Source organism: Pseudomonadota bacterium, assembly GCA_030859565.1.
In the GTDB taxonomy this organism is placed as follows: Bacteria; Pseudomonadota; Gammaproteobacteria; order JACCXJ01; family JACCXJ01; genus USCg-Taylor.
In genome coordinates, this window is sequence record JALZJW010000003.1 from 1 (window position 1) to 57,671 (window position 57,671).

The 57,671-nt window shown below is 59.4% G+C and carries 53 protein-coding genes, 1 tRNA gene, 1 other RNA gene and 2 pseudogenes; 15 read left to right on the plus strand and 42 right to left on the minus strand.

The genetic code is table 11. From position 1 onward, the window contains the following. The 13 genes from M3436_00915 to rsmI all read right to left on the minus strand — a co-directional run. On the minus strand, positions 1-431 hold a 431-nt coding region (locus tag M3436_00915), incomplete at its 3' end, for a Mur ligase domain-containing protein (GenBank protein MDQ3562742.1). Then, the gene (murG, locus tag M3436_00920) at positions 424-1,491 is read right to left on the minus strand and encodes an undecaprenyldiphospho-muramoylpentapeptide beta-N-acetylglucosaminyltransferase (GenBank protein ID MDQ3562743.1); all 1,068 of its coding nucleotides are present in this window, start codon (positions 1,489-1,491) and stop codon (positions 424-426) included. The genes M3436_00915 and murG, both read right to left, overlap by 8 nt. Then, complete coding sequence (gene ftsW / locus M3436_00925; protein MDQ3562744.1) at positions 1,481-2,650, minus strand: putative lipid II flippase FtsW; 1,170 nt, start codon at positions 2,648-2,650, stop codon at positions 1,481-1,483. The genes murG and ftsW overlap by 11 nt, the downstream gene beginning before the upstream one ends. Beyond that, positions 2,647-4,002 carry a UDP-N-acetylmuramoyl-L-alanine--D-glutamate ligase gene (gene murD / locus M3436_00930; GenBank protein ID MDQ3562745.1) on the minus strand — a complete coding sequence of 452 codons (1,356 nt, stop codon included), beginning with the start codon at positions 4,000-4,002 and terminating at the stop codon, positions 2,647-2,649. Before murD ends, ftsW begins: the two co-directional genes overlap by 4 nt. Positions 4,003-4,016: 14 nt before the next feature. Next, the gene (gene mraY, locus M3436_00935; GenBank protein ID MDQ3562746.1) at positions 4,017-5,099 is read right to left on the minus strand and encodes a phospho-N-acetylmuramoyl-pentapeptide-transferase; all 1,083 of its coding nucleotides are present in this window, start codon (positions 5,097-5,099) and stop codon (positions 4,017-4,019) included. Between the two features lie 2 nt (positions 5,100-5,101). Further along, positions 5,102-6,448 (minus strand): UDP-N-acetylmuramoyl-tripeptide--D-alanyl-D-alanine ligase, encoded by a 1,347-nt coding sequence (locus M3436_00940; GenBank protein ID MDQ3562747.1) that lies wholly within the window; start codon positions 6,446-6,448, stop codon positions 5,102-5,104. 5 nt (positions 6,449-6,453) lie between these two features. Continuing rightward, positions 6,454-7,971: a UDP-N-acetylmuramoyl-L-alanyl-D-glutamate--2,6-diaminopimelate ligase gene (locus tag M3436_00945; GenBank protein ID MDQ3562748.1), complete on the minus strand. Its 1,518-nt coding sequence runs from the start codon at positions 7,969-7,971 to the stop codon at positions 6,454-6,456. Beyond that, on the minus strand, positions 7,968-9,710 hold the full coding sequence (locus tag M3436_00950) for a penicillin-binding protein 2 (protein MDQ3562749.1): 1,743 nt from the start codon (positions 9,708-9,710) through the stop codon (positions 7,968-7,970). Before M3436_00950 ends, M3436_00945 begins: the two co-directional genes overlap by 4 nt. Continuing rightward, complete coding sequence (gene ftsL, locus M3436_00955; protein MDQ3562750.1) at positions 9,710-9,973, minus strand: cell division protein FtsL; 264 nt, start codon at positions 9,971-9,973, stop codon at positions 9,710-9,712. The genes M3436_00950 and ftsL overlap by 1 nt, the downstream gene beginning before the upstream one ends. Then, positions 9,970-10,872, minus strand: a complete 903-nt coding sequence (gene rsmH / locus M3436_00960) for a 16S rRNA (cytosine(1402)-N(4))-methyltransferase RsmH (GenBank protein ID MDQ3562751.1) — start codon at positions 10,870-10,872, stop codon at positions 9,970-9,972. Before rsmH ends, ftsL begins: the two co-directional genes overlap by 4 nt. A gap of 40 nt (positions 10,873-10,912) precedes the next feature. Further along, on the minus strand, positions 10,913-11,383 hold the full coding sequence (gene mraZ / locus M3436_00965; GenBank protein MDQ3562752.1) for a division/cell wall cluster transcriptional repressor MraZ: 471 nt from the start codon (positions 11,381-11,383) through the stop codon (positions 10,913-10,915). A gap of 271 nt (positions 11,384-11,654) precedes the next feature. Next, positions 11,655-12,071, minus strand: an RNA gene (rnpB, locus tag M3436_00970) — RNase P RNA component class A. Between the two features lie 8 nt (positions 12,072-12,079). Then, positions 12,080-12,988, minus strand: coding sequence for a 16S rRNA (cytidine(1402)-2'-O)-methyltransferase (gene rsmI, locus M3436_00975; GenBank protein ID MDQ3562753.1), 909 nt, complete (start codon positions 12,986-12,988; stop codon positions 12,080-12,082). A gap of 31 nt (positions 12,989-13,019) precedes the next feature. Between rsmI and M3436_00980 the strand changes: the two genes are divergently transcribed. From M3436_00980 to M3436_00995, 4 genes are read left to right on the plus strand one after another with little or no spacing between them, the layout of a single operon-like run. Further along, positions 13,020-14,849: a penicillin-binding protein activator gene (locus tag M3436_00980; protein MDQ3562754.1), complete on the plus strand. Its 1,830-nt coding sequence runs from the start codon at positions 13,020-13,022 to the stop codon at positions 14,847-14,849. An 11-nt stretch (positions 14,850-14,860) separates the two neighbouring features. Beyond that, complete coding sequence (locus tag M3436_00985; GenBank protein ID MDQ3562755.1) at positions 14,861-15,217, plus strand: YraN family protein; 357 nt, start codon at positions 14,861-14,863, stop codon at positions 15,215-15,217. A gap of 55 nt (positions 15,218-15,272) precedes the next feature. Beyond that, positions 15,273-15,878, plus strand: a complete 606-nt coding sequence (locus M3436_00990) for a phosphoheptose isomerase (protein ID MDQ3562756.1) — start codon at positions 15,273-15,275, stop codon at positions 15,876-15,878. Then, positions 15,868-16,464, plus strand: a complete 597-nt coding sequence (locus M3436_00995; GenBank protein MDQ3562757.1) for a BON domain-containing protein — start codon at positions 15,868-15,870, stop codon at positions 16,462-16,464. The genes M3436_00990 and M3436_00995 overlap by 11 nt, the downstream gene beginning before the upstream one ends. A 51-nt stretch (positions 16,465-16,515) precedes the next feature. On the opposite strand, the gene M3436_01000 is transcribed toward M3436_00995, so the two are convergent. The 17 genes from M3436_01000 to M3436_01080 all read right to left on the minus strand — a co-directional run bounded on the left by M3436_01000 (position 16,516) and on the right by M3436_01080 (position 31,798). Continuing rightward, entirely contained in the window at positions 16,516-16,965 is a 450-nt protein-coding gene (locus M3436_01000; protein ID MDQ3562758.1) for a ClpXP protease specificity-enhancing factor, read from the minus strand. Between the two features lie 982 nt (positions 16,966-17,947). Continuing rightward, positions 17,948-18,676: a lysyl oxidase family protein gene (locus M3436_01005; GenBank protein ID MDQ3562759.1), complete on the minus strand. Its 729-nt coding sequence runs from the start codon at positions 18,674-18,676 to the stop codon at positions 17,948-17,950. A gap of 156 nt (positions 18,677-18,832) precedes the next feature. After that, complete coding sequence (locus tag M3436_01010; GenBank protein MDQ3562760.1) at positions 18,833-19,249, minus strand: hypothetical protein; 417 nt, start codon at positions 19,247-19,249, stop codon at positions 18,833-18,835. A 594-nt stretch (positions 19,250-19,843) separates the two neighbouring features. Continuing rightward, on the minus strand, positions 19,844-20,140 hold the full coding sequence (locus M3436_01015; protein MDQ3562761.1) for a DsbA family protein: 297 nt from the start codon (positions 20,138-20,140) through the stop codon (positions 19,844-19,846). 260 nt (positions 20,141-20,400) lie between these two features. Continuing rightward, on the minus strand, positions 20,401-21,414 hold the full coding sequence (locus M3436_01020) for a DNA-binding response regulator (GenBank protein MDQ3562762.1): 1,014 nt from the start codon (positions 21,412-21,414) through the stop codon (positions 20,401-20,403). 254 nt (positions 21,415-21,668) lie between these two features. Next, positions 21,669-22,301: a glutathione S-transferase N-terminal domain-containing protein gene (locus tag M3436_01025; GenBank protein MDQ3562763.1), complete on the minus strand. Its 633-nt coding sequence runs from the start codon at positions 22,299-22,301 to the stop codon at positions 21,669-21,671. Positions 22,302-22,365: 64 nt separating this feature from the next. Further along, positions 22,366-23,016 carry a cytochrome c1 gene (locus M3436_01030; GenBank protein MDQ3562764.1) on the minus strand — a complete coding sequence of 217 codons (651 nt, stop codon included), beginning with the start codon at positions 23,014-23,016 and terminating at the stop codon, positions 22,366-22,368. A gap of 85 nt (positions 23,017-23,101) precedes the next feature. After that, positions 23,102-24,331: a cytochrome b N-terminal domain-containing protein gene (locus M3436_01035; protein ID MDQ3562765.1), complete on the minus strand. Its 1,230-nt coding sequence runs from the start codon at positions 24,329-24,331 to the stop codon at positions 23,102-23,104. Then, positions 24,328-24,936, minus strand: coding sequence for a ubiquinol-cytochrome c reductase iron-sulfur subunit (gene petA, locus M3436_01040; protein ID MDQ3562766.1), 609 nt, complete (start codon positions 24,934-24,936; stop codon positions 24,328-24,330). The genes M3436_01035 and petA overlap by 4 nt, the downstream gene beginning before the upstream one ends. A 45-nt stretch (positions 24,937-24,981) precedes the next feature. Then, positions 24,982-26,106 carry a histidinol-phosphate transaminase gene (gene hisC / locus M3436_01045; protein MDQ3562767.1) on the minus strand — a complete coding sequence of 375 codons (1,125 nt, stop codon included), beginning with the start codon at positions 26,104-26,106 and terminating at the stop codon, positions 24,982-24,984. A gap of 32 nt (positions 26,107-26,138) precedes the next feature. After that, positions 26,139-27,443 (minus strand): histidinol dehydrogenase, encoded by a 1,305-nt coding sequence (gene hisD, locus M3436_01050; protein ID MDQ3562768.1) that lies wholly within the window; start codon positions 27,441-27,443, stop codon positions 26,139-26,141. A gap of 23 nt (positions 27,444-27,466) precedes the next feature. Continuing rightward, on the minus strand, positions 27,467-28,162 hold the full coding sequence (gene hisG / locus M3436_01055; protein MDQ3562769.1) for an ATP phosphoribosyltransferase: 696 nt from the start codon (positions 28,160-28,162) through the stop codon (positions 27,467-27,469). Between the two features lie 27 nt (positions 28,163-28,189). Beyond that, positions 28,190-29,449, minus strand: a complete 1,260-nt coding sequence (murA, locus tag M3436_01060; GenBank protein MDQ3562770.1) for a UDP-N-acetylglucosamine 1-carboxyvinyltransferase — start codon at positions 29,447-29,449, stop codon at positions 28,190-28,192. 88 nt (positions 29,450-29,537) lie between these two features. Next, entirely contained in the window at positions 29,538-29,780 is a 243-nt protein-coding gene (locus tag M3436_01065; GenBank protein ID MDQ3562771.1) for a BolA family transcriptional regulator, read from the minus strand. Positions 29,781-29,822: 42 nt separating this feature from the next. Next, positions 29,823-30,182 (minus strand): STAS domain-containing protein, encoded by a 360-nt coding sequence (locus M3436_01070; GenBank protein MDQ3562772.1) that lies wholly within the window; start codon positions 30,180-30,182, stop codon positions 29,823-29,825. Further along, complete coding sequence (locus M3436_01075; protein MDQ3562773.1) at positions 30,157-30,762, minus strand: ABC transporter substrate-binding protein; 606 nt, start codon at positions 30,760-30,762, stop codon at positions 30,157-30,159. The genes M3436_01070 and M3436_01075 overlap by 26 nt, the downstream gene beginning before the upstream one ends. A gap of 499 nt (positions 30,763-31,261) precedes the next feature. After that, positions 31,262-31,798 (minus strand): hypothetical protein, encoded by a 537-nt coding sequence (locus M3436_01080; protein ID MDQ3562774.1) that lies wholly within the window; start codon positions 31,796-31,798, stop codon positions 31,262-31,264. Positions 31,799-32,004: 206 nt separating this feature from the next. Here M3436_01080 and M3436_01085 point away from each other — a divergent pair, with 206 nt between their 5' ends. Then, positions 32,005-32,754, plus strand: a complete 750-nt coding sequence (locus M3436_01085; GenBank protein MDQ3562775.1) for a uracil-DNA glycosylase — start codon at positions 32,005-32,007, stop codon at positions 32,752-32,754. A gap of 335 nt (positions 32,755-33,089) precedes the next feature. Here the strand turns inward: M3436_01085 and coq7 are convergent, their stop codons facing one another. The 3 genes from coq7 to M3436_01100 all read right to left on the minus strand — a co-directional run bounded on the left by coq7 (position 33,090) and on the right by M3436_01100 (position 36,356). Continuing rightward, positions 33,090-33,734 (minus strand): 2-polyprenyl-3-methyl-6-methoxy-1,4-benzoquinone monooxygenase, encoded by a 645-nt coding sequence (gene coq7, locus M3436_01090; GenBank protein MDQ3562776.1) that lies wholly within the window; start codon positions 33,732-33,734, stop codon positions 33,090-33,092. Between the two features lie 537 nt (positions 33,735-34,271). Beyond that, entirely contained in the window at positions 34,272-34,904 is a 633-nt protein-coding gene (locus M3436_01095) for a response regulator transcription factor (GenBank protein ID MDQ3562777.1), read from the minus strand. Between the two features lie 96 nt (positions 34,905-35,000). After that, positions 35,001-36,356: a PAS domain S-box protein gene (locus M3436_01100; protein ID MDQ3562778.1), complete on the minus strand. Its 1,356-nt coding sequence runs from the start codon at positions 36,354-36,356 to the stop codon at positions 35,001-35,003. Between the two features lie 121 nt (positions 36,357-36,477). Here M3436_01100 and rplM point away from each other — a divergent pair, with 121 nt between their 5' ends. The 10 genes from rplM (at position 36,478) to M3436_01150 (ending at position 45,777) form a co-directional block, all read left to right on the plus strand. After that, positions 36,478-36,906, plus strand: coding sequence for a 50S ribosomal protein L13 (gene rplM / locus M3436_01105; protein ID MDQ3562779.1), 429 nt, complete (start codon positions 36,478-36,480; stop codon positions 36,904-36,906). Positions 36,907-36,908: 2 nt separating this feature from the next. Continuing rightward, the gene (gene rpsI / locus M3436_01110) at positions 36,909-37,301 is read left to right on the plus strand and encodes a 30S ribosomal protein S9 (GenBank protein ID MDQ3562780.1); all 393 of its coding nucleotides are present in this window, start codon (positions 36,909-36,911) and stop codon (positions 37,299-37,301) included. A 16-nt stretch (positions 37,302-37,317) separates the two neighbouring features. Further along, positions 37,318-37,391: transfer RNA gene (locus tag M3436_01115), tRNA-Gln, on the plus strand. A gap of 264 nt (positions 37,392-37,655) precedes the next feature. Next, on the plus strand, positions 37,656-38,336 hold the full coding sequence (rpe, locus tag M3436_01120; protein MDQ3562781.1) for a ribulose-phosphate 3-epimerase: 681 nt from the start codon (positions 37,656-37,658) through the stop codon (positions 38,334-38,336). A 5-nt stretch (positions 38,337-38,341) separates the two neighbouring features. After that, a complete protein-coding gene (locus M3436_01125) occupies positions 38,342-39,010 on the plus strand; it encodes a phosphoglycolate phosphatase (protein MDQ3562782.1) in 669 nt (222 codons plus the stop codon). A gap of 19 nt (positions 39,011-39,029) precedes the next feature. Next, on the plus strand, positions 39,030-40,526 hold the full coding sequence (gene trpE / locus M3436_01130) for an anthranilate synthase component I (GenBank protein ID MDQ3562783.1): 1,497 nt from the start codon (positions 39,030-39,032) through the stop codon (positions 40,524-40,526). Between the two features lie 269 nt (positions 40,527-40,795). Then, complete coding sequence (locus tag M3436_01135) at positions 40,796-41,473, plus strand: response regulator transcription factor (protein ID MDQ3562784.1); 678 nt, start codon at positions 40,796-40,798, stop codon at positions 41,471-41,473. Continuing rightward, on the plus strand, positions 41,460-42,842 hold the full coding sequence (locus M3436_01140; GenBank protein MDQ3562785.1) for a HAMP domain-containing histidine kinase: 1,383 nt from the start codon (positions 41,460-41,462) through the stop codon (positions 42,840-42,842). The genes M3436_01135 and M3436_01140 overlap by 14 nt, the downstream gene beginning before the upstream one ends. A gap of 31 nt (positions 42,843-42,873) precedes the next feature. Continuing rightward, positions 42,874-44,322 carry an MFS transporter gene (locus tag M3436_01145; GenBank protein ID MDQ3562786.1) on the plus strand — a complete coding sequence of 483 codons (1,449 nt, stop codon included), beginning with the start codon at positions 42,874-42,876 and terminating at the stop codon, positions 44,320-44,322. A gap of 147 nt (positions 44,323-44,469) precedes the next feature. After that, complete coding sequence (locus M3436_01150; protein MDQ3562787.1) at positions 44,470-45,777, plus strand: protein kinase; 1,308 nt, start codon at positions 44,470-44,472, stop codon at positions 45,775-45,777. Positions 45,778-45,811: 34 nt separating this feature from the next. Here M3436_01150 and M3436_01155 read toward each other — a convergent pair whose 3' ends face one another. The 9 genes and pseudogenes from M3436_01155 to M3436_01195 form a co-directional block, all read right to left on the minus strand. Further along, a complete protein-coding gene (locus tag M3436_01155) occupies positions 45,812-50,650 on the minus strand; it encodes an Hpt domain-containing protein (protein MDQ3562788.1) in 4,839 nt (1,612 codons plus the stop codon). 24 nt (positions 50,651-50,674) lie between these two features. Continuing rightward, positions 50,675-52,768 carry a methyl-accepting chemotaxis protein gene (locus M3436_01160; GenBank protein ID MDQ3562789.1) on the minus strand — a complete coding sequence of 698 codons (2,094 nt, stop codon included), beginning with the start codon at positions 52,766-52,768 and terminating at the stop codon, positions 50,675-50,677. 73 nt (positions 52,769-52,841) lie between these two features. Further along, on the minus strand, positions 52,842-53,372 hold the full coding sequence (locus M3436_01165) for a chemotaxis protein CheW (protein ID MDQ3562790.1): 531 nt from the start codon (positions 53,370-53,372) through the stop codon (positions 52,842-52,844). A 4-nt stretch (positions 53,373-53,376) separates the two neighbouring features. Continuing rightward, complete coding sequence (locus M3436_01170; GenBank protein MDQ3562791.1) at positions 53,377-53,736, minus strand: response regulator; 360 nt, start codon at positions 53,734-53,736, stop codon at positions 53,377-53,379. A 24-nt stretch (positions 53,737-53,760) separates the two neighbouring features. Next, positions 53,761-54,159 (minus strand): response regulator, encoded by a 399-nt coding sequence (locus tag M3436_01175; protein MDQ3562792.1) that lies wholly within the window; start codon positions 54,157-54,159, stop codon positions 53,761-53,763. A gap of 136 nt (positions 54,160-54,295) precedes the next feature. Continuing rightward, positions 54,296-54,784 (minus strand): hypothetical protein, encoded by a 489-nt coding sequence (locus M3436_01180; GenBank protein ID MDQ3562793.1) that lies wholly within the window; start codon positions 54,782-54,784, stop codon positions 54,296-54,298. Between the two features lie 20 nt (positions 54,785-54,804). Next, positions 54,805-56,457 (minus strand): M23 family metallopeptidase, encoded by a 1,653-nt coding sequence (locus M3436_01185; GenBank protein ID MDQ3562794.1) that lies wholly within the window; start codon positions 56,455-56,457, stop codon positions 54,805-54,807. A gap of 167 nt (positions 56,458-56,624) precedes the next feature. Then, a pseudogene (locus tag M3436_01190) lies at positions 56,625-57,098 on the minus strand (TIR domain-containing protein). Positions 57,099-57,115: 17 nt separating this feature from the next. Further along, positions 57,116-57,381: pseudogene (locus tag M3436_01195) on the minus strand (IS1634 family transposase). Between the last annotated feature and the right edge of the window lie 290 nt (positions 57,382-57,671).

Sequence of the window (57,671 nt, forward strand, 5' to 3'; positions counted from 1 at the left end):
ACGAAGGTGGGATCGAGACCGGCCCTCGCCAAGAGACTCGCGATGAGGCTCGTGGTGGTCGTTTTTCCGTGGGTGCCCGCGACCGCGATCCCGTAACGAAAGCGCATGAGTTCAGCCAGCATCTCCGCGCGCGGCACGACCGGTATTCTCCTTTCCCGCGCCGCGAGGACCTCGACGTTATCGGCGCCGACGGCGCTCGATACGACCAGGACGTCCGCCTCCGCCATACTTTCCGCACGGTGCCCCAATACGATACGGATACCCAGCCGTTTCAGGCGTTCCGTGCTGGCGTTATCGTGGAGGTCGGAACCGGAAACGCGGTAGCCGAGGTTGTGGAGAACCTCGGCGATCCCGCTCATGCCGGCCCCGCCGATCCCGACAAAGTGAATCGTCTTTACCCGGCGCATACTCGAGGTTTCGTTTTCAACCACGCGCCACCTCCACACACAGGTCAACGACCCGTGCGGTGGCATTTAACGCGGCGATCTCGTGCACCCGGGCCGCCATGATTCGCAAGCGTTCAGGGTCTTCTCCCAGTGTCCTCAACACTTCCGCCAAGCACCCTTCGTTGAATTGCGGCTGCGGTATGAGTATCGCAGCGCCGCGGTCGGCCAAGAATCGCGCATTCGCGGTTTGGTGATCGTCCACGGCCGAGGGATAAGGAACCAAAATCGCCGGGACGGACGCGGCGGCAAGCTCGAACAGCGTGGAAGCGCCGGCACGGCAAATCGCGATGTCCGCCCAAGCGTAGGCCGCAGCCATGTCGTCAATGAATACATCGACTTTGGCCCGCACCCCAAAGGCCGTGTAGCGCTGCCCGGTGGCGCCCTGATCGGAAGCCCCGACCTGATGCCATATCCGGACCGCCGGGGATCCCAGGCGCGCGACGGCCTCGGGTACGACGCGGTTGAGAACCAAGGCGCCCTGACTCCCGCCGAGGATCAAAATCCGCAATTCCGTCTGAGCGTGCTCTACGCGGCTGACGCTCAATACCTCGCGGCGCACCGGATTACCCGTGTGAACCGCGGTTCTGACGCGCGCGAAGGTGCCGGGGAAAGACTCCAGGACACGCGTAGCCAAGGGCGACAATAAACGGTTCGTGAGTCCCGCCACCGCGTTCTGCTCGTGGATGATCAGCGGGATCCGCAAAAGCCAGGCGGCGATGCCTCCGGGCCCGCTTGTGAATCCACCCATACCGACGACAGCCGCGGGCCGCCGGCGTACCAAGAGCACGAGACACTGGAGCAGCGCGAACACGATCTGCAGCGGCGCGATGACCTGCTTGATCAGCGCCTTGCCCCGGAACCCGGATACGGCGATGGTAATGAGATCGAAACCCGCCTTAGGCACAATGGTCGCTTCCAGCCCGCCTCGGGTCCCAAGCCAGATCAGGGGCACGCCCAAGTCGCGTAGCCGTTCGGCGACCGCGAGGGCGGGGAAAATATGTCCGCCCGTACCGCCGGCCATCATCAGCACCGGTCTACCCGCCATCACGCCGAACCCTCGCTTCACGCTCCACGCGGAATAAGATCCCGAACGCGGCGCAGGTCACCATCATGCTGTTACCCCCATAGCTCACCAAGGGCAGCGTCAGCCCCTTGGTCGGCAGCACCCCCATGTTCACTCCCATGTTGATAAACGCTTGGAGTCCGATGAGTAAACCGATCCCGTAGGCGAATTGCTCGGCGAAAGGCTGACCCGCGCATTGCGCCTGGCCGCCGATCACGACGGCGCGCCAGACCACCAGGGTGTAGGCGCCGATCACGACCAGCGATCCGATCAGCCCCAATTCCTCCGCCAACACGGCAAATATGAAATCCGTATGTGCCTCGGGAAGATAAAATAACTTCTGAATGCTACCCCCGAGTCCGACGCCCCACCATTCACCGCGCCCAATCGCGATGAGCGCTTGGGTTAACTGGAATCCGCGGTCATACGGGTCGGCCCACGGATCCATGAACGTCATCAAGCGTTCGAGACGATAAGGCGCGAGCATCGCAAGCGCAACTAATGCGGTGACAGCCACCGCTCCCCACCCCAGGAAATGCGTTAGCGGGACTCCGCCGAGAAATAGCATGCCTAAGGCCGTCGCGAATAATACCGCGGTGACGCCGTAATCGGGCTCTAAGAGCAGCAAACCGCCAATGAGCGTCAACACCAAGAACGGCTTCATCGTTCCCGCGAAGGTCGACCGGACCTTGTGTTCGTGGCGAACGAGATAGCTCGCCAGATAGATGATGACGAAAAGCTTCGCCGGTTCGGAGGCCTGAAACGATACCGGCCCCAGACGGATCCAGCGCATGCTGCCGTTAACGACTCGTCCTACGCCTGGCACCAGTACCGCTGTCAACAGCAGCAAGGCCATAAAAAGCGATAACGCGCCTAAGCGCTCCAATGTGGCTAACGGCGTGCGCACGGCCAGGAAGCAGCAGCTAAGGCCGATCATCGCCGCCGCCATCTGCCGCCATAAAAAGTAGAAGGGATCGTGATGATCGCGATCGGCAATGGTCACCGAGGCGGAGGCGACCATGACCAGTCCTAGTGCTAATAACAGCACCAAACACCCGGCCAGCCAGGGATCGTAGTTCGCCCGCGGCCGGGAGCTCCTGGGTAAGGTCCGAGGCAATGCTTGCGGCGCGGCTTGGTTCACTGTGCTACCAGCCCGTTGACGGCGCGCATAAACATGTCCCCGCGCTCGGCATAGTTACGAAACATGTCGAGGCTTGCGCACGCGGGCGACAGCAGGACGGCATCGCCTGGAATCGCGAGTTGCGCCGCCTGGGACACCGCCTCCTGCATATCCTTGGCTTCCAGCAATGGCACCGCCTCGGCAAGTGCGGACTTGATGCGCGGGGCGTCGCGCCCCATGACCACTATCGCCCGCACGTGTCCGGATACCGCATCCGAGAGCGGCCGAAAGTCCGCGCCTTTGCCATCGCCCCCCGCGATCAACACCAAGGGCCGCGTGGCGCCCAACCCGCGAATCGCGGCACAGGTGGCGCCCACGTTGGTGCCCTTGGAGTCGTTATACCAATCGATATCGCGAAGCCGCGCGACCCATTCACACCGGTGCGGTAAACCGCGAAACTCCCGCAACGCGTTGAGCATGCCCTGCCTCGGCAAGCTTATCGCGGTCCCTAGCGCCAAAGCCGCCAGCGCGTTCGCGATATTATGCCGCCCGCGGATCCGCAGCGCGGACGCCGGCAACAATTCATCGCCACCTTGCGCCAGCCAAGGCTCGTCCTGGCGCTCCCGAACCCCGAACCCGTCCCCGCGCGGGATCCCGAGGCTGAAACCGATCACGCGCCGGCCCGCCGCCATCATCGCGGCGACGCGTTCATCATCCTCATTGATGACCATCACACCCGTGCCGCGGTAGATACGTTGTTTGGCACCGGCGTAGTCATCCAACGAGGCATAACGATCCATGTGGTCGGGTGTCAGGTTAAGCACCACGGCGGCCTCGGGGGTGAGCGACTCGCTTGTCTCCAGTTGAAAGCTCGAAAGCTCGAGCACATAGACATCCGGCTCCGTATCGTCGATCAAAGCCAATACCGGCGTGCCGAGGTTGCCTCCGGAGCGCGCCTCCAATCCGCTCCCCTCCGCCATCGCGGCGACCAGGGAGGTTACCGTGCTCTTACCGTTGGTGCCGGTGATCGCGACGATTGGGGCGCGCCTTTGGCGCGCAAACAGCTCGATATCGCCGGCAACCTCGATACCGCGCTTGCGGGCTGTTTGGAGGATCGCCTCGCGAGGCGCCACCCCTGGACTCACGAACAACCGCTGCGCTTGTGTGCACAGGCTCTCATCAAACCCGCCAAGAGCGAGTGGTACGTGCGGAAATTCGCTTTTAAACGCGCTCAACTCGGGCGGGTTTTCCCGGTTGTCAGTGACGGCGAACGGCACACCGCGGTTGGCGAGAAAACGCGCTATGGACAAACCCGTCAGCCCCAGACCCACGATGACGGTGTCGGCGGCCTGCGTTACTTCGTGAGTCACCATTGAGACTCCTATGACTAGCGGATCTTGAGGCTGGAGAGCCCCACCAGCACCAGGATCACGGTGATGATCCAGAAGCGGACGATCACCCTTGGTTCGGGCCACCCTTTAAGCTCGAAGTGATGGTGCAAGGGGGCCATGTTGAAAATTCGTTTCCCGGTAAGCTTAAAAGACGACACCTGCAGGATCACCGAGACGGTCTCCATCACAAACACCCCGCCCATGATCAGCAACACCAGTTCTTGCCTCACCAGCACGGCGACGATACCCAAGGCGGCGCCTAGGGCCAGCGCCCCGATATCACCCATGAACACCTGAGCCGGATAGGTGTTAAACCAGAGAAACCCAAGGCCGGCGCCCGTGATCGCGCCGCAGAAAACGCTAAGCTCGCCCACCCCGGGCACGTAGGGCACGCCCAGGTAAGTGGAAATTTTCACGTTCCCGGCAACGTATGCGAATATCGCCAAGGCACTGGCTACCACCACCGTGGGGAGGATCGCTAAACCATCCAGGCCATCGGTAAGATTCACGGCATTGCTGGTTCCCACGATGACGAAATAACTGAACAGCACGAAAAACCAGCCGAGATCGATCACCACGGCCTTGACGAACGGTACGATTAACTGCGTTTCCGTGGGGGAGCCCGCGGTAAGATAGAGAAATAGCGCGGCACCGAGACCCGCGCACGATTGCCAGAGAAATTTTTCTCGCACCGAGAGACCCTTCGATTGGCGTTTTACCACCTTGCGGTAGTCATCCACCCAGCCGATGGTTCCGAACAACATGGTCACGATGAGAGCAACCCACGTAAACCGATTATCCAAATTCGACCATAATAAAGTGCTGGCCACGATGGAGGTCAAAATGAGTACCCCGCCCATCGTAGGTGTGCCCGATTTCGCCATATGGCTTTGCGGGCCATCGTCACGCACGCTTTGGCCGATCTGGTGGTGCGTCAAACGCCTGATCATGAACGGTCCGACCACCAGCGAGATTACAAGCGCGGTCAGAACACCGAGGATGGTGCGCAAGGTCAGGTATTGGAAAACGCGGAACCCGCTATCGAGTTCCGCCAGAAATTCGCTGAGATAGAGGAGCACGCCTATTCCCCTTCCTGCTGCAGGAAGCCCACCACACGTTCCATGCGCATCGACCGCGACCCTTTCACTAGTACTGTGACCCGTGGATGGAGATCGCCGCCCAAGGATTCAACGAGCGTATCGACAGTCGCGAAATACCGCGCGCCCGGCCCGAATCCGTCCACGCTCGCGCGCGCCAGATCGCCGGTCGCGTATAAGCGCTGTATCCCGAGGTGGCGTGCCAATACGCCCGCCTGGTGATGGTAACCCGCGGCCTCGGGGCCGAGCTCTCCCATATCACCGAGCACCAGCCACGGCTCCCCGGGGCAACTCGCCAAGAATTCGAGGGCCGCTTTGAGCGAGCCCGGATTGGCGTTGTAACTATCGTCGAAAATCCGCGTTCCACGGCGGCCGGCGCGCGGCTGCAATCGACCTTGCACGGCGCGCACCGACTGCAAGCCCGCGGCGATGTCCCCGAGCTCGATTCCAAGAGCCAACGCGCTCGCGGCCGCCGCCAAGGCGTTGCTGATATTATGGCGCCCCAATAGTTGGATATGGACGTCGATAGACCCGGCCGGGGTATGCAGGCGGAGCTTGCTCCCGTCCAGCACGCTGGCGGGATCAACCACGGTGGCCGTGACATCCGGCAAGGCTTCGAAACCGAAGCTCAGTTGTCGGCAGCCACCCGCGAGCGTGCGCCATAGGCCGGCATAGGGATCATCGGCGTTAATGACAGCCGTATCGCCGGGTCCCAGTTGGGTAAAGATTTCTCCCTTCGCGCGCGCCACGCCTTCTAGCGACCCGAACCCTTTCAGATGGGCCGGGCTACACTGGGTAACCACCGCCACCGAGGGCTGCGCGAGCTCGCATAACGCGGCAATCTCACCAGGGTGGTTGGCGCCCATTTCGATCACGGCGTAAGCGTATCGCTCATCGAGTTTGAACAGCGTCAAGGGCACGCCGATATCGTTATTCAGATTGTCCTGCGTCCCGAGCACCTGAGCGCAACGCGAGAGGATCGCCACCAACATCTCTTTCACCGTGGTCTTGCCGTTGCTACCGGTTACGGCAACGAGCGGGAGCCGGAAACACCGGCGCCAATGCGCCGCGATTTGCCCGAGCGCCCGGCGCGTGTCGGGGACCACTAAACTGGGCCGCTCCCCGCCGATCGGATGCTCGAGCACGGCTGCGGCCGCTCCCCGCTCAAAAACCGCGTCCACGAAGTCATGGCCATCGAAGTGAGGCCCGCGCAACGCAACGAATAAGGCCCCGGGAGATAGGTTCCGAGAGTCCGTCGTACAACCGCTGAACTCGATATCCCTCCCGTGGCGCTCCGCGCCCAAAACACCCGTCAAATCGGAGAGGCGCATACGAATCACGGTTTGGGCCCGCGCAGAAGTTGCTTTACCACCTGGCGGTCGCTATACGGACTGCGCACCCCGCCCTGGTCTTGATAGTCTTCATGGCCTTTACCGGCAATCAATACCGTATCGTTTTCAGTGGCATGCTCAATGGTAGACGCGATCGCGCGCGCCCGGTCCGGCTCGCTGCGCGCCCGCGCCGGATCAATCATGCCGCCCAGGATATCCTTAACAATTGCCGCCGGATCCTCGCGCCGCGCGTTGTCGGTCGTCAGGATCACGCGATCGGCCAGGGCTTCGGCGATTCTCCCCATGAGCGGCCGTTTTCCGGCATCCCGTTCCCCGCCACAGCCGAAGATACAAAAAAGCTTTCCGGATCGAAACTGGCGCAAAGCGATCAGCGCTTGCTCCAAACCATCCGGTGTATGGGCGTAGTCGACAATAACGAGCGGCGATCCACCTCCGGCGGGAAAGCGCTCCATCCGCCCGGGAACCGGCCCCACCGATGCGATCCCCTCGGCCGCCTGCTCCAGCGCTACACCGGCCGCCAGCAACGCGCCGAGGGAGGCGAGTAGGTTGTAGGCGTTGAGCCGGCCTAAAAGCGGGCTCTCGATGTCGGCGGTTTGTCCTCCCACCTCGATGCGAAGCGACAAGCCTCGATCGTGCAGCTTGAGAGCGCTACCCACGATACACTCGTTCACCGGCGAACGGGAATCGTTCAAGGTATAGCCGAATACACGAACGTCGGCCGCTAGATCCGCGGAAATCGCCTGGCAATAGGAATCATCGAGATTCAACACCGCCGCCCGCAACCGCGGCCATTGAAAGAGCAACTTCTTCGCCTCGCCGTAAGCAGCCATGTCGCCGTGGTAATCGAGGTGATCGCGACTGAGGTTGGTGAAAACCGCAATGGCAAACTCGACGCCCGCGACCCGCCCTTGATCTAAGCCGTGCGAGGACACTTCCAAGACCACCGAACGCGCTCGCCGAGCGCGCAGATCGGCGAGCTGACGCTGGATCGTCACCGCATCCGGTGTGGTGTGGGTCGCGGGGGTGAGATCGTCCACCCGGCCCCAGCCCAGGGTACCGACGACACCGCACGGGCCGGCATTCCCAGCGCTATCGAGCACGCGGGCGATCGTGTGTGTCACGGAGGATTTTCCGTTCGTGCCCGTCACCCCGATCGCCAAGAGATGCCGGGAGGGATGAGCGTAGAAACGCGCGGCAATCTCCCCGACGCATGTCGGTAGCCGTGGCACTCGGACGATTGGAATCGGCCCGGCGGACAATGTAGGGCGACCGTAGTCGGCATCCAAGGCGATGGCGACTGCCCCCGCGCGTATCGCCTCCCGCATATGATCACCGCCATGCCGATTAATGCCTGGATAGGCTAAAAACAAGTCGCCCCCGCGTGCTAAGCGGCTATCCGTACACAGTCCAAGGATAAGCCGGTCGTGCGGCGGCGCCACCTGGCCAAATCCATCCAAGAGGCAACTGAGCACTTGACCGGGTTGTTGCGCGACGGCGTTCATGGACGGATCACGGGCGGTAAATCCGCCGTATGAACGCGGGTGAGAAACTGATCATTCTGGGGAAGCAAGGAGGCAATGTCATCGGGCGGTATGTCGAGCAAGCGGGTCGCATCACGCATCACCCTGGCAAATACCGGCGCGGCGACTTGTCCGCCGAAATGCTCGCCTCGGGCCGGTTCATCGATCATTATGACCGCGACCAGCCGCGGCTGGCTGGCCGGGATCATTCCCGCGAACAGGGATACATATCGGTCCTCGGCGTAACCTCCCCCAGGGGCCGGTTTGTGCACGGTCCCGGTCTTGCCCGCGACGCGGTAGCCGGTGATGCGCGCCAACCTACCGGTGCCTTGGCGCACGGCCGCCTCCAGCAGGCCGCGCACCGTTTGCGCGCTTGAACGACTCATCACACGCTGTCCGTGCGGCCGCTCCGGCAACCGCAGCAGGCTTACCGGTAGTACCATCCCGTCATTCGCAAAGGCCAAGTAGGCGTTTGCGAGGTGCAATGCGGTGACCGAGAGGCCGTACCCGAATCCTACCGTCGCGTGATCGATCGTGCGCCATGCATCATAATGTTGTAGGCGCCCGGCTGCCTCCCCCGGGAAACCGGAGCCCGTCGCGGCGCCGAATCCCAGCCGCGCGAGCATCCCCCAAAGCTGCGCGGGTTCTAACAATATTGCGATTTTGGTGATGCCCACATTACTTGATTTGCTAATGATGCCGGTCACATCGAGCAGCCCGTAATCGTGCAAATCGCGTACGGTATTTCGCCCAACCCGCAGGTATCCCGGACGCGTATCGATCATGGTCTTGACGCCGATCGCCCCCGACTCTAAAGCGGTAGCAATGGTGAAGGGCTTGATCGTCGAGCCGGGTTCGAAGGTGTCCGTGAGCGCCCGGTTGCGAAAATAACCGGCCCGTAACTGCTTGCGGTTATTCGGGTTGTACGAGGGTTGATTTACCGCGGCGAGCACTTCCCCGGTTTGGGCGTCGAGCACCACCATCGAACCCGCCCGGGCGTGGTGCTCGCGCACGGCGGCCTTGAGCTCGCGGTAGGCCACGTATTGAACGCGCTTATCGATGCTCAGCGCCAGATCATGGCCCGGTTGCGGTGCGCGCACGCTTTCCACGTTTTCAACGACATGCCCGATCAAGTCCTGGATCACGCGTTTCGAACCGGAGACACCCCGCAAGTGTTCGTCGTAGGCGAGCTCGATACCTTCCTGCCCCTTATCATCGATATCGGTAAACCCGACACAGTGTGCCGTCACCTCCCCTGCCGGATAATACCGATGTACTTCTTGGCGGAGCTCCACCCCGTCGATATCAAGCCGCATCACCTCCTCGGCAAGCTCGGGGGGAACGTGCCTTCTAAGTAAAACGAAGCGGCGCTCCAGCCGCGATTGCACGAACGCCGACAACTCTTGACCTGAAATCCCGAGCACCCGCGCGAGTGCGGGCCAGCGGCCGCGCACTTGCGTGAGTTTGGAAGGAATAACGCCCACCGAGCTTACCGGGGTACTGACTGCCAGGGGCTCGTTATGCCGATCAGTGATCGTTCCCCGATGCGCCGGTAATTCAACGGTTCTAAGATAGCGATCCGCCCCGTGTCCCTGAAGCACATCGGTTTCGGTGAGTTGAAGATAGACTGCCCGCCAAACGAGTAGCGCCGCGCCCACCACGAATGCGCTGACGACAAATCGCCGTCGACCGTCGAAAAACAACTGCTTGCGCCGGACCATCAGTCGGTCACGATGATCACGTCCGCGCCGGACGGCATCGTCATGTTCAGCGCGCTGCGCGCGCGCTCTTCGATGCGCCCGTGCGTCCCCAAGGTGGCCTGCTCCAATTGCAACCGCCCCCATTCATCATTCATGGCGTCGTGCCCCTGCTCGAGCGCTTGCAATTCGACAAACAACTTTCGGCTTTGATGCCGGGTCATGGTGATTGCAAGGGAGGTGATAACTACCAAACCCACCAGCAAAGGGCACAAGATCCGTGTCATAGGAGCTTCTCCGCTACCCGCAAGGTCGCGCTTCGCGCCCGCGGATTGCGGGCGATCTCGCCGACTGTGGGTTTCATCGGACCACACACTTGTTTTAAGGTCAGGCCTTCCGCAGCGACACGCGGCGGTAAGCTGCGCGGGGCGGACCGTCCCTGCGATTCGTCACGTATAAATCGCTTTACGATACGGTCTTCCAACGAATGGAAACTTATTACTACGAGACGTCCGCCGCTACGCAATACCTTTACCGCCTGCCGAAGGCCGAGCTTAAGCTCATCGAGCTCGTCATTAATAATAATCCGTAGCGCTTGAAAGCAGCGCGTGGCCGGATGCAGATTTTTTTCCCATACCGGTTTCGCGCGGGCGACGATTTCCGCTAGACGCTTGGTAGTCGTGATTGGTGCAAGGGCTTGTTCTCTCACGATGGCACGCGCGATTCTAGTAGCAAACCGTTCTTCGCCATATGCACGAATAACCTCCGTCAGCTCCCGAGTGGACACCGTCGCGATCCATTGCGCGGCCGTAAAACCGGATTCATTGTCCATGCGCATGTCGAGCGGACCATCGTGGCCGCAGCTAAAACCGCGCCGGGAATCATCTAATTGCGCTGAAGAGACACCGAGATCGAACAGAATTCCATCGACCTGCCCGGCGATCGCCGCAGCGTGTGCGAGTTGTTCCAGTAGTGCGAACGAGCTTCGGGCCACCTCGACTCGAGGATCCTCGCCCGCGAGCTGTTCCGCCGCCGATACGGCCGCCGGATCACGATCGATCACGACCAGGCGTCCTCGCCGCCCCAGGCGCTGCAAAATTGCGCGTGCATGTCCACCTCGCCCGAACGTACAGTCAATATACAAGCCCGCGTCGTGGAGAACGAGAAGCTTCACAACCTCGCTCACCAGTACCGGGGTATGGGAGCCTCCGGTACCCTGCACGTGCCTACAACGCTAAATCGCGCAACGCCTCCGACGCCGTTCCGACACCGCGCCCAATGTCGGATCGCCATTCGTCCCGCTGTCCTACCCAAACGTCGGCATCCCATAGCTCGAAGCGATTGCCTTGACCTAAAAAGGTAATATATTTCACGAGGTTTGCGAACTCCCGCAGCGACTCGGGAATGCGGATCCTGCCCTGTGCATCGAGTACACATGGGCTTGCATAACCCCGCATCATTTGCTTCGTGCGTCTGCTTTGCTTATCGAAATCCGAAAGTTGCTGCAATTTTACGTCGATGGCTTCCCATTCCGTCACGGGATATAACCACAGGCAGGGGTCATACGGGCTAAGGGTAAGTACAAGCGCGTTGCCACACACGGCCGCTATTTGTTCCCGGTAGCCGCTTGGAATCGCCAGACGCCCCTTGGCATCGAGACTCAGCGCATTGATCCCCTGAAACGACATCTTGCCCATGAATAGTAAGGATCCACATTTCCCCACGTTTCCCCACAGACAAACTATAAGAACCCAGCCGCGAGATGTCAAGAAAATATTCACGACCGGCGTCTGAAAGTCGCTTCTTGAACAGGGACTTATATTTTCGCGGCACGACGCCGGAACGGCCAGTTTCACGGCGCCTAAAGATGGTTACGAATGGTGCGATTAGCTTAGATAATTAATGTCGGTGGTTAAGATTATCGTTTGTACTGGCCCGTGGCGCCCTCGATACAAGGGACTGAGAGAAAGCAGGAGTCAACCTGTAAGCCGGGTTCTGTCCGCCGCGGCACAAAACGGCCTCAGCGGGGCAGTCATTTATCTTGGATGCATGTCACCATGCACCTCTAGCGACCTACCCGGGAGCCCACGCGGGCCACGTGTCGCCACCCCTCATGGGGAGGCTCGCTCCCCTATTTGGCCTTGCTCCAGGTGGGGTTTACCCTGCCACCGGCGTTAGCCGGCGCGGTGCGCTCTTACCGCACCTTTTCACCCTTGCCGTCCCGACCGGCCGGACCGTTACCGGCTTGCCCGCCGGGGGTTGGCGGTCTTTTCTCTGTGGCACTTTCCGTGAGTTCGCACTCCCCAGGCGTTACCTGGCACCCTGCCCTTGGAGCCCGGACTTTCCTCTGCATCGCATCGACACAGCGACTACCCGGTTGACTCCTTGCGATCTTAGTTTGTTGAGATCTCGCCCGAGTTGCAAGATCCCGCGCTTTCTTCCGGCTTCCCGTGCTCGGCAACGCTGTGAGATGCGATCTCTAGCATAAGCCGGTAGATCTGATTCTTATTCGCGCCGGAAATCTCGGTCGCGGCCGCTACCGCTTGCCTCGCCGGCAGGTATTTCAATAGGGTCGCGACCGAATGCCGTAACCGCTCATGGTCATGGGCATCCCCCGCCGCACCCGCGACTACGATCACGATCTCGCCCTGGACACGCTCCTTCTCTTGCAACCATTCGGACAGGCCGCACAAGGTTCCGGCAAAAGTTTCCTCGTAAATTTTCGTCAACTCCCGCGCCAGCGTCACGCGACGATCCGCTCCGAAAAGCTCATTCATATCGGCAACACAATCCCGCACGCGGTGTGGAACTTCGTAAACCACGAGGGTCCTCTGTTCATGGCGTAGTACCGACAAGCGATCCCGGCGCGCGGGCCGCCGTGGGGGCAGGAATCCCTCAAAGACAAACCGATCCGTGGGTAGGCCGGCCACTGCAAGACTCGCGACGATCGCGCAAGGCCCCGGAATCGAGCATAGTTTGTAACCGGCGGCGCGTACCGCTTGCACCAAATGATAGCCCGGATCGCTTATCAAGGGCGTGCCGGCATCGCAAATCAGAGCAACGCTCTGTCTGGCTGCCAAACGCCGCACCACGCCAGGGCACACACGTCTTTCATTATGTTGATGAAATGCTAACAGCGGTGTCGCGATCCCAAAATGGTTTAATAGACGCGCGCTCACACGGGTATCTTCCGCGAACACCACATCAACGCCGCCGAGCACTTGCCGCGCGCGCGGACTGAGATCCTGAAGATTTCCGATAGGCGTCGCTACGACGTAAAGAACACCCTGCTCGATTGACACGGCCGCAAGCCCTTCCGATACTGTTCTGACAATGCCCCCATTATTAAACAACACCCTGCGCCGGTTTGCTTTCTTGCTGTTAGTGGCGGCAGGATGTGCGCACGTTGCATCGCGCGGGCCGCAGGTCAAGCCTTACTCCGACCAACAGGCTATGCGTCTGTTGCAGTCCGGAAAGCTAGAGGCGGCGGCCGCCGAGTTTCAACGTTTGCAGGCGATTTCCTCGGCACCCGAATCCTACCTGTTCGGGCTGCGCGCGGCGAATACGTTTTTGAAAGCGAGACGCGTGGGAGAGGCCCGACAGGTCTTGGACGGGATCAAGGTTCCGGCGCGCGAGCACTACTTGAAAGTATGGCACACCCTGTTATCGGCGCAAACGTCTTTGCTGAGCCGCAACGCCAAGGAAGCGCTGGACGCATTAAAGCGTATCGAAGGCGATCGGGTTCCCGATGCGTTACGCCCGCGCTACCATCGGGTTCTTGCCGACACCTATCAAGCCAAGGGTGAATTTTTGTCGGCGGCGCAGGAGCAGGTTGCGTTGGATCCCTATCTCGCCGACGAAAAACTGAAGCGCGCCAATCGCTTGGCTATTTGGGACACACTCCATCAGGTCACGCGTTCCGATCTCACCCAAGAACGATCCTTCGGCTCGCCATTGCTACGCGGCTGGATTGATCTGGCGCTTATCGCGAGATCGGGCAATGACCCCTCGTTCGAAGCACTGCTCGCCACTTGGGAGAAGCAATACCCTCATCACCCGGCGCGCCAAGAAGCCTTGCCGCGAGTCCGGGAGCAGCGGGCCGTTCTGAACCTTGATCCCGAGCACATCGCGCTGCTTCTGCCTCTGTTCGGCCAGTATGCCGAAGCCGCGGCCGCAATCAAAGACGGTTTTATCGCCGCCTGGTACAGCGATGGCGCAAACAGCGCGCGGCGTACCCTATCGATCCATGACACCAATGCGGCCAACGCCCCCGCCGTCTATCGTCGTGCGCTAGAGGAGGGTGCCGAGTTTGTCGTCGGTCCCTTGGACAAACCAGCGCTGAAGGTATTAGTTGCCTCCAACGTGATTGCGGTCCCGACGCTGGCGTTGAATCGGATCGAGGGCTTGGATCACCGCACTGATATTCAGTATTTGTATCAGTTTGGCCTGCCGCCGGAGGACGAGGCCGGGCAGATCGCCGAGCGCGCTTGGTTGGACGGGCGCGTGAGCGCACTGGTCTTAACACCCGCCACTCCCTGGGGCGAACGGCTGTTGCGGGCGTTCAAGCAACGCTGGCAAGATCTGGGAGGCGAGATCGTGGTCCAGCAAACTTATCAACGTGATGCCAGGAATATCGAGACTGCGGTTGCGGAGCTGATGCGCGCTAGCATTCGCCCTCCAGCGCCGCCGATACCGCTAAGCGAGGCCTACGCCGCAGGCTCTTCAGCGGACTTCATTTTCATGGCCGCTTCACCCCGTGAGGCCCGATTAATACTTCCGTGGATCCGCTCGCGCGGCCGTGATCGCCTGCCGATCTACGCGACATCCCACGTCTACTCACCCGCGCCTACCCCGGAAGCCGATAGCGCCCTCGATGGGGTGATATTCGGTGACATGCCGTGGGTGCTCGATCCTTACCGCAGCGAACTTAGCGCGAGCACGAGGCATCATTGGCCTAAGAGATTTGAGACCCATGCGCGGTTGTATGCCTTTGGCATCGATGCCTACCACCTGATGACTCGCATCGGAGCGCTTCAAAGCGATCCCTCGGCACACCTGGAGGGTGTCACCGGTATCCTGCGTATGGATGAACACAAACGCATTCGTCGGCAGCTAGCGTGGGCTCAATTCCGGAGCGGCGTGCCTGCGTTGCTGCGCGAATAAACGCCGCTGGCATGAAAACTGGCGCGCGCGGGGCGTGGGCCGAAAGCATCGCTCTCCGCTATTTGGGCGCGCGCGGGTTGCGACTGCTCACACGGAATTATCGCTGCCTGGCCGGTGAAATCGACATAGTAATGAAAGATAATGACACGCTGGTATTTATAGAAGTACGCTACCGCGCCAGCACCGGCTATGGTTCTCCGCTCGAGACGATCAATCACACGAAACAGACGCGCATACTTAAGACGGCTAGCCATTATCTTCAGACGCACAGGATGAGCACGGGCCATGCGCCATGCCGGTTCGATGTTGTCGTCGTCACCGGCGCCAAGCCGTGTACGGAGTGGATTAAGGCCGCGTTTCAAGCCTAGCACAGGGGCCATCAGGGTAGGCGTCCGTTGCCGGATGAAGGCGCTGAGTAAGAACATGGACTACACCGAACGAGTCATCGAAATATTCCGCGAGAGTATCGATCTCAAGCAAAAATGCGCGGGGTCGCTGGCTCCTCTGGTCGCACGTACGGCCCGTATGGTCGCTGGCGCTTTGCTGGAAGGAAATAAATTATTGGCCTGCGGAAACGGCGGATCGGCCGCCGATGCGCAGCACTTCGCGGCGGAGATGCTCAACCGATTCGAGGCGGAACGGCCTGGATTACCTGCAGTCGCCCTCACGACAGATCCCTCCACTATAACCTCGATTGCCAACGATTATCAATTTGCGGAGGTGTTTTCCAAACAGATCCGCGCATTGGGTCAATCGGGAGATATCTTGCTCGCGATTTCGACCAGCGGTGAATCGCCGAATATTGTGAATGCGATCGACGCGGCGCATGATCGCGACATGCGAGTCGCCCTGCTGAGCGGCCGCGACGGCGGTAAGGCCGCGCAGCGTCTCAAAGAGGGGGACACCGAGATCCGCGTACCCGGTTGGTCTACGGCCAGGATCCAAGAAGTCCACATAATGCTCATACATTGCGTGTGCGATCTGGTGGATAGGCAATTACTCGGACAGGAGAACGGGCATGATGGGTAGAAGCGCTATAAAAGAAACGTGCTGCGGCTTTGCACTGCTATGCATGCTCTCGGGTTGCGCACCCGTAATCGTAGGCGGCGTGGCGGGAGGCGCCGCCGTGGCCCATGACAGCCGCACGATGGGCACCGTCGTCGAGGATGAAGCTATCGAATTGAAAATCTCTAACGCCGTGTATCAGAATGCCGATCTCAATTCCAAATCGCACATTAACGCAACGAGCTACAACAACATCGTGCTTCTCACGGGCGAAGCGGCGACGGAAGTCCTTCGGCAACGCATTCATGATCTCGCCGCCGGTACCGAGAAGGTCCGGCAGGTTCACGACTACATTCGTGTCGGACGCACCAGTTCGCTTGCCGCGCGTAGCAACGACACCTGGCTAACGACAAAGGTCAAAACACAGCATCTCAGAATCAAGGGCTTCGATCCCACGCGCGTCAAAGTGGTGACCGAAAGCGGCGTGGTTTATCTCATGGGTCTTTTAAACCCTAAGGAGGGCACCGCGGTCGCCGAGTTGACCCGCCGCATCGGAGGCGTGCGGAAAGTCGTCAAGCTATTCGAATATCGTCAAGCTATTCGAATATAGAGCCCTAGCAGGGAACGCCTCCGCGGCGCCGGGCAGGCATGCTTCGACTTGTTATTTAATCAGCTTGAGGACGGGTTTCCGCGGCGCGGGACGGTTCGCCGTATCCGGTTCGGGCGCAAACACCATGCCCTTGCCGTTTTCCTTGGAATAGATGGCTTCGACTGCGGTGAGCGGAACGAGGATCCCGTAAGCCGTTCCCCCAAACCGTCCGCTGAATTCAATCGAGGTATTGTCGATTTTCAAACCGTGTACGGCGGCAGGCGTTATATTTAATATGATTCTGCCATTTTTCACATACTGCGGAGGAACTACCACCCCGGGGCGGGTCGTATCCACGATCAGATGCGGGGTAAGCTGGTTATCAACGATCCAGGCGTAAAATGCGCGCAGCAAATACGGACGCGTAGAACTTAGCTTCTTCATTTCTAATGGCCCTACGACGTCATCGGAAACGTCGTCGGATTTCGTAGCGCAAACAACTGCATTGCCGTTTCGCGGCACCCACACAACAAGCGATATGATACCTTGAAACCGCCGTCTTGTATTCTGCGAGGAGCCGGTACGGAAACCGGGTCTTCAGGAAATCGTGTGGGTGATTTTGGGACACTTTTTGAGTGCGGGCAGCATGCAAGTCAGGATCTAAAACCGCAGATACTCCTCGTTCCGCAGTCCGTAGGCGCGCGGGTGGGTGACGCGGATCTTGTTGTTCAGGCGGTACCGGCGGTTTTCCGGGGAGGTCAAGGACCAGGGGCGGGTAGATTTTTTCGAAAGGAGTAGCCCTAGTGTCTCGTAAATAACTGGTCGCGTTTGCCCCGTCATTCCGGGCGAAGGTGCGAAGCGCCGGAGACCCGGAATCCACAAAAGACGCTGGATTCCCGCTTGCGCGGGAATGACGAAGGGGGTATCGACAGATTGGTGACTGTATAGGTATTTCAGAGACACTGCACTAGCCAGGCATTGATCCTGATGAGCGACTGGTGCGTATCCGTGTAGAGACGGCACCGTTGAAAACAAGAAGGCATCTCAACCTTCTTATCGAGGCGGACAGGATGATCTGAAACACGACTTCAAAAAAATCGTGCTAAAGGACACTTCGTCTATTGGACCAGGGGCCGGCGAATGGCGGCCCCTTAATTTCCTCGCTTTCCTCCGCGGGCAGTCGCGTCAGGGCGTTATGGTGAAGGCATTCGCCTTAGTCGCCCTGCCTGTGTAAGAAAACGTCGAGCCTACGTTCAAATCCAACACGGGATCTTTGAGCCGCTTCTTCCCCGTTACCTTAACGGTCGCCTGAATGGTCCAGGGGTCGAGAAATTGGACGTTGGACACGGTGGGACGCGGACCTCAACGCGTACCGGTCTGGATGCTCACCTCCATACCTTGCGCGAATCACGGGACCAGCTAGTCACAGAAGCGACCGAGTTCCGCTTGCGCAGCCCAGATTGGATAGTTGGATTTAGACACAGCCACCTCCCAACCGCCGCCGTCAGCAGCCAGCGGGGTCCTCCGCTACAGTCGACCGGGTAATGTCGAGGTAAAGCAAGCTGCAGGCGACATTATTAGTGTCGTCAGTTTCGACTACCCTCTTTTTGGGGTCGACTTCGATCACTAGCTTGTAATAACCGTCGGGAAGATCTGTAAGGCTGATCGACTGGCCACTTAGCTGATTCCTATAGGTATCTCCCCAACCTACCGACATGCCTTGAACATCAACGCCACAGAAGGCATAGACCGGATTCGAATTACCCAGGTTAGGGTCAACGTGATCGGTGTCCACGACACAGAAGGTTGTCTTGGCACTGGTACGTTGCGACAGGCCAGGCGCGTCGACGGGCTGTAGTGTGTAAAGGGCATAATCTTCAAAATGAAAATGCTGATGCCCAGGATGCCACACGAAGGTGCCGGCAAGAAGGTCATAGAAACTCCCATCAGTACGCTCGATGCGCTGATATACTTTTTGCCCCCCAGAGCGGCCTTTCTTCTTACCACCGATAAGTATGAGCGGTCCCTCCCCGCTGTTCCAGGTGGTCGTGCGGAAGATCAGCTTGCTACCCCCCCCGAAATCCGGGACGACGTCGAGATCAGCAGCTGGCAAGGCCTCCAAATCGGGCTCCATTGCAAGAACCTGGGCGAAACCGATCTGGGCGAACAACAGCAGGCCTGCGATCAGCCCACATCGAAACATGATAGGAATACGAAACATGTGCTTATCCATCGTCGGATCTCCTTTATAGAAACAACTCCAGTAGGAGGCGCCGGTCGTCTGTGCGGACGACCGACGTACAAAGAACAAGCCGAGGATTAGGCTATTACTGGCAGGAAAGCCGCTCAGCGACTATAAGCATGCCCAACTCCCGGCTTGCGCCCTAGTTTAGTTGCCAGGCTCGGGCGGCTGCAGCACTACTCTCGTCCCTTCGCATTCCACGTTGGAAGCTCTATGGGGACCTATCTCCGAAGCCAGGTGCAGAGGTGGATCAAATAGCTGCACGATCGGGCCATCGCCGTGGGCAATGTGGGCCAGCAGCGCCGCCGTAGGCAGACCGTTCTGGCCGATCACAATCCCTAAGAAATTCCCCTCAGCCACCTCGATGGTCCCGTCCTCTAATTCGTACGTACATGTACCGGTTCCGTCACAGTTGGCGCCCAGCTCTTCTGGCCCGCCAATGTTGTGACATATACCATCCTTGGGAGGCGGTGGTACCGTTGGCCCAGCGGAGGCGGAGCCGGCAATGAAGGTCAGACCGACGCCCAGTACTACAGGGAACAGGGTTTTTGCTAATTTCGTCATTTGTTATACTCCTATTGAAGAACTATCCGGTTAATGTTGACGAGCCCCCTTCTCGTCCAGGCCTCTAGGCCTAGACTACTGCCGGTCGCGCCAGTTTCAGTTGCCTTCAGCACACCGTCAGTTCTCCCGCACTCGCCCGCTATGCGCCCACGGCGATCTGATAAAGTACCTTCGGCCATGACGATGCTCGCACAGAGGGCTAACCATCGCAGATCCGGAACGGTTGAGCTATTCCCCAAAAGGGGTATTTTCCAGGAGAACGGCCCCCACCCGCCCACTGCCCCCGCCGGGAAGAGGAAGTGCCGCACGGGCCAGTCGGCCAGGCGTGTTCGGGGGCCGCAATGCCACCCACGCGTACGGCGTTGGGGAGCCGAGGCGGTCGCGCATCGGCAGCGTTGCCGCGGACCGCTTCGCGAGGAAAATAGGGGCCGCGCGACCATTCATCCGCATCGTCGCGGGACCCATAGTCCGATGCGGCGCCCAGCGCTCGGGCGGAACCCGGGCCGGGTAGAAGAGAAGGCCGGCGGCCTTGGGTGCTTGGCGCCGCGCTACTTTTTGTCGGGCGTTTCGGCCAGCAGCTTATCGATCTCTTCTTTAATACAACGCGAACGGCTGGGCGCCCACCATCATTCTGACCAGATTGACACGGGTGCCGTCACTGATCCCGAGCAGCAGGGTCGGCGTGCCGGTGATCCCGAGCGACTGGCCTACGGCGATGCCGCTCCTGACCCTTTCGGCGTACTTGCCGCTGTCGAGGCATTTCTTGAAGGGTTCGACCTTGAGTCCGATGGCCTGGGCGTCCGCCAGCCAGCTTCTCCGGCGCCAGCGCCTGCTGGCTTGCGAACAACTTGCCGTGCATGTCCCAGTACTGGTCTTGCTCGCCCCGCACAATGCCCCGCCTCGACCGCGCGGACGGCAAGGCTTCCACCAAGCACCGGGCCCAGGAGCAGATAAGAATCAGGCCAGAGAAGTGCGTATGTGCATGCTGGTTTCTTATGGGTTCTTAAATTGGAAAACCGCGGAATGGGCCACGGTGTCGGGTTCCAGGTGCCCGTGCTATCCAGGCTGAGGTGGGCGCCGCTGTCAATGGGAATGCGGCTCACGCTCACAAACGCCGCGCCGAGAGCAACGAGAACCAGGGACAACCTGTCTCAGGCGCTGTCTGGCTGCCCGGCGAGCCGGCGCAGCACCACCAAGGTGCGGCGGCGGACGCCGAGCTTGCCGAAAACATTCTGGAGATGTTTCTTGACGGTGTCTTCCATGATCCCGAGTTGCCGGGCCATTTGCTTGTTGGTGAGTCCTTGGCTCAGAAGCCTGACGATCTGCTCCTCGCGTTTGGTGAGCCTGTCCGCGCTGCAGAGCCGATTGCTTTCCGCCTTTGCATCGCCAGGGCTGGGCGTCTCTAATAGGTCCGATAACGCCTGGGCCAGCAAACCGCGGGGGAGCCAGATGTCGCCTCGGCAAACGGCGCGGATCGCCTTCACATAGGTATCCGAAGGGCAACGGGTAAGCAAATAGCCATGGAAGCGATTGCGCAAAATCTCTTCGACCAAGCCAGGACAATCCTCATCCCACAACAGAAGCACACGAATTTTCCGGACCTTAGATCGGATCATCCGGAGCGACTCCAGACCGACCCGATCGAGTAACGCCTTATCCAGTAACAGCAGCGTAGGTTGCCACTGCTCCAGACACATGGGGAGGAGGACTGGATCCGCGACAGGCTCGCCAAGCACTTTGATGCCCTGCTCGCTCGCCAACCACGGGAGCAGTTCCTTAAGCAGACTCTCTCGGCTTGACGCAATTAATACGGTAATCAGATTGGGGTTACCGACCGTGAGGGATCCATCATTGCAACCGAAATATGCGGCCTGGTCTACCACCGCAACACCTGGGGGCGCCGCTCTTTCGTGACCCATTGCTGAGATCGCTGCATCCAGGCCGGTGGGTAGCTTGCTGGATACTACGCCGCCGTTGATAAGGCTGACAGGGTGCGAGAGTACCTGCGACGGGCCCCGCCGCTTGGATGTTCGCCGTTCACGATCGCGACGCTCGGCCAAGGGTAATTCGGGACGCGCGGAAGGCCCCGTGTTGAGTCCCGGTTTGCATTCTTCGGCGGCTAAGGCGCTGGTATCCAGTACAACTTTTTCGTTTTTTCCGTGCATCTTTTGCGGGCAAACGCCAACTGGTCGAGCAAAACGATTGCGTTGGGAATTCTCGCCAAACTGGGCAAGTTTCCCAATTTCTGTCGGCGGCGAGAAAGCTGGAAACCTTACCCGTTTTAGGTATAGTACATCTAAGTGGGGCAATATAGATGCCATACGATAGGGAGATAAAAGACTCGCTACCGGCCTGGCAAGGCTGCGTAATCTAGTGGGTAAGCGTTCCACTCGATTTCCGGAAGACATAAAAAACCAACTTAGGGATGTTCCCGCATGTCCTTTTCAAACTCCGATAGGCTGAATTTGAACGACGATCGCGCGAATAAGCGTTCCGCGTACTTTAGAAGCGGCTTTGCTTGATTCGGCAGTTTGATGCCGTAGTAGTGCAACCGCCAAAGCAAGGGCGCTATCGAACAGTCCACCAACGAATAATCGGCTGACATGAAATACTGGCGCTGCACGAAACTCGGCGCTATCACCGTCAGATTATCGCGCAGAGCCTTGCGTGCATTGGATGCCGCAATCTCATTCTTCCCGGTAACGCTGTCGATCCAGTGGTAAAGATCACGAAACACCCGATACCGAAACTGACGGTTATTGGCGCGCGCCACCGGATCGACCGGCAACAGGGGAGGGTGCGGAAAACGCTCGTCCAAATATTCCATCATGATCTGAGCGTCGTATAGCACAAGATCGCGATCGATGAGCGTCAGCACCGTGCCGTAAGGGTTAAGTTCGTTGAGATCTTCAGGCCGGTTATCCAGCCCGACATAGTTGATGTCGACGCTCACGTCTTTTTCCGCTAACACGATCCGAGCACAGTGTCCGATGGGATCCTTCGCCTCGCAGTAGAGGGTCATGACAGAGCGTCTGCCGGAGAGCACAGCCATCGGCTTACACCAACGAGCCGATATAATGAGTGAGGGTTTTAATCGGCAGCATGGCAAGGATGACTTATATATCTTTCCAGTACTCTTGTTTGAGCAAATACGCAATGGCCAAAAATACGGCGAGATATAACAACACACCAATGCCTACGTTCTGTCGCAAGGGCTTAACAGGTTCTGCAAGATAGGCAAGGAAACTGACTAGGTCTCGGACCATGTTCTTGTATTCACTGTCGGGTAAGCGGCCCGCGATGGCCATCTCCAGGCTCAGGCTATCACCTCGCCCTGCATTCTCAACCTGCTGAGCGAGCTGCCGCCACCCCTGATATTCCCATAATACATGCGGCATCGCGGTACCCCTGGCCTCGAGGTTGTTGACGCCCGTCGGCCGGCTCGGGTCGAGATAGAACGAGGTTAGAAACGCAAACAACCAATCCGGGCTCCGCGACCGGGCGATTACAGATAAATCGGGCGGAACGACTCCAAACCATGCTTCCGCGTCCACGGCCCGCATCGCAATCTCCATCGTATCTCCTATCTTATCAGTTACAAACATCAGCTTTTCAACCATCAGCGGCTCCGGAATAACCAGGTCGGAGGCAATTCTGGAAAAGCGCATATACGACGCGGAATGGCAACTCAGGCAATAATTCACGAATACTCTTGCCCCGCGTTGCAGGGACGCTTTATCGCGTATATCAATTTCAATCGGCTCCAAAGGCCGGGCCGCTTCGGCGAGGCTACACAAACCGAGTAGCGACGCACCGACGAGCGCTAGAGCCGCTGTCCGCAACTTCACGCCCTCAACTCAGGCGCTCTGGCACGGGCTTCGATTTATCCCACTTGGTATAAAACGGCATGAGCAGGAAAAACAGAAAGTACAATGTCGAGAAGATCCTGGCGAGCAAGGTATAAATACCCGTTGGGTTTTGCGTCCCCAGATAACCCAGTCCGATAAAGCTGATCGTGAAGAGGGCCAACGCCGTTTTGTATAAGGGGCCGCGGTAACGGATCGACTTGACTGGACTTTTATCCAACCATGGAAGTAAAAATAGTACTACTATAGCCAGGGTCATGGCGAGAACACCGAGAAGCTTATCCGGAATGGCGCGTAAGATCGCGTAAAAAGGCGTGAGATACCACAGCGGAGCAATGTGCTCCGGCGTCACGATCGGATTGGCCGGCTCGAAGTTATTATGCTCCAAGAACCAGCCGCCCATCTCCGGTATGAAGAATACCACCAGCGCAAACAAGATCAGGAACACGATGATTCCGATGAGATCTTTTACCGTGTAATAAGGGTGAAACGGGATGCCATCGAGCGGGATACCTTTTGCATCCTTCCGGTACTTTATCTCGACGCCATCGGGATTATTGGACCCGACCTCGTGCAGGGCTAGGAGGTGAACCACCACCATGCCGATCAGGACCAGGGGAACCGCAATGACATGAAACGAGTAGAATCGGTTCAACGTGGCGTCGGAAACTTCATAGTCGCCCCGGATCCACAAGGCGATATCTTCGCCGATCACGGGAATGGCGCCGAATAGCGAGGTGATGACCTTGGCGCCCCAATAGGACATTTGCCCCCAGGGCAGGAGATAACCGAAGAAGGCCTCGGCCATGAGCAAGACATAGAGTGTCATGCCGATCAACCACAGAAGTTCGCGCGGGCGTTTATACGAGCCGTATAACAGCGCCCTGAACATGTGCAGATAGATCACGATGAAGAACGCCGAGGCTCCGGTCGAATGCATGTAGCGAATTAGCCAGCCCCACTCGACATCGCGCATGATGTATTCGATCGAAGCGAACGCCTGGCCGGCATCGGGTTTGTAGTACATCGCCAACCAGACCCCCGTGATAATCTGGATGAAGAGGACGAGCAGCGCGAGCGAACCGAAGTAATACCAGAAGTTAAAATTCTTTGGCGCATAGTATTTCGCCGCGTGCTCGTTCCAGAGTTTGCTCAGCGGAAATCGCGCGTCGACCCAATCAAGCAATCGCGACCGGCGCCCGCTACGGCTGCTCATGCCACGCCTTTCTCATCCGCCCCGATCACTAAGCGAGTCGCACTCAGATATCGGTGGGGAGGCACGACAAGATTACTCGGGGCCGGGAACCCTTTCTCGACGCGCCCGGCGAGATCGAACCGCGAACCGTGGCAAGGACAAAAGAAACCGCCTCGCCAATTCGTCCCGAGCTGCGAAGATAACTCCGACGATTCCCCCGCGGGAACATAGGCCGGCGAGCACCCGAGGTGGGTGCAGGTCCCGATGAGCACCAGATATTCGGGATTTATCGACCGGTGGTTATTCGCCGCGTAAGCGGGTTGTTGCGGCTCCTCGGAGGTGGGATCAATCAGTTCTTCCTGGTGTCCGCTGAGAGCCGCCAGCGCCTCTTCTGAACGGCGCAGCACCCACACCGGCCTACGTCGCCACATCGCCCGCATCAACTGACCGGGTTTGAGATGGCCGATATCCACTTCGATGGGCGCGCCTTCGGCCAGTGTCTTGGCGCTCGGCTGCAAGGAGGCCACGAAAGGCGTTGCAGCCAAAACCACGCCCGTGCCGCCCACGACCGACGCCGCCGTGGTAAGAAATCGGCGCCGCTTGCAATCTATCTCGTCATCGCTCACATGCCATCTCCGAATACTGGGAAACCGCCGTTCAGATGAGGCGAATTATACATAACCAACGCGGTTGTGGGGTTTCACAAAGTTGCTCAATTCGCAGAGGTGCATTGTCAATGCCGCATAAAACGCCTCGTTTTCCTCATGCCGGCCGATCGTCACCCGCAGACAGTCCGCGAGGAGCGGATGCTGCCCGTTTAAATTTTTTACAAGTATGTTCTGGTGTCTAAGCCCATTGAATACCCGATCGGCCCGGCCGGGTATGCGTAAGAGCAGGAAATTCGTGCGGCTGGGCCACACCTGTAGGCCTCGCATCGCAGCTAGCGCTTGATAGAGCGCCTGACGTTCCGAACATATCCTCGCAATCTGGGCTGCGAACACCTCGGCGTGCGTGAGCATGAACGCGCCGCTCGCTTGTGATAAAGAATTCATGTTGTACGGCAATCGGGTCTTATTGATCTCAGTAAGCCATTCCGGCGCTCCGATCAGCATGCCGATGCGTAGGCCCGCCAGTCCGATCTTGGAAAGGGTGCGGAGTATCAGTACTCGCGGGTGACGCGATAGTTCATCAAGCCAGGTCCCGCCAGCGAAACTAAAGTAGGCCTCGTCGATCAAGACTAAACCGGGGCTAGCGGCAATGATCTCCGCCATGAGCTCGCGATCGAAGAGATTTCCGGTGGGGTTGTTGGGGTAGCTCAAAGCAACCACGGCCGGCTGACGACCTTGGATTGCGCTGAGCATCGCCGCGCCATCGAGATCAAAATTCGGGCTTCTCAACGGCACTCCGACATACTCGAGGCCCGTGATCTTGGCGATCAGCCGATACATGGCAAACGTGGGTTCGGGCGCTACCAAGCACCGGCCCGGCCCTCCCACGGTTAACCCAACCATTTGGATAAGCTCATCGGAACCGTTACCGAGCAGCAAATCCAATCCCGAGGGCAGTTCCAGGTACGTCGCGAGGCGATCCTTCAAGGCGCAGGCTTTGCCGTCGGGATAGCGGTTCAGGAGGACATGGCGGAGAACCTCCAGCCACGCGCCGGCGAGCTCCTCGGGCCAGCAGTAAGGGTTCTCCATGGCATCGAGCTTGATGCATCCGTGGGCCTCGGGGACGGCATAGGCCGCAAGCTCCCGCACCTCGGGGCGGACCCAGTCGTCGATCCGCGCCGGGTTCATCGCTCCCGGTGCTTGCTCGGTGCAGCGCTTCATCAGCGCTCGGGCAGGATGCGGTACTCGGCCGAGCGGGCGTGCGCCGTAAGCCCTTCGGCACGCGCTAATACGGCGGCCGTGCGGCCTAGCTTGCTTGCCGCCGGCGCCGGGCAAATGATCAACGAGGACCGCTTCTGAAAATCGTAGACGCCCAGCGGCGAGGAGAAGCGCGCCGTGCGGCCGGTCGGCAACACGTGGTTGGGGCCCGCGCAGTAGTCCCCAAGCGCCTCCGCCGCGTAGGGCCCGACGAAAATCGCCCCCGCGTGCTTGATCTTCGCTACCCATTGCTCCGCATCCGTCAGCGCCAGTTCAAGATGTTCAGGCGCGATACGGTTGGCGAGATCAATTGCTTCCTGGATGTCCCGTACCTTGATCAAAGCACCTCGGGCGGACAAGGCCGCCTCGATAATCGAAGCGCGCTCCATCGCCGGGAGCTCACGCTCTATGCTCGCCGCGACCGCGTGCAAATACGACGCATCGGGAGAGAGCAACAATGCCTGGGCTTGTTCGTCATGTTCCGCCTGCGCGAAAAGGTCCATCGCCATCCACTCGGGGGGCGCCGCGCCGTCGGCGACGATGAGCACCTCCGAGGGCCCGGCGATCATGTCGATGCCAACCTCTCCGAACACCACCGCCTTTGCCGCGGCAACATAACTATTCCCCGGCCCGACGATCTTATCGACTCGTGGGATGGTCTCGGTCCCATAGGCGAGCGCCGCAACCGCCTGCGCCCCACCCACGGTGAACACCCGATCGACCCCTGCAATGGCGGCCGCCGCGAGTACGATCGGTTCGAGTTTGCCCTCGGGCGCGGGCACCACCATGACGATCTCGGTCACGCCCGCGACCTTAGCGGGAATGACATTCATCAGAACCGACGAGGGATAGGCCGCTTTGCCGCCGGGCACATAAACGCCGGCCCGATCCATCGCTGTCAGGCGCTGCCCCAACACTGTTCCATCGTCCTCCCGATAGCTCCAGGAAGCCTGTAGTTGCCGCTCATGATAGCGGCGAATGCGGTCGGCCGCCGTCTCGAGGGCATCCCGTACGCGCGGCTCACAGGACACAAGCGCGTTGCGTAGCCGCTCGTCGGAGAGCGCGAGATCGCTCGGGCCAGCCACCGGACGGCGGTCGAACTTTACGGTGTATTCGATGAGCGCGGCATCGCCTCGCCGGCGCACATCGTCGACGATCGCGCGCACGTTCTCGGCGATCTCGCGGTCGGCTGAACTATCGTGGCCTAATAGGGCGCTAAGCTCATCATCAAACTGCGGGTCTGCCGTGTCTAGACATCGAATTTTCATAAGCAAGACTCGTTAGCAATCACTCATAGGGCCAGCTTGCGATCCGTCGCGGTCTTATCCACCGCCTCCGCAAGCTCCGCGATGAGCGCCTTCACCGCGGTGTTTTTCACCTTCATCGCGGCTTTGTTGATTATCAGCCGCGCACTGATCTCCGCAATCGTCTCCAGCACCACCAATCCGTTTGCCTTGAGCGTGTTGCCGGTATCGATTAAGTCCACGATGCAGTCGGCCAATCCAACCAAGGGCGCGAGCTCCATCGATCCATAAAGATGTATAACCTCGACCTGGTCTCCCTTCTGCGCGAAATGCCGGCGCGTCGTCTGCACGTATTTCGTCGCGACGCGCAGCCGTCCGGCGCGCGGCAGAGCTTCGGCCTTCCCCGCGACCACGAGCTTGCAGCGTGCGATATCGAGGTCCAGCGGCTCATAGAATCCCTCGCCCCGGTATTCCAGCAACACGTCCTTTCCGGCAACGCCAAGATCGGCGGCGCCGTAATTGACATACGTGGGCACGTCCGCGGCGCGGACGATCACCAAGCGTAGCCCCCGATCCTTGAGCGGGATCACGAGACTGCGCGAGGTCTCCGGGTCCTCGGCGGGTTGGATTCCCATGCGATCGAGGAGGATGCGGAACTCCGAGAGGATGCGGCCCTTTGACACCGCGATGGCCAACGTCGATCCCCGATCGACGCCCCGAACGCATCCTGCTTGAGGCCCCATTTCAACCACTGGAAGTGCTAGCGCTTCTTAATTCGGTACGCGACGGATGCGAGCCCCGAGCTGAGCCAGCTTCTCCTCGATGGTCTCGTAGCCTCTGTCTATGTGGTAGATCCGGTCCACCACGGTTTCTCCCCGGGCCACCAAACCAGCAAGCACGAGACTCGCGGAAGCCCGCAGATCGGTTGCCATGACGGGTGCGCTCGCAAGCTGCTTAACGCCGCAGGTAATTGCGGTATTGCCCTCCAAGCGGATGTTTGCGCCCATGCGTTGGAGCTCGAGCACGTGCATGAAGCGATTCTCGAATACCGACTCCGTGATGGTCGCGTTGCCTTCGGCTATGCAATTCATTGCCGTAAACTGCGCCTGCATATCGGTCGGGAACCCTGGATACGGTGATGTGTAGATATCGATAGCCTTTGGCTTCCCGTTTGCCATGCCAAGCGTTATCCAATCGGGGCCGGTCTCGATTTCCGCCCCGGCCTCGGCTAATTTCGTCAACACGGCTTCGAGCAAATGCGGGCGGGTGTTTTTCAGTTTTACCTGCCCTCCCGTCATCGCCGCCGCAGCGAGGTAGGTGCCCGTTTCGATGCGGTCAGGCATGATATTGTATTTGGTGCCATGGAGGCTTTCCACCCCTTCTATGACAATGGTATCGGTGCCTGCGCCGTCAATCCTGGCGCCCATTTCGATGAGACAGTTCGCTAAGTCCACCACCTCCGGCTCGCGCGCCGCGTTACCGATCACGGTGGTCCCCTGCGCCAGCGTCGCCGCCATCATCAGATTTTCGGTACCGGTTACGGTCACCATGTCCAGCATGAGGTGCACGCCCTTGAGCCGGTTAGCGCTGGCCCGAACATAGCCGCCTTCCACCGAGATCTGCGCTCCCATGGCGCTCAAGCCGTGAAGGTGAATATTGACCGGCCGAGAGCCGATCGCGCAACCGCCCGGCAAGGAGACATCGGCGCGGCCGTAGCGCGTCAGCAGCGGCCCCAGGACTAAAATCGATGAACGCATGGTGCGGACCAGTTCATAAGGAGCGAAAAACTCCTTGATGGTGGTGGCATCCACCTCGATGTTCATGTGCTCATCGACCATGAGATCGATCCCCATGCGGCCCAGTAACTCCATGGTCGTGGTGATGTCGCGGAGGTGGGGAACATTTCCCACCGTGACGGGGCTGTCCGCGAGCAAGGTCGCCGCAAGGATAGGAAGCGCGGCGTTCTTCGCGCCCGAGACGCGGATCTCTCCTTGCAGCGGCACGCCTCCCGTGATTATGAGCTTATCCATGTCAGCGCATGGTGCGTGGGATGTGCTCGCAGTTAGCGCGCATCGTGACGTCCCCTTTAGCCGAGACGGTACGGTGAGACGCCCGACGCTACGGCGGCCTCGAGGCTGCCCACTCCTCGGGTGTGTAAGTGCGCATCGATAATGCGTGGATCTCGGTTTCCATTTTGGTCCCGAGACCGGCATACACCAAGCGGTGGCGTTGCAGCGCCGCGAGGCCTCCGAAGGCTGGACTGATGATGCACGCCTGAAAGTGCCGGCCATCACCGTCCACGATCGCTTCCGTGTGAGGGATCGCCGACTCGATAAGTGCTTTGATTTGTTGTGGCGTCACGTTGCAAATATGCGTACGGTGTCCCGCCCGCGTAATTTGGCTTCACCGTACCGGGGACGGATTCTGTCCTTTAAATGCCTCGGCGGGCAATACCTTATCCACCCCGCAGATCTTTGCAATCGCCAGCATGCGGGCCGGGATGTTTTGAAATCGAAGCGCTACCTTGTGCCGGCGGCCTTCCCGGGCCCAATTGACTAACAGCGCAAGCCCGGCGCTGTCGATCCTTGCCACCGCTTTTAAGTCCACAACAACCGAGGAATCGGTGAACATCCCGGCGCCTCGATCGAGGATGCTCGGAACCGTCCCGATGTCCACATCTCCCGCCAGGGACCAACTTCCTTTAGCCTCGTGAGCGAGCGCTATCCCGCGGTTGGAGTTACTTTTTTGCGTTCTTCGTTTCAAGACTCTTGATAAGGCTATCGATCCCCGTTTTACGGATCTCGGAGGCGAACGATGCGCGATAGGTCGCCACCAAGCTTACCCCGTCCACAGAGATGTCGAATACTTTCCAGGCGTTGTCTTTAACATGCATGCGGTAATGAATGGGAACTACGGCGCTGCCAGGCTGTTTTATTTCGCTGCGCACGGTAACCAGCGTGGCATCCGATTCCGCCCGCACCGGGAAATAGCGTGTTTCACGATCGGCATACTCGAGGAGCGCCGTCGCATAGGTCTTCACCAGCAATTTGCGAAACTCCTCGACGAAACGTGACCGCTGCGCCGCATCGGCGCTGCGCCAATGCTTGCCCAGCACCCACTGGGACATACGCGCAAAGTCAAAGTGCGGAATGATCAGTTCATCGACAAGCTGGTGCAATCGCACCGAATCCTTGCGCAATACGGCGCGCTCGTTTTTTACCCGCGCCGTGACCTGGTCCGCCGTGCGTTTCACTAGCTCCTCAGCGTCTTTCGCGACGGCCGCGAGTGCTAACGCACACCACGCGAAACAAATCAAAGAGACAACAAGTCGTATACGCTTCATGATGCCTAATCTCCCGCCTCAACGGTATCCCGAGTCAGTGGCGTTGTTCGTACCGAATCCTGGTCGACCTATCCCACGGGCCGCCGTTTATAAAATAAGCGGCCGCCCGCATACCTGCAATCAACGGCCTTGGACCGCGACCCGGAACCGAGTGAACTGAGCCCACTCTGGGTCAAACGTCGCTAGATGCGTGTAACACGGCCTTCGAGCTCTTTCCTCTTGTTCGATTACGAATTTGAGATTGTACAGCAATCGATCCCGCTAAACCCCATGTTTCCGTTTCAATCCCGATGGCCTAAAGCGGGTTACAGCGAAGCGCGCGCTTTCAGTGACAAGTAGGCGTTCACAACCCCGTGCGCAAGCTCGCGCGGCGCCTCCTCGAGGCTCAGGACCCCGTGGCTGCCACCGCGCGCAGCGACCGGCCACGCTCTCCCTAACCGCGACGGCGGCTTACGCCGAACCCACCTATGATGCGATCCACCCCAGCTAAGCGCAGCGCTTAGGGCGCTTGCGGCGGCGGAGTCGGTTCGCTCGGAGCCGCGCCGCGAATGAGTTCTTTCGCCTGCTCCAATTTCACACGGTCCCAGGCTGAGATGATGTCTTTCAAACGCCCTACTGTATCGGCATCCATCTCCGTGAGATCACCCGACGCCGATTTTCGTGCAACGGCGTCCTTTTCCGAACTCCCAGCCTCGGCGGCGGTTGAATCGGCCGCCGCAGTCTCGGCCTCTCCCTCAGCCGAAACCTCAAGGGCAGTCGTGGCGGCGTGCGCAGACTCCTGCGCTTGGAATGCTTGGCTTCGAAGCTCATCCCGCGTACCTTCCGGCACAACGATGGCAGTGTCATCGATGACCTTGCCTCTCTTGAAGACAAGTACGCGCGGCCCACCCTGGGAACTCCGATACCAGGTGGGGGGGGTGCCGGAAAGTTGCGTATTCCCCGAACTTGGGTTGATCCATTGGTACATACGCGCCTGCGCCGGTATGACGGCACATAGTACGCCGGACAAAACAACGCATGCTGTTTGGCTCTTCATGTTCTCGCACCTAACCGGATCATGGCGCGGTTACCGCCAAGCGGTTACCGCCAAGTATAGCACCAGTTTGCAATTTGCTCCTATAACTCCAGGTGTTGTAAACACGATGCCTGGCGATGACCGATACCGATCTCAGTCTCATCGCCGCCACTGAGCCAGATCTCCCGCGTAGGGTCGTGATAGTATATACGGCATGGCGGCCTACCATGTCAGACTCGGCGTGGCACCTCGAGTTTAAGCAGCGCTTGATCGAGTGTCGGCGCTGTCCGCGCCTCGTCGCCTACCGCGAGGGGATCGCGCGCACCAAGGTCAAACGGTTCCAAACAATCGATTACTGGGGCCGGCCGGTACCGAGCTTCGGTGATCCGGACGCGCGCCTCTTGGTCATTGGACTCGCCCCGGCCGCACACGGTGGTAATAGGACTGGACGCATGTTCACCGGCGATCGCAGCGGCGATTGGCTCTATGAAGCGCTTTACGGTGCGGGCTTCGCCAATCGGCCGACCTCAACGCAACGCAACGACGGCCTCGCGCTGCGCGACTGTTACATCACGGCCGCTATTCACTGCGCGCCGCCCGCAAACAAACCCTTGGGCGAAGAATCCACGGCCTGCCGGCCGTACTTGTTGCAAGAGCTGCAACGGCTAGAACAAGTATGCGCGGTCATCGTACTCGGCCGCAGCGCGCTCAACGCTTATATCAACGCGCGTCGAGCGCTGGGGCTTCCGGTACCGTCACCCGTGCCGGCATTCGGCCATGCTCGCTGCCACGGCATCGACGGCTTGACGATCATATGCTCCTACCACCCGAGCCAGCGAAACACCTTCACCGGGCGCCTCACCCGCGAGATGTTTCACCAAGTATTTCAGTGCGCGCGCGCCGCGCTCGACGCAGCGCCGGCGATCGGAAAAAGGGCGGGGAAAAGCCCCGCCAAACACTCAACGCTGGGAGCTTAACCCTGCACGGCGATTTTGCGCGGTTGCACGCGTTCGTGCTTCGGGATCACGATCTCAATAACACCATTCCGGCCGGTCGCCTGGATGTCAGCGCCGAAGCGCGACGCGAACAAACGACTCATCTCATTTTGAACTTGATTCAATGGCTCCAAGGCTCATAACGTGTCACTAACATAGTCTTTCTCCATCAAGCTGTCTGTTGCAGTGTTATTACGGCTTGGCGGAGATATATGGCCGCTCTTGGGTATTTTAAGGGCGACGCTCCCGGCTTTCTTGATAAAGCGGTGGCGGCACGTGCAGCCCGACGAACGGAGAATCCTTCGCTACGTTTATTTTTAGAGCCGATAGGCCATGGTGGTCATCACTTTCGAGGCGGCCGTCATGAGCATTTTGATGACTTCAGGCAGATCCGCGGCGCCGGTTTCGATGGCGACCGTGGCATGGTGTGCTTCATCCCTTTTCATCCGCTTCAGGATGGCGCGGCTGCGGACGTCGTCTGGCGGTAATTTATGTAGGTGCTCCTCCAAGTGCCGAACGACCTGGCGCTCGGTCTCGGCGATGAATCCGAGGCTCCACCGGTCACCGGCGATACCGGCTGTGGCACCGATCATAAAGGACCCGAAATACCAAAACGGATTCAGGAAGCTCGTGCGTCCTCCAAGCTCACGCAAGCGCTTTTCGCACCAATAGAGGTGATCGTTTTCTTCGCTGGCCGATTTTGCCATCGTCTCCCGTACCGCCGGATCGCGGGCCGCAAGCGACTGGCCATGGTACAAAGCCTGTGCAGCCACCTCGCCCGCGTGGTTTACGCGCATCAGTCCTTCCGAGCGAAGGCGATGCTCCTTCGATGAATCGAGTTCGCGGAGATCGGCGCCGGGCACCGGCGCCCCCGAGCTTTCCTGGACGCTAAAGATGGTTCTTATCGCCTTATCGAGATTGATCAGAACGCTATCGAGAAAAGAATATTTGCGGCCTTCCATTATTGTCGAGAGTAGATGAGATCCGCCGGGATTCTAGCATAAGCATCACGCGGCTTGGCGTTCCGCGGCTCATAAAAGGCCCCTTGATGCGTCGGCCGGGCAAGCGGCGTTTGCTAGGCCCGGGTCCGATGCTTCGCGACCGCATCAAGGGTCAGGACAAAGGATTAGGAGGCGTTGACATTCGTTAGCGAGAACAGCGACGCACGCTATAAAGCACGAAGCAAGCGGCAAAACCACGCGCGTGCCAATTCCCCCCTCCCACCAATCGCAGGCATTCAACAAACCTTGCCCTTGCGGGGGGCGTGCGCCCCTGTCATCTCACGGGGCTGCTAAAAGCGCCTCTCCATTGCCACCTATGTCGCATACCCATCGCTGTTCCACCAACAACCTGCAAAACGAATGTCAACGCAGCCTGAGACTACGCGCGGCCGGTCACAACGTCTGTCGGTAGAAGTTCGATTTTTGCGTAGGTCAACGTACGGCAATGGTCCGCGTTTGTCCTACGCTGCGCCCTTAAGGCGGACCAGGGAAACACGGCTACGCGACCAAGCCGTGCTTCACGCAGTAATAAGTTAACTCGGCGCTGGTCCGTAGACGCAGTTTTTCCAGGATGCGCACCCGGTAAGTGCTGACGGTCTTGACGCTGAGATGCATCAGTTCCGCGATCTCGCTTACGGTATTTCCGGCGGCGATCAGACACATCACCCGGTACTCCTGTTGCGACAAGCGCTCGTGGGGCGCTGCTTCGGCACCACCGGAGATCTCGGTAATTAGCCGTTCCGCCAAAGATTGCGTGACATAGCGGCCGCCCGCGAGAACCCGCTTAACCGCCGTCACCAACTCCTCGGGAGCTCGATCCTTGGTGAGATAGCCCGCGGCCCCGGCTTTGAGCGCGCGCACCGCAAACTGCTCCTCGGCGTGCATGCTGAGCACAAACACCGGGACCGCCGGGAGCGCCCGCTTGACCCGCACCAGTGTTTCCAATCCGTCACCTCCCGGCATGGATACGTCGAGCAGCACTAGATCCCAGAGCCCGGTACGCACGAGCTGTTCGACCTCCTGGCCGGTAGCGGCCTCCCCGACATCTGAATCCGGGAACGCCTCCCGGAGCAGGTCGCGGATCCCGCGACGCATCAAAGGATGGTCATCGGCGATCAAAAACTTCATCATCGCTGCCCGTCCCGAGCGCGGTGCGCTGGCCGCGCGCGCTTTGGGCGCGTTGGTGAATTAAGAGAGGGGGCTAGCATTCGCGTGAAGCCGCCGCCGCTACGGCGAGGGTCTGATTGGAAAGGTAACGGTTAATGTCGTCCCCGGCGGACCGCCGATGGTCAGCATCCCGCCGAGTTCCCGGGCCCGCTCCTCGATACCGAGCAGCCCAAGTGAGCGCCGCGGCTCGCGTTCAGACGGTTCAATCCCGCGTCCGTCGTCTCGGACCTCGAGTCGCGCGCTGCCTTCCGAGTGGTCCATCCGCACCCGGACGCGGCGCGCATGGGCATGGCGGGCGACGTTGGTTAGGGCTTCCTGGGCGATGCGGTAGAGCGCGGTGGCCTGGGCCGGCGTCAAATCGACTGCCGCATCCAGGCTCGGCTCGACGCCGATCCCCGTGCGTTCGTTGAACTGCCGGAGCAGGAGATCGAGGGCCGGAACCAGACCGAGGTTGTCGAGCACCGCCGGTCGCAGCTCGGTGGCGACGCGGCGCACCAGGCTCACGGTCGCGTCGACGTGCCGGGACATGGCGTTGAGACGCTGCGCTATCCGTTGGTCACTGGCCTCGTGATCTTCGATCCGGCGCTGTATCCAGGCAATGTCCATCTTGATCCCGGTCAGCGACTGTCCAAGTTGGTCGTGGAGTTCGCGCGCGATTTGAGTACGTTCTTCCTCGCGGCTGAGATTGAGATACTGCACCAGGTTGCGCAATTGCGCCCGGGATGCGGCAAGCGCCCGCTGGGTGCGCCGCCGCTCAACGATATCGAGGGCGATGCATACCGCGCCCTGCAGGCTGCCGTCGCGAGCACGCAAGGGAGCGGCGGAGAACAACACCGGGATGCGTTGTCCATCCTGGCGATAATAATAGGTCTCCTGTTCGGTCACGCCGGTAAACAGGAACTCCAGTGTGAGCGCGGTATCGTTTAAGCCCAGGACGCGCTGAATCGAGGAGCCCGCCAAATCGCGCTCCGAATAGCCCAAGAGCGAGCAGCTTGCGGGATTGACCGTTTCGATGACGCCCGTGGGCGAGACCACGATCAGCGACTCGGACATCGAGCGGATCACGTTATCGAGATAAGTCCGGGAGACGGCGTTGCGTTCGAGAACCTCGGCCATCTGATTAAACGCGATCACCAACCGCCCGAGCTCGTCGTCGGACTCCGATAGTACCCGTCGCGATAAGTCGCCGGCCGCCAGCGCCTGCGTCGCGGCGAGGAGCGAGCGTACCCGCCGGGTCACGCTGCGCAGGGTCAGGAATCCAGCGGCAACGCCCGCCAACAACGCGCAGAGGCGGAAGGCCGAACCCAGCGCGCTGAACTCATGGGCGTACCAGTAGACGACAAGGTCGCTCATCAGGAATAGAGCGATGATTACGCCCATTCCGAGCGCCAGTCTTCCTCCAATGGTCCAACGCATCGTCTGTGCTATGCCCGTTGCGGCCGGCCCGTTCTTATCCTCCCGGCTATCGCAAGCTGGTTGTTATTGACAGCAATAAATGCAAAAACTACGATTGATAGGTTTTGAAAGCAATAAATTTATGAAGACCTTTAACGCTAAGCCTTCGGACATAGAACGCAACTGGTACGTCGTCGACGCCCAAGGCAAGGTGTTGGGACGTCTCGCAAGCGAGATTGCCAAACGGCTGCGAGGTAAGCATAAACCCATATATACACCGCACATGGACACCGGCGACTACATCATCGTAGTTAATGCCGAAAAGATACAGGTCACGGGAAACAAACCCCAGGGGAAAATCTACTACAACCATTCCGGTTACACCGGGGGTCTCAAGTCGACAAGCTTCGACAAGCTCCTCCGGCGCGCGCCGCACCGCGTCATCGAGCGCGCGGTCAAGGGCATGCTCCCGAAGGGCCCTCTCGGACGCGAGATGTTCCGCAAACTGAAAGTGTACCCGGGGCCCAAGCACAAGCACAGCGCCCAGCAACCTCTAATCTTGGAACTATAACGATGTCAGCTCAGATCTATCGCGGCACCGGCCGCCGCAAAAGCGCGACCGCGCGAGTATTTGTTAAGCCCGGCGACGGGCAGATTACGATCAACAAGCGTAGCTTGGACAATTATTTTGGGCGCGAAACGTCGCGCATGATCGTCCGCCAACCGTTGCAAACGGCGAACTTGGACGGAAAATTCGACCTCTTCATCACCGTGAAAGGCGGCGGCTCGTCGGGACAAGCAGGCGCGATCCGCCATGGCATCACACGAGCGCTCATCGAATACGACGATAACCTAAAGAGTTCCCTGCGCCGCGCTGGTTTCGTAACCCGCGACGCGCGCGAGGTCGAGCGCAAAAAGGTTGGGCTGCATAAAGCGCGTAAACGGCCGCAGTACTCGAAACGTTAAGTTCCGGGGCTTCCCCTGGGGGATCGTCTAGCGGTAGGACTACGGACTCTGACTCCGTCAACCTAGGTTCGAATCCTAGTCCCCCAGCCAAACGTTCTGACGGCGGATCCAAGCGACCCTCACGGCAAACCGTTTGCGCGAGCACTGATAAAAAAACACCCTCGCATCCCTTCGAGGGTGTACAGTGCCGGATCGCGGGGAGGGGGATCGGACCCGGCTCCTGCCCGAGATGTATCGGCAGGATGCGGTGGACATTTACCGCTGCATCATAGCCAACCGCGGCGTTGCTGAAAATCGCTAGCCGATCAGGTACAGTTGCGCCCTCATTGCGTCAAGTAGTGATTGGAAACTAGCATGCGGCCCGAGTATTTCATTGCGCCTTCCATCCTCGCCGCGGACTTAGCTCGACTCGGGGAGGAGGCTGTCCGCGTCATTGATGCCGGCGCCGATCTTATTCATTTCGACGTGATGGATAATCACTTCGTACCCAATCTAAGCTTCGGGCCGTCCGTTTGTGAAGCGCTTCGAGGTTACGGTATGAGGGCGCCCATCGACGTCCATCTCATGATTAGCCCCGTGGACCGCATCGTCTCCGCCTTCGCGAAGGCCGGCGCAAACTATATCACCTTCCATCCCGAAGCCAGCGAGGATGTGCAGCGCACGCTACACCTGATACATGAGGCCGGTTGCAAATCGGGTGTCGTGCTCAATCCGGCGACACCCCTCGATGTTCTTTCGCGCGTCCTCGACAAAATCGAAATGGTACTGCTAATGTCCGTCAACCCGGGCTTCGGCGGACAGGAGTTTATCGAAGCAACCTATGCCAAAATCAGCGCGGCGCGTTCCGTCATCAAAGCGTGTGGGCGGCCGATCCGTCTCGAGGTGGACGGCGGGATTAAGGTATCGAACATCGGAAAAATCGCGGCTGCCGGCGCCGACACCTTCGTCGCGGGAACCGCCATATTCGGGAGCAATGATTATCGCGCCACGATAAAGACCATGCGCGCGGAGCTGGCGATGACGGCTCAGGTGTAGCGCGGATGTCTTTACCGAAACCGGAGCTGGTGGTGCTGGATCTCGACGGCACGCTGGTCGATAGCGCCCCCGACCTCGCTTACAGCATCGACGCGATGCTGATCCAGTTGGGACTGCCGCCGCAAGGCGAGGATCGGGTAAAGACCTGGATCGGGAGCGGGGCGGAACGCTTGGTTAAACGCGCTCTCACGGGAGATCTGTATGCCGAACCCGAGGAAGCACTTTTCCAAACTGCCGTTGCGCTCTTCTCGGATATTTATGGGCAGAACACATGCCGGCGAAGCCGCCTGTACCCAGGCGTACGCGAAGGGCTCGATTATCTCCTCGCAACGAACCGCAAGCTTGGTTGTGTCACCAATAAACGCGAGCGGTTCACGCAACCACTTCTGAAATCATTGGGGATCTTCGAGAATTTCGCGGTCGTGGTTGGCGGCGACAGCTTGGCCGCCAAGAAACCCGACCCGCTGCCTCTTTTACACGTCGCGAACGCAACCGGGGTCGCCGCGGGAAGAAGTCTAATGGTCGGGGATTCGGTCAACGACGTAACAGCCGCCCGTGCGGCCGGGTTTTCGGTGGTCTGCGTGCGCTACGGATACAATAACGGCGAAGACATTGCGGACACTCGACCGGATGCCATCGTTGACTCGTTGGCCGAGCTGGTAACTTTGATCTAACGGCGGCTCGCGAAGGACGATGGATCCCAACGATTTTACCCGCTTAGCAAAGGACGGCTATACGCGGATCCCCGTGATGCGAGAAATCCTCGCGGATCTGGATACCCCGCTCAGCGCTTACTTTAAGCTCGGGGATAGAGCGCATTCTTATCTATTTGAATCCGTGCAAGGCGGCGAACAATGGGGCCGTTACTCCTTCATCGGGCTGCCGGCGCGGACGGTAGTGCGCGTGAATGGTCATGGAGTGAAGGTGGAAACGGACGGCGAAATGGTGGAGCAGACGATCACCGCGGACCCCCTGGGATGGATCGACCAATTTCGCGCGCGCTTTCGCGTTCCGCAAGTCCACGGCCTACCGCGATTCAGCGGCGGGCTCGTCGGCTACTTCGGCTACGACACCGTGCGTTACGTCGAGCAGCGCATCGGCAACACGCGCAAGCCCGATCCGCTCGATTGCCCGGATATTCTCTTGATGGTATCCGAGGAGATTTTGGTTTTCGATAACCTGCGCGGCAAACTCTCTCTGATTGTCCATGCCGATCCATCGCAACCGCTCGCCCTCGAACGCGCGCAAGAACGCATCGATGAACTCGTCCGCGGTTTGACCGGCGGTCAGATGAGTTCGAGCCTTCCAGCGGCGCCAAGAACCGTGCTCGAAAAGGATTTTCTTTCAAGCTTTGAACGCCAGAAATTTGAGGCCGCCGTCCATCGCATCAAGGACTATATCCTCGAAGGCGACGTGATGCAGGTGGCCTTGTCTCAGCGCCTGTCGGTGCCTTTTCACGCCCGCGCCACTGATCTCTACCGCGCCCTGCGCTGCCTCAATCCTTCCCCCTACCTCTATTTTTTGAACCTCGGCGATTTCTTTATTGTCGGATCCTCGCCAGAGATCCTGGTGCGCTTGGATGACGGTACCGTCACGGTCCGGCCGATTGCCGGGACCCGGCGCCGAGGCCGCGATTCAGAGGAAGATCTCGCGCTCGAGCAGGAGCTCTTGCGCGATCCTAAGGAGCTTGCGGAGCACCTCATGCTCATCGACCTCGGGCGCAATGACATCGGACGAGTGGCGCGGATCGGGACGGTGCAGGTCACGGATCGAATGATGATCGAACGCTACTCGCACGTCATGCATATCGTATCAAACGTCACGGGCCGGCTCGACACCCACGAAAGCCCCATTGACGTACTGCGGGCGACCTTTCCGGCCGGCACCGTGAGCGGCGCACCCAAGGTAAGGGCGATGGAAATCATCGACGAGCTAGAACCGGTGAAGCGTGGGGTTTATGCGGGGGCCGTCGGCTACCTATCCTGGAGCGGTAACATGGATCTAGCGATCGCGATACGTACTGCATTGATCAAAAACGGCATGTTGCACGTCCAGGTCGGTGCCGGGATTGTCGCCGATTCCCAACCGGCCCTGGAATGGGAAGAAACCCTCAATAAAGGCCGCGCCATTTTTAGCGCGGTGGCGATGGCAGAAGCGGGCCTCAACAAAACAAAATCTGGGAAATCATAAGGTGGCGTTGGTTCGGGCAACGACCAAAAAAAATCGGGAGACCGGTTGCCCGGCCTCCCGACACAGGAGATATTCAAAACTACGAGGCTGGGAGCAAGATAATACTTCCGCCCTTTCCTGTAGATTAACGATTGATTAAATTTTTGTAATCTTGCTCCCGGACCTAACGCCTTCTCGCCAAGGGTGGCAACCTACATCAACACCATGCATTAGCGCCGTTAACTAACGGTCTTCGCGATCATAATACCAAACGCCGAGCTCTTCTTGATATGCGTATTCTCCTCATCGAAGACGATCGCGACACTGCGGCGTACCTGACGAAAGGCTTGCGTGAAGGCGGCTATACCATCGAACACGCATCCGAGGGGCGCGACGGACTGTTCTTGGCCACGAGCGAAGACTTCGATTTACTGATCGTCGATCGTATGCTCCCGGGTTTAAACGGTCTCGCGGTAATTGAGGCCCTACGGGCACAAGGAAAGAAAGTGCCCGTCCTCATCCTCAGCGCGCTGGCGCAGATCGATGACCGTGTGCGCGGCTTGCGTGCGGGCGGCGATGATTACATGACCAAACCGTATGCGTTTTCGGAGTTGCTCGCGCGTATCGAGGCGCTGCTAAGACGCGGTCAGTCCGCGGTGCCTACGACCAAGCTGGGATTCGCGGACTTGGAAATGGATCTGCTGACGCGCACCGTCACGCGCGCGGGTCGCAGGATCGATTTACAAGCGCGGGAATTTCGCCTCCTCGAGTATTTGCTGCGTCACGCAGGTCAGGTGGTGACACGAACGATGCTCTTGGATGGCGTCTGGGACTACCACTTCGACCCGCAAACAAACGTCATTGACGTACATATCAGCCGCCTGCGCCAAAAAATAGACAAAGGCTTCGCGACACCGCTGTTGCACACGATCCGGGGCGCGGGTTATTCCTTGCGTGAAGACACTTAGGCTACTCCAGACCACACTGTTCCGGCTGTCGGTCGCCAACATGGCCGCCTTCGCGGCATCGGCCGGCGTGCTGCTCCTGTTCATTCACGATGCGACCGTGGCGTTCATCGATCGAGAAACAAACGCCACGATCGAAGCAGATTACCGAGGGCTGGCGGAGCAGTACGCGCGGCTAGGACTCAGTGGATTGGCGCGGGTCATCACTGAACGCTTGAACGGCGATACCCAGACGGGGGAGCTGTACCTGCTGATCGATGTTTACCATCGGCCGGTGGCCGGGAATCTCGCCCTCTGGCCCACGATTGACTCAAACGCGGACGAATGGATCCAGTTTGGCGTGGAAATCCCGGAAGCGTCGGGTCCCGTGATGCACGCGGCGCGCGCGAAGATCTTCGATCTCGCCGACAGCCATCGCTTGCTCGTCGGCCGGGATATTGAAGATCGGGTTGATTTTCAAGGTACGCTTACGGTATTCCTCGTCGCCTCGCTCGCGATATTCGTCGTGCTCAGCGGCATCGGGGGCATCCTTACCGGCCGCAATATTCTCGGGCGTGTGGACGCGATCGCCCGTACCACCCATAGCATCATTCGAGGCGATCTGAGCCAGCGCTTACCGGTGCAAGGGATCGGCGATGAATTCGATCGCGTAGCGGAAAGTGTCAATCAAATGCTCAATCAGATCGAGCACCTGAGCACGGGAATGCGAACCGTCATCGACAGCGTGGCACATGATCTGCGGGGCCCCATCACGCGCCTTCGCAGCCACGTAGAACTGTCCTTTAGCAATCCTCCTAGCATCGATTCCTATCGGCAGGCTCTCGACACGGCCTTGACGGAAACCGAGCGCCTGCATCACACCGTGAACACTTTGCTGCATATTGCCCAGGCCGAGGCGGGCACGCTTGCAATTGATATGGAGCGGGTCGATCTGTCTGCCGTTGCCCGCGACGTTGCGGACTTATATCAGCCTCTGGCAGAAGAGCGCGGGTTACGCTTATCCATGGATGCCACGGCGAATGCTCATATCCCGGGACACCGCGAGTTACTCTCCCATGCCGTCGCCAATCTCATCGACAACGCGATTAAGTATACGCCGCGAGGCGGCGCTATCGGCCTGACGGTTTGGGCCGAGGGGCAACGCGCCACGGTCACCGTAGCGGACACCGGACCGGGCGTCTCCCCCGAGGATCGTGAGCGCGTTCTACAGCGTTTCGTGCGCCTCGAAGCCAGCCGCACGACCTCTGGCAGCGGCTTAGGTTTGAGCCTCGTCGCGGCGGTCGCACAACTGCACGAGGCGGAACTGAGGCTCAGCGATAACGCGCCGGGTCTGCGCGTCGATGTGATTTTCCCCACGGCCGCCGGAGTCTGAAAGGGCTTTTCAGACGGCCAATCAGAAAAACATGAGATCCTTCCTCGCAAAGTTCACCGTATTGGGCGGCGCCGTCCCGGAGCTATGGGTTATCTTCGCAAGCAAGGTGCTGGCGATCCTCGCCTACAGCGTGATGAACATGACCTTGGTGCTCTGGCTCTCCGCGGACCTAGGCTATAGCGATACGGAAGCAGGCTTTCTCATCGCGGCCTGGTCGTCGCTCATGACGCTTTTCACCGTGCTGGTTGGATCCTTTGTCGATGCCGTCGGTCTGCGCCGGGCTCTGCTGCTTGGTTTCGCTATTAGCATGCTCTCACGAGCTATCATGACCTCTACCACGGTAGCGTGGCTCGCTCTCCCGCTCGGCCTCATGCCGCTGGCACTGGGTGAGGCCTTATTGACACCGGTTATGGTCGCCGCGGTCAAGCGCTTCTCTACGGCGCGCCAGCGCTCGATGGCCTTTTCGGTATTCTATACGGCGATGAACGTCGGGTTCGCGGGCGCTGGCTGGATCTTCGACGCGGTACGCCAGCAACTCGGCGAATACGGCAACTACAAACTTCCACTGCTCGAGGCCACGCTGAGCACCTATCGCACGCTGTTCCTCGTAAGCGTGGTCTTGTCCGGCATCGGCTTAATCGCGGTATATCTTAGTCTTCGGGATGAAATCGAGGTCACCGATGCGGGCGCCCGGAGCGGCGCTCTTGAGACTCGCCCCGCCTTCGCCTACCGCGATGCGCTACGACGAGCGATGCGCCTCTTTACCGGGCTCTGGCAGCAACCCGCGTTCTATCGTTTCCTCGTCTTTTTAACGTTGGTCGTGGGCGTGCGTCTCATCTTCTACCACATGTACTACACCTTTCCCAAATACGGCATCCGCGAGCTCGGCGCGGGCGCCCCGATCGGTCAGTTATTCGGGGTTCTGAACGCCGTGATGATCATCGCGCTCGTGCCGGTGGTCGGGGCGCTCACGCAGGGGATACCGGCCTACCGCATGGTCAGCTTCGGCAGTCTCATCGCGGCGCTTTCGGTATTTTTCATCGCCGTACCGCCCGCGATCTTCGAGCCGCTCGCCACCAGCCGGGTGGGCGATCTCATCGTGCACACCTGGCTGGGGATCCCCGGAATCGTGGATCCCCGCTACATGGGTATTTTCCTGTTCGTCTGTTTCCTCTCCCTCGGGGAGGCGCTGTGGTCACCGAAGCTCTACGAGTATACGGCCGCGATCGCTCCGCAAGGCCAAGAGGCCTCCTACATGTCGCTCTCCTTCCTGCCGTTTTTCATCGCAAAATTCTTCGTCGGAATGCTCTCCGGGTTTCTGCTCGGGAACTATTGTCCCGAGGCAGGCCCGCGCGATTGCGAAACGTTATGGTTGCTCGTCGGCCTCATGGCGCTTATCACGCCCCTCGGTCTGTTCGCGTTACGGCGATATCTTCAGGGCGACGAGCCGGAACGCGTCGGCATCAGGCCCGCCGCTTGATGCCTCGAGCGTTCGACACGCACGAGCGGTTCATCGGCGCACCGTGGGGTGGTTTGGTTGAATTAATCAACTCCTTCGCCGATAACACGGCAAAACCTGAATCAAAGCTCTTCACGGCGTTTTTTGACTCAAGAAAGATCTTCCTCGATGCCAAGCTTCTTGATTGTTTCCGATACGGAGGATTTCCGCGTGCTGCTCGCGCAGTTGCTCGCAATCGAGTGGCCAGACGTGGAGGTAGAGGATTGGGTATTTCGCTCGGAGGATAAAACCCCCACACCTTGGCCCTGGGTTGACCTCGTGCTGCTCGACTGTGGCGCGAGCCATAGCGAGGGTTTGGAATGGTTGCGTGGGGCGCCTGCCTCTCCCGAGCGCCCGCCGATCATTGCCCTGACCGACCCCGAGGACAGCGAAGCGGCAGCACAGGCCGTGGCCCTCGGCGCCGCGGCGTGCCTGTCGCGGAGGGACGTGTCCGGGGTGCGACTGACGGCGGCGATTAACGCTGTGCGGCAGCGGCAAATCGCGGGCGAAGCCTCGGCCGAAGCCGCCGTGGACTCGGAGAAAACCCTGCTGCTGTCCGAACTCGGGGTCGAACTCCTTCCAAGCGCGACGGTCGCGGATCCACCCGGTTCCGGCGATCACGCGCGCATCAAGATCGACGGCTACCGGGTGATCCGGGAACTCGCTAAAGGCGGCATGTCCATCATCTTCCTGGCGAATCACTTGCGGGCCGGGACAACGGTGGCCTTGAAGGTACTGGACGAAAAACTGCTTGAGGATGAACAGTTCATCACGCTATTTATACGCGAGTATGGTCTGATCGCCAGCATCCAAAGCCGCTACGTGGTCAAGATCTACGATCAGGGATTCACCGATTTGAACGCCTACATCGTGATGGAGTATTTCTGCCACGGCGCGCTCAAGGAGCGTCTCAAAAGCAGGGCGTTCGCGCGCCACGAGGCGATGGCCGTATTTTACGAGATTCTGATGTCGCTCCGGGACATACACGCCCACGGTATCGTACACCACGATCTAAAACCGCAGAACATCATGTTCCGGAGCGACGGCGGCTTAGCGCTGATCGACTTTGGGATCTCCACACGGCTCGATACAGACCCCAAGCAAGCGGTCTTGGGCACGGAGACCTTACTCGGTACGCCCCACTACATGAGCCCCGAGCAATGCGAGGGGCGGCAGGGCGATCACCGCAGCGATCTCTATAGCACGGGCGCCATCCTTTATGAAATGCTCACCGGCGCCAAGCCGTTCACTGCGCGGGATTGGGCCGCCTTGCTGCGCCAGCACATAAACGCGCCGATCCCGCGTTTACCAGCCCAACTAGCGGCCTATCAAGCCTTAGTCGACCGCTTGCTCGCCAAGCGGCCCGAGGAGCGCTATCAATCCGCAAGCGAAGTGCTCGAGGCGGTCGATCGAAGCTTCGTGCCCCCCGCAGCCTGAACCGCGCGTACCGGCGCCGACTGGGCGTCCGCCATCATGCCGCGGGACGCTGTACGAAACCAGCGATTTGATCAAGTAACTGTTGCTCTACGTAGGGCTTTCCTAGGAAGGCATCCACCCCTAAACCCAAGGCGTGGCGGCGATGTTTTTCCGCCGCGCGCGAGGTAATCATAATGAGCGGCACGTGCGCCGTTCTTGGGCTCTGCTTGAGCTTGCGGGCGAGATCGAATCCGTCCATGCGCGGCATTTCTATGTCGAGCAGGATCACATCGGGCAGGCTGACAGCCATTTGCTCCATGGCATCCATTCCATCGCGCGCGGTCGTGACCTCGTAACCGTATCGTGACAGCAAGCGTTCCGTGAACTTTCGGACGGTCAGAGAATCGTCCACGACCATGACCAGTGGCGCTCCCGGTGCCCGGGCACGGGCGGAATCGGCCGCGCGCTGCGCCGCGATCGCCGCCTCGTTCCGATGCGCCAGCTGGACTGGATTGAGAATTAGAACGCTGCGCCCATCACCCAGGGCTGTCGCCCCGAGGATCCCCGGGACCCCGCTGAGCTGCGGGCCCACGCCCTTGATAATGACCTCGCGGTTACCAATGACCTCATCGACCAAGACCGCGGCGTGTGCGCCGCCCTCATGGAGAAGCAAGAGCTTCTGTTGGCGCATGACACTCGTCACGCACGCCGAATCACCGAGGAGCCTGGGCAGATAATGGACTGCCGGGTACTCGCGGCTAGCATGAACAAAAGGGCGCCGATGCTCATTCCCTTCCCGATGCTCGGCCTGCGCTTCAAGAACTTGCTCGAACATGGCCGAGGGGATGGCATAGAGGGCGCTCCCGGCACGCACCAGGACCGCATGCACGATGCCGTGGGTGACCGGCAGAAACAAGGAAAAGCAGGCACCGGCGCCTGCTTCAGAGCGTACCTCGATACGGCCTCCCGCGGCGGTGATAGCATCCAGCACCGCATCCATGCCCACACCGCGGCCGGCGAGCCCGGTTACCACTTCGGCGGTCGAAAACCCAGGAGAGAAGATGAGATGCATCGCTTCCTCATCGCTGAGCGGCGCGCCCTGTCCGATCAGCCCCTTCTCCACGGCCTTGGCGCGTAGGCGCGCCGGATCGAGCCCCGCGCCGTCATCGGATACCGTGATCACGATGCCGGGCGGCGCCTGGCGGACGGTTAAAACCACCTTGCCGTGTTCGGGCTTGCCCGCCCGCACGCGGACAGCGGGGCTCTCGATGCCATGCACAACGGCGTTTCGCAAGAGGTGCTCGAGCGGCGCCACGAGCTGGTCTAAGAGAGCGCGATCGAATTCAAGGTGCTCGCCGTGAATCACAAGACCCGCGTCCTTACCGACCTCGCGGGCGGCCTGCCGCACGACGCGGTAGAGGCGGTCCGCCACGCTTCGCAATGCCAACGCGCGAACGCACATGAGGTCCTGATGGTGTTGCCGGGTGATGCGCCCCTGTTCGGCGAGGGCGGCGCCGATGCGTTCTATACTCTGGTCCAAATGCTGGTGCAGGATGCGGCTGTCGCTGATGCTTTCGGCCATCATGCGCGCGATCTCCTGGACGCGCGTATAGCGATCCAGCTCCAGCGGATCGAATCCATCGGTGCTCGCTTGGCGCTGGGGCAGACGCGAATGAATCTGACTTTCGGTTTGGATTTCAATGTCGTGCTGCTGTTCCCGTAAGCGCGTAAGAACGCCCAGAAGATCTTCAAAGCCGCGCTTGAGTTGCGCCATTTCGGCCTCGACCAGCGAACGCGCGATGCTGATTTCGCCCGCCTGATTCAGCAATCGCTCAACCATGTACACGCGTACTCTCAATAGCGAATCACCGGAAGCGCTCGGCGGAGCCTGCACGCGCGGACGCATGGTGCTCGTTAGCCCCGCTGGCACAGCTGTCGGCGGGGCGTTGCCCGGGACATCGCGCCGCCGGTCGAGATCGGCCCGAAGACGCTCGATGGCAACCGCCACCACATCGAAGCGATGCTCAAGATCGTCAAATTCGCTAGCCGGCGGAGCGCCGGTCAAGGCCTCCACTCGCCCCTCGAGGTGGTGGACGAGGTCGCCGATGTCCATGACACCCGCCGTATGAGCACTGCCTTTGAAATTGTGCAGAACCCGGCGTAGAGCCTGCGGCGCCTCGCGCTCCGACGGATCGGCTCTCCATGCGCGCAACCCGGCGCCTATGGCGGCAATGCATTCCCCGCCTTCCTCGACAAACACCGACAACAGTTCCGCGTCCGCGCCCTCGTTCCCATGCATTGCCGCGACGGGCGACGCGACCGGTCGGCCCGGCATGAGCGGCGCCGGATCGGTGGTCGTGTTGCAGACCACCGAGCCTCCTGCTGCATTTCCGGTTGGGCTCTTGGCGGTCATTGCTTCTACCAAGGACACGATTGCGCCGCTCACCGCCGCCCCCTGAGAGACTATTTCGCCGGAGGGCGCTTGCCGCTGCCGGAGCGCATCCAGCATGTCGCCGACGAGCGCCAGCGCCTTGTGCATCAGAACACGGGCCGGTTCGTCGAGATGCTTGGATTGCCGGATCAGCGTGTCCAGCCACTGCTCCAGTGCATGCGCCAGATCCGCGAGGTACGGCAGCCCGACGGCGCGGCTGATGCTCGCGAGGGTATGCGCGGGCCGTACGAATTCAGCGTCGAGCGCCGCCTCGGAGTGCTTGCTGAGATTATCGACTTGGCCCATTAACCGCCGGTGATGCTCCGCGGCCTCTCGTTGGAAAATCGCGAATAGGGCAGCCGGAACGGCCGCGCTACCGATGTCGATATCCGGCTCCACGATGTCCGAAATTATTGCCGGGGTAGCGGTTGCGGCCACCAGCGCGCATAGATCGCTGCCTTTCATACGCGCGGCGCCGGCCAGTAACTCCGCGTTGTCCGCATCAACGCAGCCATCCCGTTTGAGTGCCCCCGTCCACTTCGCGAACCGCTGCTGAGCCAGGACGAGGAGATCCAACAGCGCCGGCGTTGTCGGTCTATGCAGTTCCAGCCACGAGTTCAGCATATCCTCCAAGGCCCACGCCGATGCGCTTAGCGCAGTGAGCCCGATCATGCGGCTACTACCCTTGAGGGTGTGAAAGCCGCGCCGGATCTCGGTCAAGGCCGCATGATCCGATAATGTCTCGCGGCAACGTTGCACGTGCTGAGAAAGCGCCGCCACGATCTCGTCCGACTCCTCGATGAATACGGCCAAGAGCTCATCGGCCTCGTCCGCAACGCGTACGCTCGCCGTCGGTGGCGCTTGAGATTCGCCTTCCGCCGGCGCGTTGGCGAATGGAAGCTCCTTGCGCTTTGGGACGCCGGCGCCGGTGATTGGCGCCTCGGTGTCCCGTAAACCCAAGAGATCGAGCCGCTGGAAATCGGCATTGCCGCATCGCTCTACGAGCGTTCGGCAATAGAGTTCTAGGCTGCAGATAGCCTCCGCGGCACGCCACGTCCGCTCCTCCGTGAGGGGGAGGTCGGGTTGCGCAAGCTCGGTAACCTGGCCGTGGATCTTAATCGCCAGATCCGCGGCCCGGTCCAGTCCGAGCATGCGCAAGACCGCGCTGCACGCGGAAAGTGACAGACCGAGAGCGTGAAGCTCACCGGCTTTCGATCGATCGACAAGAAACTCCGCCAGTACCTGCTCGGCATGCTTGATCCGTGCGAGCACCTCGTGCGCGGCTGGCGCGGTCGAGTCCGAAAGCCAAAACATCGGGGAAACCACCATGCCATCGGCCGCATGGGGTTCCGCGGACAGACGGGTGGTTAAAGCTTCGATCCCTGCGGCGATCGACGGGCCGATGCGAGAAAGCTCGCTTGCGTTCTCCGCCGCGAGCAGCGCACCGGCGATCTCGACCGTCCATCCTGCCATGGCGGGCGACCGTGGGGTCGAGGCGCAGGCGCAGATGGCTTGCAAGAGGCCCTGCACGTTGCCGAGCGAATGAGTGTTCTGCGCCGCCCGTGTAATCTGTTCACGGAACTCCGCGAGAGCCTCGCTTCGGCCTTCACAGAACTCTGCCCAGGCGCTTTTCCCGGCCCGCAACGCCTCGCGAAGCTCACCTCTCCCGGGTGCCGGGATCGCCCCAGCGGCAAGCTGTTCTGCCGTAATAGACAGCAGCGAACCTAAACCGAATGGAACGATGACCTCGCGTAAGCGGGCGCTGCCCGTTGGGGGCATCGCGATCAGGGCCAGAATATCACAGAGCAACGGGGCGTCGCCCGCTAAGGACCCTGAGCGCAGGCGTCTTAGCTGCTGTTCAATGCGTGCGCAAAGTTTCTTGGTGCTTACGTCTCCCGGTATGATGCTCAGGCGCAGGCATTCAATGAATATCGCCGCCAAGCGCCACAAGCTTCGATGGGGTGCAGGCCGCAGGCGCGCGACACGAGCGAGACCCTGATGCATCGATTCGATGCCCGTGGAACCGTCGCGCAGCCAGCCTAGCAGCCCACGCTGATACGCCTCGTGGCCGTGCCTGAGCAATGTCTCGGCGTCGTCGCTATCGGGCCGCTCCTCTTGTAACTCTTGCAGCAGCGGATGCGTGGTCGCGGTACCGGTTCCAAGCTCGCTGACCGCGGCACCGAGGCATCCCGCTGCGACGGCTGCGGCCTTCGCGTCCGACGATGCACCGCTCAAGGCAATCTCGGCGAACTCGAGGAGAAAACGCGCCTGCACCGGTGCCCCGACCATCTCAAGGACCCCGGTCACCCGGCGTAGCCTCGCCCCCACTTGCCGCAACGCCGTGTTATCGGGCAAGCCGTTTGAGCACCGTCCGATGGCCTCCCTGACCTGGGTGAATTCCGCGCATAGCGTCCTCGTTACAATTCCGAGCCGCCCGGGTGCGAAGGAATCTCCCCTGATCATCGGATTCGCCGCCTCGCCATCCAACTACAACTGGAATCTGGCCACCGATCCGCGGAGTGCGCGGGCGGTTTCCCCGAGCTTGATGACAGAGGTTACGATTTGCGTGGCGCTGGCCGTCGTCTTATCCGTAACCTCCAGGATTTGGGTCATCCCGAACGAGACTTGTTCGGCGATTTCGGTCTGCTTCTGCGTTGCCACCGAGATCGACTGGACCAGGTTTGCGAGCCGCGGCGTCACGTTCTGGATATCCAAGAGTGCTTGATTGACGGTCACGGATAGTTTCGTTCCTTCTACTACCTGGTTGGTGCTTTGTTCCATGGCAACCACGGCATCGGCGGTATCGGATTGAATGCTCTTGACGCGTGCGGCGATCTCCTTGGTGGCTTTCGTAGAACGCTCGGCCAGGCGTTGCACCTCTTCGGCCACGATCGTGAAGCCGCGGCCGGCTTCGCCCGCGGCCGCCGCCTGGATCGCCGCGTTCAAGGCGAGCACATTGGTTTGCTCGGTAATGTTATCGATGAGGGAGACGATGTCGCCGATCTCCTGCGAGCTCTCCCCGAGACGCTTGATGCGCTTGGCCGTCTCCTGGATCTGCGCGCGGATCTCATCCATGTTAGCGATGGTGGAACGCACGGCCTCGGCCCCGCCGTTGGCGGCGTTGAGCGACAGCATGGCCACGTCCGCGCAACGCGAGGCGTTCTCCGATACCTCCGCGATCGACTGCGCCATCGTCTGTACCGAGGACGCGGTTTGTTTGATCTGCTCCGACTGATCTGTCGTGGAGACGGCCAGCACGTTGGCGATGGCACGGCCACGCTCCGTGGACGCCTTGACTTGCGCCGATGCCTTGTCGATGCCCTGGACTAGATCACGAAGCGCCTCAATCGTCACGTTGATAGAGTCCGCGATCGCCCCGGTGATCTCCGCGCTTACCGTGGCCCGCGCCGCCAAGTTGCCGCCGGCGACCTCGCCAAGCTCATTTATGAGCAGCAGGATCGCCTGCTGGCTTCGCTTGTTTTCAAACACCACGCGCTGCGCTTCCCCATCGCGTTCCGCCGCGGCCCGTCGCTGAGCCCGGCAGAGCGCGCCTAAGGCTAAAATCGCGAGGAAGCAAAACCCGGCAGCGAGCGCGAGGCGCGCCCATAGCGTTGCCCTGAGACCGGTCATCCTGGCGGCCAAGCTCTCGTCCAAGGCCGCGGCGCTCGCGCGTGCGAGCGCTAACAGACTATCAAGGGCCCCGACGATGGCGTCGCTCCGGGCGCCAGAATCGACGCCGGTATCGTTCGCTGCCGCAGCATCGCCCGGCACCACAGCGGCCGATCCGGAGACCGGAGGATCCATCGGTGCAAAAGTTGCCAGATTGATAAGCGAGACATGCGCAGCCTTGGCCGTGGACCGGACTGTAGGCCGAAACGACCCATCCACGCCGGTTGCGCGTTTCACGCTGTCCTGCAACTGCTCGGCGAGCATCGAAACTACGCCCGAATTCAAAGCCTCCGTGATCCCATACACGGCCGCCGGTATGTTTCGTGTCAGAATTTCCTGAAGATAATAGGTATCGGGGTCTGGGTCGATTGTCAGATGCGATCGGTCGGCCACGTCGCGAATCAGCGCGGCGCTCCGCATCAAAAGGGCGCCGGTCGCGACTTGGCGTTCGGCGGTGTCCATGCCGACAAGGCCGCTCATGATCCGGCGCCAGTCGGCCTCCGTTTGCCTCCAAAGCTGACCGACCCCCAACATCGCTCCGAGGCGCTTGTCGGCCGCGCTCACCGCTTGGCGCGCTTCATCGATTGGTTTTGTAAACTCAGGGTCGGACACACGTGTGCCACCGCGGCCCGGGACGGCCATCCACGCTCGATAGACTTGCAAGCTCCGCTCAAGTTCGAGCAAAGGGACGAGGTACTCGATTCCCATCCTTTCTTTCCCGGCAAGGTCGATGCGCGCATTCAGATCGGTGCTGACGAGGTAGATCAAGGCGCAGACGGGTAACACGAACAGCATCCCGCTGATCCAGTACGCTCGGTTCAGACGGGTGCGCCGGAATCGAAAACGCGATGCCTTTGAATCCTCGCATTCAGTCTCTGGCGGTAAATTTAGGGTAATCGCTTCAGCACTCATAGTATTCGCCTGCACGAGATGGTCCTACAGGGCCTAGCAAAGGTCCCTTGATCCTGTTTGTGTTGGAGCCCGATCATGCGCGGTCGCTTCGGTTCGCCGCCTGATAGAAATCCGAATCGCCGGCCAAGCGAGTCATATCGATCGTTCGCCACAACACCCCGACTTCGTCAACACGCTCCCCCGCATGCCACGGAAACTGGTCGCCTTGGCCGGCATCACGCGAGACCTCCCCGACCCGCCTCAGTCCAAGCACACGGGAAACCAGCAGACCGAAAGGTACCGTGAGCCTCGGACTGGCGAGAATGATGCGGCTTTCCACAGTGATCGGTGTAATGCTTGCCTGCGTGCGAAACGCGGCTAGATCCACAATGCTGTAAAAAATACCGCGGACATGGGCAAGACCCCGAAACCAGGGTTTGGTGTGGGGGACGGCGACCAGCGCGGGCACCGGTAACACTTCGCTAATATCGAGTAAATCGCACTCCCAACATTCTTCGCCCGCTTGGATACCGAGCGCCGAGCGACCGGGCGCGGTGTTTACCGTGCTCTGTAAGCGCACCGCAAGCCGCTTCTGGAACTCCACCAAGCTTATCCGGTCCAGCATGGCTTTACGACAGAGCTTGGATCTTGCCGAGCAACTCGGCGGCGTTGATCGGCTTGATCAGGTAATCTCGCGCCCCCTGGCGCAATCCCCAAGTCTTATCGGTTTCTTGACCCTTGGTGGTACAGATGATGATGGGGATATGCTGCGTTGCCTGATCTCTCACGATCGTGCGGGTGGCCTGGAAACCGTTGATTCCGGGCATCACGATGTCCATCAGGATCAGATCGGGCAACAACTGCTTGGAACGGGCGATGGCTTCTTCCCCGCTTTCGGCCATGAAGACGGCATAGTGATTCTTGGTCAGAATTTCCGACAGAACCGCGCGGTCAGTGGGCGAATCGTCCACGACGAGAACATTTTTAATCGGCATGTCCGGCAAGCATTCTGATCATGACACGGTCCTGCATGCGTACGTTGCCACCGCATTCAGCAGGCTGTCCCGAGTAAAGGGCTTGGTCATATACTCATCGGCGCCTAGGAGCTTGGCGCGAGCGCGGTCAAAGACATTGTCCTTGCTGGTCAGCATGATGACAGGTGTCGCTTTGAATCGGGGATGCTGTTTGACCACGGCGCAGACCTGATAGCCGTCGAGTTTTGGCATCATCACATCCACAAAGATAAGATCTGGTTTAAAATCCGGTATCTTGGCGAGTGCGTCGAAACCGTCTTCGCCGTAAGCGACTTCGCAACCCGCCTTGCGGAGGAAGATGTCGGCGCTGCGGCGGATCGTGTTGCTGTCGTCCGCCACCAGCACCTTGATCCCGGAAAGGATTTTCTCAGTGCTCATTCGCGCCCTCTCATCCCTCGCTCATACGTATAGCTCAGCCGACGCTTGGAGCGTAGCGGAAAGCGTCGGCTGGAGCGCTTTGTTGGGCGGCGGCATAAGGTGAAGCACAGAACATTACGACTCAGGTATCGACATTTTATTTTGTCAAGGTGAATTCACACACTTGCGTGTTGCTTTCAATATCTGATTCCAGCGGTTCTCCAAGAATCACTTTATAGGTTCCAATCCCATTAAAAACCAGTTCGTAATCGGGCGCGCCAGTTCGCCAGCGATGAGCAACAAATGTTTTAGGCGAAATTTGTAAAGCCACGATGTTGCGAAATATATCGCTGGGAATGGCCTTTATTGTCGAATTCCCAAGCACTCGTTGCGCTATAAAAAAATACTCGCCATCAGGCCGAACGATGGCAAGTTCACCAGGATGAGATACCCCTATTTCTATATTTAGCAAATCATCACGTGTGAAAGTCTTTGGGCTACATTTAAGCTGATGAGTCGTAGCAGGTTCAGCAGCATGCCCCAGTTCAACAAATACCGACCAACAGGACATCGCAAGAAGTAACGCAGCGCTTCGCAGAGAGAAACGCTGCTTTAACACCATTGAATATTGTGCTTTGTTATTCATGGAAAACGTGTGTTACGCTGCTACTGTTGCGGAACCACGATAGTGAATGTTGCAGACGATCCCTGAGCCAAGATACCGGAGTTTGAAGTTCCGCCCCCTGAAAAAGTGAGACCGTCGTTTAGTGTTATTTCATAAGTTCCCACGTTATCGGGAGCGATAATAGCCGTTATTTTTAGCTGATGATTCCCTGGTATTAGGTTGTTTACTGCCAAGGTGTTTGATGCACCTATAGCAGTAGACCCAATGAGAATATTGTCCAAGAACACTTGGAACGCATCGTCGGCCAAGGACCCGTTATCTCGTACAGTAATACTTCCAGAGGCCAATGCATCAATGCACGGATCAGGATCGATGCGATTCTTGGACTTGAAAATCTGTCCATTAGGGACGTATTCAAAATGCAGATGTGGGCCAGTCGAGGTGCCAGTGTTATCCGAAATGGCGATACTTTGGCCCTTGGTTACCGAAGTACCGACAGCTACATTACGTTGCTGAAGGTGTGCATAAAGGGTTGCGCTGCCATCGGTATGGCGTATTACTATCGTTTCGCCGTAGCCACTTACCGTTTGCGATGTCGCCACGTTTCCATCTGCGGCCGATACTACATCGCTGCCATTGGGGGCACGGTAATCCACGCCTGTATGAGGCTTGACCTCCCCAGTTACAGGATGCTTTCGTGCCGGATTAAATGGGCTAGTCACGGTGCAACCGATGGACAATGGGCATTGTATTGACGCGGCTTTACATTCCGATGCAGTCGCTGCCGGTGAAATAGATGCTCTAAGCACAGTATCGAATGATAGTAGCGAAATCGCTGACACCGTCCGGTTGACCCCCGGGGTTGGAGCGAGGGTAATTATCGCCTCGAAATCTCCAGTGCTGTTCCTTGTATCAGAAAATATAGAAGTGGGTAATTCGGCAATAATTGTTTTCGTAGACGCATCAAACGTAGCGTCGAATAACTCAAACAAATCTATAGTTTCTTCGCCGCCGTCGCTCAGCAGTTGTGCAAACAGCTCGATCTGATGATCTGCTGGAACAGCGTTGAGAAAATCGTCGGGAACCGCAATTTCCACACGAACAGTATCCGAAACAGGAGGCTGCAATCCTGTATTAATACGAATTTCGTAAGCTAGTCGATTGGCAGGACGGAAAATACTCGTAAACTCATTGAAAGCAGCAGCGACCTCAGCAGTGCTACTTGTTGTTACTGTTACTTGAGTGTCGGAAGGGAAAGCTCCTGCCGGAAAAATTGCTTTCGCAACACCATCTAGGATGACTTCTCCGCCTTCTGGTTTTATTACCCCACTTCCCGACGATAGAAAAATATCCTTAATATCAAGCCCTCCTGATAAGCGCGCAAAATTTCTTGCTATCGCATCGCACGATTTATTGTTGCTGGGGCTGGATAAAACATCACAGTCATTTGCCTCCCAATAAGCTCTACAAAGACCAAGCAGGTTTCCGGTAAGACCAGCCTCTTCGCAGGCATTTTCTCTGGACGGCGGAACACCATCAGGTGTCTGAGCAAAAGCCATTGTGGCGGCTACGCTGCAAGAGATTGTTGTGAGAATCAACCGGTGAGTTACTTTATTCATGTAGAATCCTGATTTTTTCAAAAGGTCATTAATTGCGTCCCTATGTGCAGATAAGAACGCCTTGATTGTACTCATGCTTCTTTTACGCCCAACGCCGCAGCTCAGCCGCGCCGCGAAAGAACCAACCCGCGAACGCGCCTGCTGCAGTTCAGCGTCGGTTGCAGCGATCTCCCCCTTACCGGTGATCCGGCTGACGCACGCGAACGCGCCTGCTGCAGTTCAGCGTCGGTTGCAGCTGCTGGTTAGGCGTACCCGAGTTGCCGGTAAGTCTCATCTTTGTAGTAATACCAATTGCTGTCGTGCATTTGGTAGTGCTCAAGGGCTTGGGCGATGAGCTTTGCAGAAAACGGAACAAAGATCTCTCCGATATCGTGGATGATCGGCGGACATGTACCTTCGACGAGTCGTCTTGAGCCGTCGAGGTTGACGCCAATAACGGTGCACCCCTTCTCGATCGCCACCTCAGCTTCTCAGCGGACATATTTGTGCTTTGAGCGTGTGTCAGTGCCAATGAGCAGGACGTATTTACCTGCCATGTTGATGCGCTCTCCGCACTTCCTCTTGATGTAGTTCTCGTCTTCCGATTTGAGCTCTGATGCGAGCTGGCAGTCCGTGAAGCTGAAGTCGATGTGCTCATGTTCTTCCCACGCCTGCATCAAGCGGTAGTACCGAATATCCGTGCTGCTGAAGCCAACAAAAGTCCGCGGCAATCCCATAGCGTAAGCCTCCGATTCAGACGCCTAACTCGTGTTTGCACCTTATCGACCCGTTGGACTGGTTGCTTTAAGCAGCGCCTGGGCGCGGCCGACATCACCCATGCGAACCGCCCTTGGGGGTGCCGACGAGGTAGTAGACGGGCGGTTCGGCCGCGCGCATTTCTTCGAGGACCTCCTCGGTGGGGATCCCGCGGTCCATCACCCAGATGCGTTCGGCCTTCCCGTATTGCGTTTCGATCTTCTGTAAGAACATCTTGAGCGTGCTCCTGTCAGCGGTGTTCCCGGCAGCACTTCCTTCGACTTCGCTCGGTACAGGCTCCGGCGATGGGGAAACCCGAATCCCGGCCAAGAGGATGCCGATGGGGATGGTATCGGGTTTCGATAACCCTCCCCACACAACGAAGTCCACCACGCAAAAAAACGACCCAAGCTTATTCGCAATCGGCGTCGGGTAGGCTTAGGCCCTAGCCTTCGAGAAGGCGCTACGCTTGGGATCTGAAGGTGGCGCGCTCGACGCGCCGGGGTGGCGGATTATACGGGACAAAAAGCCTGACTCTCTCTCTCAAGAAACAC

Excerpts from the sequence above, each read along its gene's own strand:
- murG (MDQ3562743.1), bottom strand. The coding sequence starts at position 1,491 with ATGGCGGGTAGACCGGTGCTGATGATGGCCGGCGGTACGGGCGGACAT.
- murD (MDQ3562745.1), bottom strand. The coding sequence starts at position 4,002 with ATGGTGACTCACGAAGTAACGCAGGCCGCCGACACCGTCATCGTGGGT.
- M3436_00940 (MDQ3562747.1), bottom strand. The coding sequence starts at position 6,448 with ATGCGCCTCTCCGATTTGACGGGTGTTTTGGGCGCGGAGCGCCACGGG.
- M3436_00945 (MDQ3562748.1), bottom strand. The coding sequence starts at position 7,971 with ATGAACGCCGTCGCGCAACAACCCGGTCAAGTGCTCAGTTGCCTCTTG.
- M3436_00950 (MDQ3562749.1), bottom strand. The coding sequence starts at position 9,710 with ATGGTCCGGCGCAAGCAGTTGTTTTTCGACGGTCGACGGCGATTTGTC.
- ftsL (MDQ3562750.1), bottom strand. The coding sequence starts at position 9,973 with ATGACACGGATCTTGTGCCCTTTGCTGGTGGGTTTGGTAGTTATCACC.
- mraZ (MDQ3562752.1), bottom strand. The coding sequence starts at position 11,383 with ATGGGCAAGATGTCGTTTCAGGGGATCAATGCGCTGAGTCTCGATGCC.
- M3436_00980 (MDQ3562754.1), top strand. The coding sequence starts at position 13,020 with ATGCCCCCATTATTAAACAACACCCTGCGCCGGTTTGCTTTCTTGCTG.
- M3436_00985 (MDQ3562755.1), top strand. The coding sequence starts at position 14,861 with ATGAAAACTGGCGCGCGCGGGGCGTGGGCCGAAAGCATCGCTCTCCGC.
- M3436_00990 (MDQ3562756.1), top strand. The coding sequence starts at position 15,273 with ATGGACTACACCGAACGAGTCATCGAAATATTCCGCGAGAGTATCGAT.
- M3436_00995 (MDQ3562757.1), top strand. The coding sequence starts at position 15,868 with ATGATGGGTAGAAGCGCTATAAAAGAAACGTGCTGCGGCTTTGCACTG.
- M3436_01005 (MDQ3562759.1), bottom strand. The coding sequence starts at position 18,676 with ATGGATAAGCACATGTTTCGTATTCCTATCATGTTTCGATGTGGGCTG.
- M3436_01010 (MDQ3562760.1), bottom strand. The coding sequence starts at position 19,249 with ATGACGAAATTAGCAAAAACCCTGTTCCCTGTAGTACTGGGCGTCGGT.
- M3436_01020 (MDQ3562762.1), bottom strand. The coding sequence starts at position 21,414 with ATGCACGGAAAAAACGAAAAAGTTGTACTGGATACCAGCGCCTTAGCC.
- M3436_01025 (MDQ3562763.1), bottom strand. The coding sequence starts at position 22,301 with ATGGCTGTGCTCTCCGGCAGACGCTCTGTCATGACCCTCTACTGCGAG.
- M3436_01035 (MDQ3562765.1), bottom strand. The coding sequence starts at position 24,331 with ATGAGCAGCCGTAGCGGGCGCCGGTCGCGATTGCTTGATTGGGTCGAC.
- hisC (MDQ3562767.1), bottom strand. The coding sequence starts at position 26,106 with ATGAACCCGGCGCGGATCGACGACTGGGTCCGCCCCGAGGTGCGGGAG.
- hisD (MDQ3562768.1), bottom strand. The coding sequence starts at position 27,443 with ATGAAAATTCGATGTCTAGACACGGCAGACCCGCAGTTTGATGATGAG.
- hisG (MDQ3562769.1), bottom strand. The coding sequence starts at position 28,162 with ATGGGGCCTCAAGCAGGATGCGTTCGGGGCGTCGATCGGGGATCGACG.
- murA (MDQ3562770.1), bottom strand. The coding sequence starts at position 29,449 with ATGGATAAGCTCATAATCACGGGAGGCGTGCCGCTGCAAGGAGAGATC.
- M3436_01075 (MDQ3562773.1), bottom strand. The coding sequence starts at position 30,762 with ATGAAGCGTATACGACTTGTTGTCTCTTTGATTTGTTTCGCGTGGTGT.
- M3436_01080 (MDQ3562774.1), bottom strand. The coding sequence starts at position 31,798 with ATGAAGAGCCAAACAGCATGCGTTGTTTTGTCCGGCGTACTATGTGCC.
- M3436_01085 (MDQ3562775.1), top strand. The coding sequence starts at position 32,005 with ATGTCAGACTCGGCGTGGCACCTCGAGTTTAAGCAGCGCTTGATCGAG.
- coq7 (MDQ3562776.1), bottom strand. The coding sequence starts at position 33,734 with ATGGAAGGCCGCAAATATTCTTTTCTCGATAGCGTTCTGATCAATCTC.
- M3436_01095 (MDQ3562777.1), bottom strand. The coding sequence starts at position 34,904 with ATGATGAAGTTTTTGATCGCCGATGACCATCCTTTGATGCGTCGCGGG.
- M3436_01100 (MDQ3562778.1), bottom strand. The coding sequence starts at position 36,356 with ATGCGTTGGACCATTGGAGGAAGACTGGCGCTCGGAATGGGCGTAATC.
- rplM (MDQ3562779.1), top strand. The coding sequence starts at position 36,478 with ATGAAGACCTTTAACGCTAAGCCTTCGGACATAGAACGCAACTGGTAC.
- rpsI (MDQ3562780.1), top strand. The coding sequence starts at position 36,909 with ATGTCAGCTCAGATCTATCGCGGCACCGGCCGCCGCAAAAGCGCGACC.
- rpe (MDQ3562781.1), top strand. The coding sequence starts at position 37,656 with ATGCGGCCCGAGTATTTCATTGCGCCTTCCATCCTCGCCGCGGACTTA.
- M3436_01125 (MDQ3562782.1), top strand. The coding sequence starts at position 38,342 with ATGTCTTTACCGAAACCGGAGCTGGTGGTGCTGGATCTCGACGGCACG.
- trpE (MDQ3562783.1), top strand. The coding sequence starts at position 39,030 with ATGGATCCCAACGATTTTACCCGCTTAGCAAAGGACGGCTATACGCGG.
- M3436_01135 (MDQ3562784.1), top strand. The coding sequence starts at position 40,796 with ATGCGTATTCTCCTCATCGAAGACGATCGCGACACTGCGGCGTACCTG.
- M3436_01145 (MDQ3562786.1), top strand. The coding sequence starts at position 42,874 with ATGAGATCCTTCCTCGCAAAGTTCACCGTATTGGGCGGCGCCGTCCCG.
- M3436_01150 (MDQ3562787.1), top strand. The coding sequence starts at position 44,470 with ATGCCAAGCTTCTTGATTGTTTCCGATACGGAGGATTTCCGCGTGCTG.
- M3436_01155 (MDQ3562788.1), bottom strand. The coding sequence starts at position 50,650 with ATGATCAGGGGAGATTCCTTCGCACCCGGGCGGCTCGGAATTGTAACG.
- M3436_01160 (MDQ3562789.1), bottom strand. The coding sequence starts at position 52,768 with ATGAGTGCTGAAGCGATTACCCTAAATTTACCGCCAGAGACTGAATGC.
- M3436_01165 (MDQ3562790.1), bottom strand. The coding sequence starts at position 53,372 with ATGCTGGACCGGATAAGCTTGGTGGAGTTCCAGAAGCGGCTTGCGGTG.
- M3436_01175 (MDQ3562792.1), bottom strand. The coding sequence starts at position 54,159 with ATGAGCACTGAGAAAATCCTTTCCGGGATCAAGGTGCTGGTGGCGGAC.
- M3436_01180 (MDQ3562793.1), bottom strand. The coding sequence starts at position 54,784 with ATGAATAACAAAGCACAATATTCAATGGTGTTAAAGCAGCGTTTCTCT.
- M3436_01185 (MDQ3562794.1), bottom strand. The coding sequence starts at position 56,457 with ATGAGTACAATCAAGGCGTTCTTATCTGCACATAGGGACGCAATTAAT.